The following is a 57,671-nucleotide window of genomic DNA, read 5'->3' on the forward strand; positions in this document are numbered from 1 at the left end:
AAATTCATAGTTTGGGTGATGCTTCATCATATATTCATAAATATATTTTGGGCTATCGCTATAATTTTTACCAGCAAAGGCTTCGAATACGATTCTGTTACTCTTCACTTTATCTTCGCTATCAGTTAATTGATAGAGTGCACGATTTTTATTTTTTCTACGTAAAACAATATTTTTAACTAAACGTGCTTGCTTTCTAAATTGGTTCACTTTAAAAGCAGATCTACGCTTGTTGAACATAAGCATTAATGCTTCGATCATAAATAACGGTTTTTCATTTTTAAATATTGTTGGTAGTAATTCGCGTGTAACTTTTGGAAGTAATTCACTATTATTTTCGTAACGTTCAGGTAGTTTTCTCAGTGATGGTTCAAAAGATTGTTTGAATAAGTTTTTCATTTTATTTTTAATGAATATCTTGTTTTCTTTTAGTGGTGCGCGTTTAACAGAATCTGAGAAACTATAGACATAATCGTTAAATATGATGCCAAAGTCTTGTTGAGATAATGCTGGTTTTAAAAATGGATCATAGATTTCCCCTTTAATATAGAAAGGGAATCGGCTGATACGCACGAAGTCGTTAGCATATTTAATGAATTCTAATATAAATGACCAATCAACAAAGATATTTAAGTCTTCGTTAAATTGTAGATTATGCCCACGTGCGATTGCCGTTTTGAAAATAATATTACAAACCGTTTGTTTACGTAAAAATTGGTTTGATTTTGTTTGTGTATTTAAATATTCTGTACGTACTAAATTTTGATCCACGTACTGAGGAATATCTAAAGTAAAAGAATGAATAGGTGCAATTAAAGCATCAAAACTATTCAATTTTTTCATGTAAAACGATAAAGCATAAGAAGCTAGATAATCATCTGAATCAATAAAAATAAAGTAAGGTGATTCAACTTCTTTAAGACCCATATTTCTGGCATGTGCATGACCAGTATTATGTGGTAAATCTATGACCTTAATGGGAATATCCCAATCTTTAGTAGTTTCTGTCGCGATTTCTTTAGAATTGTCAGTTGAACCATCATTAACTAAAATGAGTTCAAAATCTTGGAATCTTTGTTTTTTAAGACTACTCAAACATCTTTCGATATAATCTTCTGAGTTGTAATAAGTCACTATGACTGAAATGGACTTCATTATGTTCCCTCTTTTTTTAAATTTTCTCTATATTTTTATACAAGGTAAAATATTAACAAATTTCAATCTCAAATATCAACTATTAATACATGGATAGAAAGACTGATTTTGTAAAATTATGCTCTGAAATCATGGTATAGGTAGTATTGAGCCATTGAATCTAAAAGATAAATTATACCGTGATTTAAAACTGTAATTAAAAACAAACGTGTTTAGATACTTATGCAAAAATAATTATAAATTGCTTCAGTTCTTTTGTGTCTATTATTTTTTTGTGAAAATGCCACTAATATATTTTACTATAAATTTACAATTAATATAGTGTGTAATTAAAATTTAAAACATATTAAACGCTTACATTGAGTTAATTTTTCATTTTTTATGCAAAAAAACAGCTATTTTAGGGAAATGAAGTATGAATTAAAGCTAGATTATATGCGTATTATATTATGCATAATGAAGGAGTGGGATAGATTATGGCTATTAGAAAAGCAAATTCTAAAGAGTTAGAAGAAATAAATCGAATGGTGCCAGATGTGTTTAAATCATCTGTAACTGTAGATTTTGACTTGAGTGAGACGTCTATGCGTGCGATGTCTAAGCAATTACTACAAGAAGGTGCATCGTATTTTATTTATAGTGAAGATGAGGTCATACAAGGGTTTGTACTTGTTGATAAAAAGGTGGACGCTCTTGAACAGAAGGAATATGGTTTTATTTATGAATTGTATGTATTAGAAGCTTATAGAAATCAAGGTATAGCTGAAGCGTTAGTTCACTTTGTTAATGATTACTATAAAAGGCATAATGTGAGTGAAGTAAGACTCAACGTATATGCGGGAAACTGTGCGAAACATTTATATGAAAAATTAGGCTTTCGTGAAAGGACTATTACCATGTCTATTGATATTTAAATTTGATTAGTGAAATTTTATGTTGGTTTAAATCATAACTAATTATTTAGAAGTATAGCATCTCATTTAGAAAAAATTTATGCATGTAAACAATGATTGGAATAAGGTTTTAGAAGGTTTTGTTATGTTGCAAAAAAATTTTATAAACAAATGATTTGTAAAAGTGTTCAAATTGAGTATAATTTGATTTTGTTAAAAATAATTAAGGAGTAGAAAATAATGATAAATAATAATTTTGAAGATATTTTAAACAATAGAAAATCTGTGAAAGTGTTTGACGACCAATTTAAAATCCCTAGAGAAGAAATGAACGAAATGATTCAAAAAGCAACGAAAGCCCCATCATCTGTTAACATGCAGCCTTGGCGTTTTTTAGTAGTGGAAAGTGATGAAGGTAAAGAGAAATTACGTCCGCTAATTCGTTTTAACACACGTCAAAACGATACATCATCAGCAATGGTAGTTATTTTTGGTGATATGAAAAGCCAAACTTACGGTGAAGAAATTTATGGTAATGCTGTAAAACACGGTTTTATGCCAGAAGAAGTTAAAAATGAAATGTTAGATAAAGTTGTAGGACTATATGATAGCGCATCTAAAGCTCAAATGAATGATATCGTTAAAATTGATAGCAGTTTAGCTGCAATGCAATTTATGTTAGTTGCTAAAGCACATGGCTATGACACAAACCCAATTGGTGGATTTGAAAGTGATCAAATAGCTGATGCATTTGATATTGACGCAGAACGTTATGTACCTGTATTAATCGTTGCTATTGGGAAAGCAAAAAATCCAGCGCATGATTCATATAGATTACCTACTGAAACTGTTACAAAATATGTTTAGTCATTCATTTGACAATAAAATGAGTAGCTAAATCATTTATTTGAATATAATTGAATATAAAATCATCAAAAAAAGAATAGTAAACATCAAAGCGTATTTACAACTTGATGAAGTGACTAGTATTTAAAGGTACTTATTCTAAGACTTTTATCTATTTGTCATTTCTGTAATATTCTATAGATTGAGGCTGGGGCAAATTAATTGTCTCAGCCTTAATTATTATATAGAACTTTTACTTGAGCGATTGCTCAGGTGAAATATTTATTCATACAATACTAATTGTCTTTGCCAATAGTGTAGGATAACGAAAATTTTTAAATAAAATAGATTCCTGTTCCATTAATAATTTCCACTTTGTTAACGTTAAAATAGTTTCTCAATATAATTGAATCGCAGAACGATAAAAACTATACTGAAATTAATATAATTAAATTTAAAAGATAATTCTTGATGAGAGGGCGTCTTTGATGAGGTATCGTATACTTTTAACTTTATTAATTTCACTTTTTTTAACGTTATGTATATTTTGTTTATCAGATCAAAAGAATTTAACTCATAAAGCATCTTTTTATGCTGTAGGTGATAATTTAATACATCCCGTTGTATATCATGACGCATTACAAAGCAATGGTAGTTATAATTTTGAGCCTATGTATAAATCATTAAAGAAAGAAATCCAAGCAGCAGATATTGCTTATATAAATCAGGAGTCACCGATTGGTGGGGATGAAAAGGGACTTTCAGGTTTTAAACAGTTCAATACCCCTAATGATATTGCTAAAGATGTTATCAATACTGGGTTTAATGTAGTGAATGGCGCCAACAATCATGCTTTGGATCAAGGTACTGATGGATTATTAAATGAAATTAATGTGTGGGAGCATTTCAAATGTGTTTTTTATACAGGTACATTTAAATCACAAAAAGATAGAGATACCATTCCGACATTTAACAAAAATGGTATAAAAATTGCGATGTTAAGTTATACATACGGCACGAACGATATTAAACCAGAAAATAAATATCAAATTAACTACTTTAATGAGGAACAAATCAAGAAAGATGTCGCAAAAGCTAAAGAACAAAGTGATATGGTTATGGTATCGGCACATTGGGGTAATGAAGGCAAACATGAGCCTAATGCCAAACAGAAAAGATACGCCAAGGTATTTGCTAATGCTGGGGTCGATGTAGTAATAGGAACACATCCTCACGTGATTCAGCCAGTCCAATGGGTGAACGGCAACGATAATCATCGAACATTGGTTGCTTATTCCCTGGGAAATTTCCTCAATGGCCAATCTACTGGCAATGAAAGCAATGCGCTAGGGGGCAACCTTCAGTTTAATATTGAAAAACAACCTAAAGGCATAACAATCAAAGATGTAAAATGGAAGTCATTAGTAACACATTATGAAATTGCGAATCCACTTGATAATAATACAAGACAAAATTTTAAAATGTATCCACTGTCTGATTATAGTAATAATAAAGCTAAGCAACACGCTTTGAATACAACTGAAGAAAATGAAATGACCAAAGATAAAATGGAATCTATTACTAGAAAAGTCATAGATAATCAATATTTAGATGACACTAGTTATTAAAATTTTATATTATATAACCCCCCTGAACTGTTGAATTAAAGTTCAAGGGGGGGCCTATTATTTTGTAACTTTTTTAGCTAAATCAGTAATATATTTGAAGAAATTATCATGGTCAACATGGTCGATTACTGAAATGGGTCTACCGCATTGATTGTCGACATAAGTTTTACCTTGACTAGGACCCTCTGTATATACAGATACATTTAAATCATGCTTACGAATCAGCTCAGGCATGCCAATATAAGCTGTAGTTAAGACATCCCAAAGAAAATAAGTTGAATTCGTTTGGAAATGAGTTAATGGTGGGACAGCTGCATAACTTACACCTAAAAAATCTACCCCAGGATAATGGCGTTCATTGGCCCACGCTTGTCTAACATCCCAAGTCATAGGTACTTGATTGGTGCTTTCTAAAGCAACCATATCTATTTTAATCTCTGTATCAAAAACTGTTTTTACGGCTTCAGGATCCCAAAAGGCATTCCATTCTGCACTGCCATCATGTTCAGGTTCTTCCACATTACCTTTCTCTAAAAATGTTCCGCCCATCCATACTAAGCGTTCAATATTTTGAACAATTGTAGCATCTACAGTGATTGCTTTAGCTAAATCAGTAAGTGGTCCAGTAAAGAGTAAAGTAACTTTTTCAGTACTATTATGAATTTTATCAATTATATCTAGATAAGCTTCATGTTTTAGAATATTAGAACGTCCATTTGTAGGTTCGTTTAAGATGGGTAACGCATCCATAAAGAAAGCGTGCATACGCCAATCTTTGGGAAATGGGTTTTTACCGCGTTCTTTTGAAGCGGCTATGTGAATTGGTTGTTCAGAGAAACGATTGACAATTTTTTGAGAGGCACTTACTGCAGGCTCGATATAACTATCTGCGCCAATGGCACTAACACCAACAAGTTTTATATCATCCATATGCAATAGAAGAAATAAGGAAATTAAATCGTCTACGCCACCATCATGATTAAAATAAATTTGTTTCATTTTTAAATACGCCTCCATAAGTTGTGATGCTTTTATTATAACAAAATTAAATCGTATTAGTTATGAGCTTGAAAGTAGTTGCTTAGCATTAATATAAGTTTTTGTTAACTACAAATGTTAATTTAAGTTGGATATTTTAGTTGAATATAATCGTCATAAAAATGAGCAGTACATATCAATTGAAAAATATTTTTGGAAATTAAATCGATTATCATGCGAATTTTAAGTGTTTACAAAATAATACATAGGTTATGTTATATTAAATGGAAACAAATTAAGGGGTGTTTTTATTTGTGAAGTTTGAAAAAGAAAAAGTTAACAGAGTAGATTCAGATCAAGCAAAAAAAGGTGTGGTAGCTACGAGTATCGGTAATGCCATTGAATGGTTTGACTTTGGCTTATATGCTCAATTAGCAGTCATTATAAGCGCAAATTTCTTTGGAAATTTACCGCAAGAAATGCAAATAGTCTCTACGTTTGCTGTATTTGCTTTTGCATTTATTGTTAGACCTATTGGTGGTATATTCTTCAGTCATTTAGGGGATAAATATGGACGGAAGATTGTACTGTCGACAACGATACTACTTATGGCGGCATCCACACTGATGCTCGGCTTATTACCAACACAAGAACAAATTGGTATATGGGCTCCGATTCTATTACTAGTAGTTCGTATGATTCAATCATTCTCGACAGGGGGAGAATATGCAGGAGCAATGACTTATATTGCTGAAACAGCGCCTGATAAGACTCGTGGTAAATTGGGAAGCGGTTTAGAAATTGGAACACTTTCTGGTAGTATAATGGCGGCGATTTTAGCAGGCTTGATGTATTCATTACTAAGTGATCAACAAATGGTGGATTGGGGTTGGAGAATTCCGTTTATTATTGCTGCACCTTTAGGTATCGTGGGTATTATTTTACGTTCAAGCTTAGACGAAAGTCCTGCCTACGAATCTACATTAGAAGAAAAAGAAGAATTAGAATATTCTTATTTAGATATATTTAAATATTACTGGAGAGATGTTGTCGTTTGCTTCACTGGTGTTGCATTTTTGAATGTCGCAAACTACATGGTACTTTCTTATATGCCTTCTTTCCTTAACTCAACCATAAATTTAGGTGGAACGATGGGTTCTATATTAAGTATTGTAACAATGTTAATCATGATACCTGCAGTGTTCTTCTTTGGTTGGTATAGTGATAAGGTTGGTAACAAACGTACAATAATATTTGGGTTAGCAGGATTTAGTTTATTTTCCATACTTGCTTTTTGGTTAATGAGTATACCAATGATTCCATTCGTGTTATTAGGCTTGTTTATTATTGCACTATTCATGTCTACATTTGAAGGTGTAATGCCCTCAGTCTTACCGAGTATGTTTCATACAAAAGTAAGACTGCGTATGCTATCACTTGTATATAATATTGGTGCCGCAGTTTTTGGTGGTTTAACGCCATTTATCTTGTCTACTTTAGTAGAAACTACAGGGCAACGAATTGCGCCATCTTATTATCTAATGTTTATTAATGTGATTGGACTCATTATTTTTATAACAATGTTTAAATCTACATCGAATAAATCACTTAGAGGTTCATATCCTAATGTTGAAACTCAAGAAGATTATGAAGATGTTGTAAAAAATCCTAAAGACGCATTATGGTGGGAATCAGAAGAGATTCCTAAAAAGTAATATAAATATTCGGAAACAATAGAACTTACTTAACAATAATAGCAGTTCCTTTTGTAGAAATGTATACACTATAAGTAGAGAATTGTATGTAATTATATAGGTATTTTTTGATTTTTATATTTGTGTGACATTATAGAAAAGCAGTATTTACAAGGTATTTTAAGAATAAACTGTAAATACTGCTTTATTTTGTATTTATACACATTAAAAGTAAATGTTATATTAAATTTGTTTTTCAACGTACTATAAAATGCTTTAACCACTGATGTTATAGGCTTCAAGCAGCATTTACTACTTTTTAGAATTTATTTGTATTTATACTTTAAATGAATAAATGAGTAACATAACAAAACAGCCCTTCAAGTTGTTTGTATCGGGAGGTCAAAGCGTATTAATTGTACAAAACTATCATACATTTTCCACTTCTATTTTGTATAAAAATACTAAAATATACATAGTTTGGCAATTGGAATGTTGATTTGACTTGAATTTTAATCAGAGTATAATAACGAAATATACAAGAGCGTGTATAAATTTTACATTTTCTTGATATGAATATAAAAGATGTTTAAAGTAGGAGTAATTATGGAACAAAAGGATGAAAGTAATAAGATTAATTTACCACAGTTGGTATTGCTAGGGTTGGGATCACTTATTGGTTCTGGTTGGTTATTCGGTGCTTGGGAAGCGTCATCTATAGCAGGCCCAGCTGCAATTATCTCATGGGTTATTGGTTTTGTAGTCATTGGATCAATTGCCTATAACTACATAGAGATAGGTACAATGTTTCCGCAATCGGGTGGAATGAGTAACTATGCGCAATATACACATGGTTCATTGTTAGGTTTTATTGCTTCTTGGGCTAACTGGGTATCATTAGTAACTATTATCCCAATCGAAGCAGTATCAGCAGTACAATATATGAGTTCTTGGCCATGGTCATGGGCAAAATTCACAACAGGATTAATGAAAGATGGTTCTATAAGTAACGCTGGATTAATGGCAGTGTTTGTAATTATTATTATATTTTCATTATTGAACTATTGGTCAGTTAAACTGTTAACTTCATTTACAAGTTTAATTTCAGTATTTAAATTAGGTGTACCGTTATTGACAATTATAATGTTGATGATTTCCGGTTTTGATACAGGCAATTATGGTCATACGGCAGGTCAATTTATGCCTTATGGTTCAGCACCTATATTTGCAGCGACAACCGCTTCAGGTATTATATTTTCTTTTAATGCATTCCAAACTATTATTAATATGGGATCAGAAATACAAAAGCCCGAAAAAAATATCGCTCGAGGCATAGCTATCTCACTAACATTAAGTGCGGCGTTATACATAGTGCTTCAAAGTACATTTATTACATCAATGCCTAGTGACATGATTCATGAAAATGGTTGGAGTGGTATTAACTTTAACTCTCCATTTGCTGATATGGCTATTCTTTTAGGTTTGAATTGGTTAGCTATTTTGTTATATATGGAAGCTGTTGTTTCACCATTTGGTACAGGTGTATCATTTGTTGCGGTAACTGGTCGTGTACTACGTGCAATGGAAAAAAATGGTCACATCCCTAAATTTTTAGGTAAGATGAATGAAAAATATAACATTCCACGTGTGGCTATTATTTTTAATGCCATTATTAGTATGTTAATGGTGTCATTATTCCGTGATTGGGCGACATTGGCAAGTGTTATATCAACAGCTACACTAGTTGCCTATTTAACTGGACCGACTACAGTTATTTCATTACGAAAAATGGCTCCGAACATGCATAGGCCGTTTCGTGCTAACTTGTTGAAATTTATGGCGCCTTTCTCATTTGTTATGGCATCGCTAGCGATTTATTGGGCGATGTGGCCGACGACTGCACAAGTAATCTTTATTATAATTTTAGGTTTACCAATTTACTTCTTTTATGAATATAAAATGAATTGGAAAAATACTAAGAAACAAATTGGCGGTAGTTTGTGGATTATTTTATATCTTATTGTACTTGCTACCTTATCATTTATAGGAAGTAAAGAATTTAACGGTATGGACTGGATTCACTATCCATATGATTTTGTAGTAATTATCATCATTGCACTAATGTTTTATAAATTTGGTACGTCTAGTTATTTTGAAAGTATTTACTTTAAACGTGCTAAGAAGATAAATAAAGATATGCGTGAAGATTTAATAGAGAAACAAGAGATAGAGTAAGAAGCAGACTTTTTTAATAGAGCAATATACAAAGAGAGTGCTTTAACGATGCGCTCATAGCACGTCGTAATGAACTAACATCTAACTTTAAATTTGTCTCGAACTATAGAGAATCAAGTCAACTTTGTGGGGCAAGCATACGGAATTAAATTATTTTGTAATTTCGTGTGCTCGCCTTTTTTATTTAATTTTGTGTTTTACGGTTATCTGGATTGTTTTACATAATGAACTACCCCTATTTTATTGGAGTACAATTTAACGGTATGCTATATGTTATGCAGGATAAATGCATATAAAAGAATATATAACTCCACGCTAATTATTTTGAAAATTTAGATAAATTACGGTTTAATTGCTATGAATCGAGGTTTTAAATGGTTTTTAAGTGTAAAAATTCAAAAAAACTTTGACTAATAGTAAAAATAAGCGTATTATATATGAATATTAATTCAGTTTTAAGAATAAATATAAAAGGAATGAGGATTTTTGATGAACGATTTATTTGCACTAACAGATCAGTATAGTTCGAACAATTATAGCCCGTTGAAATTAGCACTGGCTAAAGGCCGTGGCGCTAAAGTTTGGGATGTAGAAGACAATAATTATATAGATTGTGTTTCGGGTTTCTCAGTCGTCAATCAAGGGCATTGTCATCCTAAAATTATAAAAGCATTTCAAGAACAAAGTGAAAAAATAACAATGGTTTCTCGTGCTCTATATAGTGATAACCTAGGAAAGTGGGAAGAAAAGATATGCTCACTTGCTAATAAAGAAAAAGTACTTCCAATGAACACAGGTACTGAAGCTATTGAAACAGCGATTAAAATCGCTCGTAAATGGGGCACAGATGTCAAAGGCATTGCTGATGGTGAAGGTGAAATTATAGCGATGAATGGCAACTTTCATGGCCGTACGCTAGGTGCCTTGTCGCTATCTTCCCAAGAAAGTTATAAACAAGGGTTTGGGCCATTGTTAGATAACGTTCACTACACTGACTTTGGTGATATAAGTCATTTAAAAGATTTAATTAATAACAATACAACAGCTATTATATTAGAACCTATTCAAGGTGAGGGCGGCGTCAATATTCCACCCGATGATTTTATAAAAGAAGTGCGTAAGTTATGTGATGAACATAATGTGTTATTTATTGCAGATGAAATACAGGTAGGCCTTGGACGTACAGGTAAAATGTTTGCTATGGAATGGGAAGGCGTAGAACCTGATATTTATCTACTTGGTAAGTCACTTGGTGGAGGTCTTTATCCAATATCAGCAGTATTAGCTAACCACGACGTGATGGATGTACTAACTCCAGGTACCCATGGATCTACATTTGGAGGTAATCCGCTTGCATGTGCAGTTTCAATGGCTGCATTAGATGTACTAATTGAAGAACAGCTAATAGAGAATTCTGAAAAACTTGGACAGAAATTATTAAATGAATTACAACTTATAGATAGTAATATCATCTCTGATGTGAGAGGTAGGGGATTATTTATCGGATTAGAACTAACAGAAGCAGCGCAACCATTTTGCTTAGAGATGATTGATAAAGGTGTGTTATGTAAAGAAACACAAGGCAATATTATTCGTATTGCGCCACCACTAGTTATTAATGAGCAAGAGATAGATCAAGTAATCAGTGTGATTACTGAAGTATTAGAAAAAGACAAATAATAGCGTTTTAAAAGACCGAATATTCAGAAAGGACTGAACGCCATGATAGATGTTGGCATTGTTGGAGGTAGTGGTTATGGAGCGATTGAATTAATTAGATTATTAACACATCATCCATATGTAAATGTTAAGTATGTGTTCTCGCATTCAAAAATTGACGAACCAATCAAAGAAACATTTCCTCACTTGAGTCACTTAACACATCAATATGAAGCGCTAAATAGTGAGCATATTGACTGTGATGTTGTGTTTTTTGCAACGCCTTCTAATATAAGTAAAGATTTAGCACCATCATTAATTGAAAAAGACATTAAGGTTATTGATTTGTCAGGTGATTTCAGATTAGCTGATAGAACGACATATAAACAATTCTATGGTGAAACAGCAGCACCACAAGAACAATTAAAAAAAGCCAATTATAGTATCGCGGAGTGGTCAAATATTGAACCGAACAATACGCAATTAGTTGCCAACCCCGGTTGTTTTCCTACTGCAACATTGTTAGCTTTACATCCACTGGTTGATCAACAAATCATTAACAATGATTCTATTATTATTGATGCTAAAACGGGTGTTTCAGGTGCAGGACGATCACTAGCGCAACATGTCCATTATTCAGAGATGAATGAAAACTTTAGCGCTTATGCCATCGGTAAGCATAAGCATAAACCTGAAATAGAACAGTATATTTCAAAGCTAGCAAATGAAAATGTAAAAGTAGTATTTACCCCACATCTTGTTCCAATGACGAGAGGTATATTATCTACAATTTATGTAAAACTTAATCAACATATGACTAGCGAAGATTTACATGCAACTTTCACAGATTATTATGAAGATAAATCATTTGTCCGTATTAGAGATATTGGCATTTATCCGAAAACGAAAGAAGTCTACGGCAGTAATTTTTGTGATATTGGTATTTATGTCGACGAAGAAAGTCAAAGTGCAATTATTGTATCGGTAATTGACAACTTAGTTAAAGGGGCAAGCGGCCAAGCGATACAAAACTTGAACTTAATGCATGGATGGAAAGAAAATACAGGATTAACTCAAACACCAGTATATCCATAAGCTAATTTGAAAGGGGAGAGAAGATGATAGATATTGAAACGATTGATACGTTAAACCAATTAAATATAGATTTACAAGGTGATGTAAGTTCGCCATTAGGTTATATTGCAGGCGGGTTTCATGCAGGATTAAGAAGAAAGAAAAAAGACTTCGGTTGGATTTATTCGACTACAGAAGCGACAGCTACAGGTGTATATACACTGAATCGTTTTAAGGCTGCTCCTTTAAAAATAACTGAAGAAAGTATTAACGCTAATAAAAAATTACAAGCAATTGTGGTAAATTCAGCAAATGCGAACTCATGTACAGGCGAAAAAGGTATGCAAGATGCTCTAGATACGCAATCTTGGGTAGCTGAACGCTTGAATATTGATCAACAAAACGTTGGTGTTGCATCCACAGGCGTTGTTGGTGCGTTCTTACCTATGGATAAAATCCATTATGGTACACAGCATGTTTTGAAAGAAGAATATAATAATAGTCAATTTTTCAATCAAGCCATTTTGACAACAGATACTGCAACTAAAAATTTATCAGTACAAGTTGAGATTGATGGTAAGACAGTAACTATTGGTGGTAGTGCTAAAGGTTCTGGGATGATACACCCAAATATGGCTACAATGCTTGGGTTTATAACAACTGATGCTAATATTGATGCGGATACTTTGGACTATTGTCTGAAGCAATCAACAGATCAGTCGTTTAATATGATTACAGTTGATGGTGATACAAGTACAAATGACATGGTACTATGTATGGCTAATGGTCAAGCGAACAATAATAAAATTGACGACTTACATCCAGAATGGCATAAATTTGTATATGCCTTTAATTTTGTAAGTCAATACCTTGCAAAATCAATTGCCAAAGATGGTGAAGGTGCTACGAAATTAGTTACTGCAAAAGTGACAGGTGCACCTAATGTTAAAGAAGCAAAAAAAATTGCTAAAAGTATCGTATCGTCCAATTTGGTGAAAACTGCTATACATGGTGAAGATTCAAACTTTGGCAGAATTGTAACTGCAATAGGTTACGCGTCACAATTTGTAGAACCAAATGAGACAAATGTTTCTTTTTGTCAGTTACCAGTGCTAGAACAAGGGATTCATGTAGAGTTTGATGAGCAGTTATTAAAAGAACGTCTAACAGAAGATAACATTGTAATAGAAGCTTCAGTTGGAGACGGTGATGGTGAAGCGGCAGCATATGGCTGTGATTTATCATATGAATATGTACGCATTAACGCATCGTATAGAACATAAGGAGTGTGTCAGATGAGTTATATTGTTATAAAAATAGGCGGTAGCACATTAACTAATTTACATGATTCGACGATTGAAGATATCTCTAAATTAAAGCAACAAGGCTATCAACCAATTATTATTCATGGTGGCGGACCATTTATAAATAAAGCATTAGAGCAACGAGGTGTGGCGCCTTTATTTGAAGATGGTTTAAGAGTTACTACAGAAGAAGTATTAACAGTGACTAGTCAAACGTTAATAGGTACTGTAAATCCAGACTTAGTAAGCAAAATTAATCAATCTAATATACAAAGTATTGGTATGAATGGTATAGATGCTAAACTTTTTGATGTAGCGCCACTAGACGAGAAATATGGATACGTAGGCGAACCTATAGATATAAATACATCTGTATTTGATAAAGTAACGGACCAATTTATTCCAGTCATTGCTTCAATTGGTATGAATCAAGCAACGTCACAATTATATAATATTAACGCGGATACATTAGCTTATAAAATAGCACAAGCACTTAATGCGCCACTATATCTTTTAAGTGATATTCCAGGCGTATTAATCGATAAAGAAGTACAGTCTACGTTGAATGCAGAACGTATTCAGTGTTTTATCGATGAAGAATTGATATATGGAGGGATGATTCCCAAAGTACAAGATGCAATTCAAGCTATTGAACTAGGCTGTCAGAAAGTTGTGATTGCGGCAGGAAGCGAATCACATATTATTCAAAAATTACAAGACGGTGAAAATGTAGGAACAACTATACAACAATAGACGTATTTTTGAATAATAACTGTATGTAGATTATTAATATATGCAATAGTATAAAGAATATGAAAAAGGGCTTAAGTCTTATAACACATAAGAGTTAAGCCCTTTTTCATATTTAATGATTCATTCTACTTATGGTTGTTTGTATAAGTAGTTAATAAGTCTGTATAGAAATCAATAAATTTGAAGTACATTGATTTTTCAACTCGTTCGTCAATTTGATGTGGTTTTTCACCAGGACCAAATACTAAGAATGGGAAGTTTTCGTCTTTACCACGTAATAAATTAGAAGCATCTGTAACGCCACCTATTGGAGCGGCAATGAACTCTTTATCAAACGCTGATTTAGCAATTGTTTGAGCCGTATCGATTAGGCTATTTTCACCTGTAGTGAGAACAGGGTCTAAATCGAGATATAAATCACTTTCTAATTTAGCACCGTTAGCATTATGTTTTTCGATTGTATCGTCAAACAATGCTTTAACTTGATCATTATTATACTCCGGAATTGTACGAATATTGAAATCTGCATCTGCATCTTCTGGTACAGAATTGACTTGAACGCCGCCTTTAATTAAAGTATTTGTTATTACAAGGCCTTGTAGGGCATTTTCAATTTCTTCTGCAGCATATGTTGCAGGTAGGGATTGTTTCATTCTATCTATAAAGTGAGTGAAATCTAAAGCGTTGCCTTTTACTTCTTTAGAAATTTTATTGTAAGAAGCATCAATATCTTGAATAAATTCGATTAAGGGTTTAATTGCGTTAAAGCCGAGGATTGGCATTGAGCTATGTGCGGATATACCGTGAGATTTTATGCGATAGTCCATTGAACCTTTGTGTGCATAAACCATCATATCTTGGCATGGTTCAGCTATTACAAGTGCCTCAACATCGTCCATATAACCTTTTTCGTATAAACTTTGTGAGCCAAGTTGTTCCATTTCTTCGCCAGTTGTAGCTAAGAATTTAATGCGTCCTTGTTTCAATGATTGTGTGTTGTTGATTTCAATTAATGCAATCGCTAAAGCGGCAAGACCAGATTTCATATCTGCAGCGCCACGGCCATATAAGAAACCATTGTCTTCAGTTAATGTAAATGGCTCGTAAGTCCATTGACTGTGATCACCTTCAGAAACAACATCCATGTGACCAGAAATACCGATAACAGGTTGTCCTTCGCCAATTTCAGCAATTAAGTTAGCTCTACGGTCATCAATTTTATCAATCGTAGAATCGATACCGTGTTGTGCAAATAGTTTTTGAAAATATTCACACACTTCAATTTCATTATCATTTACTGTGTTCATTGCCACAATATCAGATAAAATTTGTACTTTTTCTTCGTTGGAAAATGTACTCATAACATACCACTCCTTTTTAAAAACTATCACAATTATACATCTGGCAATTTAATTTGATAAGCAAAAGGACTTTTATTTAAAAACTTATAATAATTTTATTTATTTTGTGTAAAGTTATTACGCTATATTTGATTGTGGGAAACCTTGTTTTGTCGGATTATTGAAAATATGATAGTAAAAAATAAGATACTAAGGGAGAAAGATTATGACTTTTTAATTGTCTGCAATTCAACAAACACACCAACAATATACTGGAGTAAATTTTCCAAAACTATTTCAAGCTTTTAAAGCAATGGGGATAACAATTAATACCGTTGATATTCAAAATGGAACTACAGTATATACGCATCAAAGTGGAGAACAAATTATAGATAAGGGTGTGAAGAGTACTGTACCTATATCACATCATACAGATAAAGAGCAATTACAAGAATCATTAAAACAACATCAAATAGGGGAAACAGATTTTTCAAGCTTTTGTGATGAAATGGCTCAAGCAGGAATTTACAAGTGGCATATAAGTATTGATGCTGGAACATGTGCTTACGTAAATTTAAAAAATGAAATTGTTATCGTCGAACGGATTCCGCAATAATGATTTGAATGAGAGAGAAGTAAAGCGTTGATATTTAAGACCTATGTTATGACAGTATTAATCATTGATGATACGGTAGGCCCATAGAATAATTATTATTTAAAGGTAGCAGATTATATGCTGCTTAGTAGAGTGATGTTATATCACGCGATGGGAAGGGGTTCATTAATATGGCAAGTGTAGCAATTATTGCAGGTGGCAATAAAATACAATCACGTTTAACAGGTGTTGTGGATTACGCTGAACAATATTTGAATGATGTAGGTATTGAAACTGACGTCATTCATGTACATCAGTTAGATGCAGAAGCATTAATTACGGCAGATTTTTCAAATAGCTCAATTAATGAAACGCACAGAAAAATTGAAAACGCGGATGGCATTATCATCGTATCTCCAGTATTTAAAGCGGCATATTCAGGTATAGTTAAGACTTATCTCGATTTATTACCACGTGGTGCATTTACCGGAAAAACAGTATTACCGTTAGCATTGGGTGGGACATTCGCACATGTGCTTGCTATTCAATATAGCTTAGACCCAGTGATTAAGGAACTAGGCGCAGATACGATTCATAAAGGTAGATTTATTTTAGATAAGCATATTACTGCAAATGAAGATGGGACATATGACTATGATCAAGAAGCGAAAGATGGTCTGAATAAGACGTTAAAAAAGTTTGTCAGTGATAAATCTCAAGTGACGGAATAATTTGAAGTCGAACCATATGACACGTGCGTATAGCATAAATGTATGGCATATTAATATATTTAGCGATTTGAATTAGGAGAAGGTAGAAAAGTCTTCAATAATTTGAAAAGCGATACGCACACGTGTGAAATCAAAATTGCTGATTCCACATTTAAAATGCGTATCGCTTTAATTATGTCATAATTATGAAGGCATTAAATGCCACTGTTGGAAGTGGTCATAAGTTAAATCAAATTGTTGTGTTTTAATTTCTATTGGAAAGGCGGAGGATGTCTTTTCAGAAAAGAACCATCGTCTATGTTCAGGCGTTAATAAAATAAAACTTTCATCATGTTTATCTCCTAGAAAATTCAAGGCGTCAGGTATAAACTGTCTTTGTTCATGTGTTTCCAACTGATATTGCGTTAAAGCTTGATAGATAGACTCTGTATCATTGCATACAAAACCAATCTCGCTAATTCTTGAAAATTCAGGCTCATCTGTCATATTAGAGACCCTAGCAATTAATTCGACAATATTTCCAGAAGGATCATTAAAGTAAACAGAATGTGCAACAAAATCTTCAAAGTAAGTTGTATGTTGTTTGTCTTCCATCAATAGAAATAAAATATTTTGATAATGGTTTTTCATATCATAAAAATGATTATAAGGAATATCAATAGCAAAGTGATAATAAGGTTGGTTAATGTCATGTGAATGTCTAAAATACAATTCTGTTTCACCAATTTCAACCATAAATGACTCTTGGTCAATGATTTCAACCGTACACTCTAATGTTTCCTCATAGAACTGTCTTGTTTCTTCCAATTCTGACGTTAATAATGTTATACTTTCAAATTTCATATGCATATCCCATCCCCACGTAGTACCCATATATAATAAATGATTTAACTGTACTTTATCAAAATAATAACGATGATGATAATATTAAGAATTTATAAAACCTAAATTTTTTGAAATGTTATTTGCTGTAGTTTGTAGTTGAGTAATATAAAATTCTTTTTTTGGCAATTGACTCGTTGAAAAAGACAAACTAATCGCACCTTGTACTTCATTACGATAATTAACGAAATAAGTGCCAACACAATAAATACCTTCTTCATTTTCTTGTTTATCCTCTGCATAACCTTGTTTGCGAATCATTTCAATTTCCTCCATAAAATCATCAAAGTTAGTGATAGTATGCTTTGTATAAGGGATGATTTCAGAATTATTCCAAACAGCTTGAATCGTATAGTCATCATACTTTGATAATATTGCTTTTCCTACGGCAGTACAATACATAGGTGCTCGTAGACCTATTTTAGAAGCCATTGTATAAATCGCATCATTTGGAATGAATTTTTCAATATAGAGAATTTCATTTTTATCTTCAATAACTAAATGACATGTTTCATTAACTGTGAAAGAAAGTTGACTAATAAAACTTTTAGCGATATTTAAATAATCAATATTTTTGATACTGGAGTAGCCTAATTGAAATAATTTATAAGTTAATTCATATTGATGTGTTAATGGGTTTTGTTTCACATAATAATTATCTATTAAAGATTTAACTAAACGATGTACAGTCGTTTTAGATAACTGTGTTTTTGCTACAAGTTCATTTAATGATATCGGGCTATGATGTGATATCAATTCTAATAAATTTAAAGCACGATCGATTGATTGAACATTGGACATAACTACACTCCTTAAATTGACAACGTTTTCATTTTAGCTTTATACTAATGAAGTATTCTATTATATGATATACCATTACACAATGTGGAACAAGGGTAAAAAATACAAAATCTATAGGTAGCTACACATCAAAAGGAGTGTATTGAAATGTTTGGAGAGTTCTGGCCACTAATCAGCGTTGTATTAGGTGTTGTTGTACTGTTATTTTTAATTATTAAATGCAAGATTAATGCCTTTATATCTTTGATAGTTACATCAATTTTTACTGGTGTGATTTTAGGTATGCCACTAGAAAAGATAGTAGAAACGGTAGAAAAAGGTATGGGAAGTACTTTAGGAAGTGTAGCAATAATATTTGGGTTAGGAGCTATTTTAGGTAAATTGCTTGCTGATGGTGGTGGCGCAAATAGAATTGCAGATACATTTATAGATAAATTTGGTGAGAAATATATAAAATGGGCAATGATTTTAGCGTCATTCATTATTGGTATTGCACTGTTCTTTGAAGTTGGATTAGTACTATTAATACCTTTAGCGTTTACAATTGCAAAGCGCTTAGGTGTATCACATATGAAGATTGGTATACCAATGGCTATTGCACTATCAGTAACGCATGGATTTTTACCTCCGCATCCTGGTCCCGTAGTCATTGCAAAAGAGTTAAATGCCAATTTAGGACAAGTATTATTTTATGGACTTATTGTAGCTGTGCCAACAGTGGTCATTGTTGGCGGACTATTAGTCAAAATCTTACCTAAATTGTCTCCCAGTGCATATAGTAAAGAAATTGATATGGCCAATATTGTTTCTGAAGTATCGATTGAAGAAAAAGATCAACCAGGGTTTAGACTTAGTGTGTTTACTGCCTTGTTACCAGTTATATTGATGTTATTTGCGACAATTGTACAAATGATCACTGGTCATCAAGATGCTGCAACCAACCAATTAGAAAGTATTATTTACTTTATTGGTAATGCACCAATAGCAATGTTGATTGCATTACTATTTGCCATGTATTCAATGGGTATTCGTAGAAAGAGGACAATGAATCAAATTATGGATAGTGCCACATCTGCCATTATTCCAATTGGGATGATGTTACTTATTTTAGGTGCAGGTGGGTCATTTAAGGAAATCTTGATTGATGGAGGCGTAGGAAAAACAATTGAACACATGTTTGTCGGCTCTAGTATGTCTCCAATCTTATTAGCTTGGATTGTTTCTTCTTTGTTGAGAATAGCACAAGGATCAGCAACAGTCGCAGCTATATCTACTACAGGCATAGTACTACCCTTATTACAAGCCACAGATGTGAATCTTGCATTAGTGACTTTAGCCATTGGCGCAGGAAGTATTATATTCTCACACGTGAATGATACTGGCTTTTGGATTTTTAAAGAGTATTTTGGATTGACCGTAAAAGAAACTTTTTTAACGTGGTCTGTTTTAGAGACAGCAATATCGGTTTGTGGTCTAGTATTTGTATTGATTTTAAATATGATTATTTAATTTGAAAGGAGAATGAATACGATGAAAGCTGTGTTTATTAATGGGAAAGAAGATATTGAATTAAAAGAAATTGAAGAAATAAGTACACAAAATAATCCTGAAAAAGTACTTATAGAAGTTAAGTACGTGGGTATATGTGGATCGGATTTACACTATTTGGCAGAAGGTGCTAGTGGTCCAGCAGTGATTAGAGAACCCTTAATACCTGGACATGAATTGAGTGGTGTTCTACTTGAATCTATGGATTATAAAGGAACGACACTTTCAAAAGGGACAAAAGTTACAGTTCACCCTGCAACATATGGTGATGAATTAGCACATGCACCACATAATCCTGAGATATGGCCGAATGGTTCATATTTAGGGTCGGCTAGATATTTACCACATAAACAAGGTGGTATGGTAGAAAAAATGTTAGTAGATAAATCGCAAATATTACCACTACCGGATAGAGTTTCTTTAAAGATGGGAGCGCTAGCTGAACCTCTTAGTGTGGGGATGCATGCAATTAATTTAGCAGGTGGTGTTACAGGTAAAAAAGTACTTGTGTCAGGAGCTGGTCCAATTGGGTTACTAGCTGCAGGAGCAGCTTATACCTTGGGCGCAGAAAGCGTGACGATAAGTGATATGTTAGAGGAACCGTTAGCGCGTGCACATGATTTAGGCGATATAGAAATATTAAATATTACAGATAATAATATTCCTGAAGATAGATACGATATAGTATTAGAGTGTTCTGGAGCTACTCCGGCAGTAACGACTGCATTTAAGGCTGTAAATATAGGTGGTACAATAATCCAAGTTGGTAATTTACAGGATAAATCTTCACCAATTAACTTAAGCCCGATTAATATCAAACAGGCTACATATCGTGGATGTTATCGTTTTAATAGAGAAATTGAAGATGCTTTAACAGTGCTAGCGAAAAACGAAAAGATTATTAATGTAATTACTCAAACATATGATATCGAAAACTTTAGAGAAGCTTTTGAAATAGCTGCAAATTCTAGATTATCATCTAAGATAATGATTAAACTATAAATGTATATTTATTATTTAGGATTGAGAGTATAGACTCAAATTTTAGTTTGGTCAGATAATTAAATAATTTAAGATAACAAAAAGTCCCACTTCTCATTTAATTGAGCTAGTGGGACTTTAATATATACTGCTATTGCTTAATGGCAGCAAGTGTTAGCTAAAAGAATAACCACGTAAATAGAAAAGTGCTGATACCTACAAGTAGGCAATATAGTAACGCAGGTCCAAGTGTTTTTCTGATAACACTACCTTCTTTTCCGGGCATATCCACAACAGCACAGACGGCTACAACATTGTGTACACATATCATATTTCCAGCTGCTGCTCCGATAATTTGAGCTGCTAATACAGTAAATGGTTCGGCACCAATTGTTTGAGCAATATTTAATTGGATAGGTGAGAATGTCAACGTAGAAACAGTTGCACTTCCTGTTATAAATGAACCTAATGCACCTAAAAATGGAGCGACAAATAACCAAATTGGTCCTAAGTAGTGTGACATATCTTTAGCGATATATTCTGGCATGCTGATTAAATCATGTGTATTAATGCCAGAGTTAATAAATACGTGTACCATTGCAAGCGTAGCAATGAGCGTGATTCCAGTTGTCTTAATAGTATTTAACGAATCAAGACTGGCATGTCCTATATCCTTTAATGGTTTACGTTGTATAAAAACAGCAAAAATCGCTGAAAGTATAAGGATTGTTCCTGGTGAATATAAAATCGCCCATTCAGATGCGATAGACTCAAAATTTAAAATGTTATTCCAAGAAATATCCAATACGTGTGTTGTAAAATGTTTGATGCTTGGGACAGTTCTAGTAAGTAATAATAAGACAACAACCATTAAATATGGGGCCCAAGCGGTTAACAATGGCATTGATTGTTCTTTTGTACTAACTTCATAATCAGGACTTAAACCATCTGTCCACGCTTCTTTAGGTAATAACCAGCCCTTTTTAGCGGTAATAACAGCAACGATTAATCCAGTTAAAGAACCTAAAATAGCAACAAATTCTGCGCCAAATAAAAAGGCATATACAAAGGCAGAGCCTGCATAAACAATACCAATTAGCGCAAGCCAAGGTAATATTTCGACGATAGATTTAAGTTTATTATTTTTGCCAAAGAATATCACCATTGCAGTAATTAAAATAATAGGTATGAAAATGCCACTCAATAAATCTAAAGTTGTAATACGTTCTGCCGTCGATTGAAAGAAAGAGCTATCTGCGTCATGTAATGTACTAAGCCCTACAAGGACAGGTGTACCAACAGCACCGAATGAAACGGCTACGCTATCAGCAACTAGTGCAGTTACAACTGCGACAATCGGGCGGAATCCTAACGCAGCCATTAGTGGGGCAGTTACCATTGCAGGCGTCCCAAAACCAGAGGCACCTTCAATTAAAGAACCAAATAAAAAAGCGACTAAGATAACTTGGACACGCATATCACCTGATATCTTTTTGAATCCTTCATTAATACGAGTTACTGCACCAGTTTGACGCAATGTATTGAGTAATAAGAGAGCGCCAAATAAAATATAAAGAATAGTAAATGTTTTGTGTGTACCTTGTAATAACGATGCAATGATAACATCACCATTCATTCCCCAAACAAAAATCCCTAATAACGTTATAATAATTGCACTTATCGTCATTCCTTTTAATGCAGACATACGTAATAATACTAAGAAAATAAACGGAACAATAACTGCACTAAAAGCAACAAGAAGCATCATAAAAATCACATCTCCCATAAAATAAATATCATCAAGTCATATGATGACTAAATATCCTTAATTGTAATCGCATTCATAGAAAATTTCAATCATTGTTAAATAAAAAATTCCATTAAAAATCTATTATATTTTTGAGAAAATACACTTTTTAGACAAGGAAGAATGTATCGGCATGCTGCTTTGAAAATTTATATTTTAGCATTTTATTACTAATAACCTAAAATAACGAAAATAAACGAAAATAAATTTGCATAAAATAAAAAAATGAAATAAAATAACCACAACATCTGGAAGCGCTTTCTGAATCGTAGTTAGCGCATTATGGATCAAGTAACTTTAGCATTAGAGAAAAATTATTTTTGAAATTAAGAATAATTAGAAACGATATTTTATAAACAGGGGTGTTATATATGAATGATAAATTAGCTAAAATGGGAATTCCACCAACGCTAATATGGGGGTACTTTGGTGTACTTATATTTATGATGGGAGACGGTCTAGAACTAGCGTGGATTAGTCCATATTTACATGAACAAGGTTTATCCATACAACAAACGGCATTATTAACAACATGTTATGGTATAACTATCGCCATAGGATCATGGTTTTCGGGTGTTTTAGTAGAAGTGATTGGGCCACGAAAAGTAATGTTATTAGGTACACTGCTATATATTATCGGACATATTATTTTTGTAGGTCTAGCAATTCCAAATATGAACTATGAAATGATGATTCCGTCATATGCAATTAGAGGTTTTGGTTATCCTTTATTTGCTTATTCATTTTTAGTTTGGGTTGCATATCGTTCTCCACAAAAACGATTAGGCGCAGCTGTCGGATGGTTTTGGTTTGTATTTACAGGAGGATTGAGTGTCCTTGGATCATTTTATTCTTCAATTACAATTCAATTATTTGGGCATTTCTTTACTTTATGGACGGCTATTATTTGGGTGCTTATCGGAACGTTTTTAGCAGTATTTGTAAATCGTGATCAATTTGAACTTGAGCATAAAGAAGATGGTTTTAAAGCACATCTGAAAGAAATGGGTGCCGGTATTACAATATTAAAGAGAGAACCTCGAGTAGCATTAGCCTGTATTGTGAGAATTATAAACCAGGCCGCACAATATGCATTTCCATTGTTTCTTCCGATATATTTATCAACCAAAGGTATAGCTACAACAACGTGGCTAAATATATGGGGGACTATTTTTATAGCCAATATTATTTTTAATATAATATTTGGGGCTTTGAGTGACAAAATAGGATGGAAGAACACTATTTCATATATCGGTGGTATTGGTTGTGCTGTATTCACTTTAGGATTATATTTTATTCCTGAAGTGTTTACTGGGAACGTATTTATCGTTGGAACTGTAGGTTTTTTATGGGGGATGTGTTTAGCAGGTTTCGTACCAATATCGGCACTTGTACCCTCTCTTGTTCATGATGGTGACAAAGGTCCAGCAATGGCGATATTGAATTTAGGTGCAGGATTATGTGTTTTTGCTGGGCCAGGATTAGTTGCGTTGTTCTACGATAGTATTGGTGTAAAAGGTATGATGTACTTAATATTTGGTTTATATGTAGCTAGTGCTATTATGACGCGTTTCTTAAAAACTCCAGAAGAGAGATAAGTGAAAGTAAGGAAGCTGTTTAAAACACTATTATCAATTGAATGAATATGAAAATTCTATGCAAAAGGTAAGTATATAATTTGAAAATAAGTACACGGCATAAAGCCTATTAAGCTATGGTGGGATAGCTTAATAGGCTTTTAATAAATCGACGTTTAATGACTGGTTACTATATTCATTTTTAAAATTTAATGTGATTATGAGGTTTTTGGGGTGGAACAACAATGTACTTGTTTATTTTTCCTGAAAACCGCCAGAAACAAAATGAGCAGCGATTTGTTTTATAAGAGCTAAGATTTCTTTAAACATCACAATTCACCTCCATCAATTAACTTATTACAATATAAAGATACTATAAAGAAAATAATAAATGTTTTGTAACGCATAAATAAAAATTTTAACTTCATAAGTGTTTATTGTCAGATATTTTAATTGCTTAAATGACATAAAATTACGCTTATGTGTAGAAATACTCAGAAATAGCGTTTTTAAGGTCGTTAAATTATAAGATAATTCAATAATATACACTTTAAGGTATATTTATACTTGATTTTATTTAAAATTACAGTTATTATGTATATAAATCTTATAAAAATATTGGAGTGATGGAATTGGGGCGTACACAACAGCACTAAACAAATTACAAACATTTAAGGGTAAACATTTTTTAAAAACATGCGATTTTTCCGCTGATGAGTTGCACACTTTAATTGATTTTACTGGTGAATTAAAAGAAAAGAAAAAGCGTAATATCCCGCATCCTTATTTAAAAGGTAAAAATTTAGCATTTTTATTTGAAAAGCCGTCTACAAGAACTCGTTCAGCTTTCAGTGTTGCTGCTTATGATTTAGGTGCATATCCTGAATATTTTGGGCAAGGAGATATTCATTTAGGCGTTAAAGAATCTGCAGAAGATACTGCAAAAGTATTGGGTAGAATGTATGATGGTATTGAATTTAGAGGACATCACCAAAAAGACGTAGAAGCACTTGCTACAAGTGCTGGCGTACCAGTGTGGAATGGCTTAACTAACGAGTGGCACCCAACGCAAATGATTGCAGATTTCTTCACATTAAAAGAGAACTGGGGCACTTTAAAAGGTAAGACGTTAACTTATGTAGGCGATGCTAGAAATAATGTAGCACATGATTTGCTAATTACTGGGGCAATTTTAGGTGTTAACGTTCATATTGCTGCACCAAAATCTTTACAACCCAATAAAGATATTCAATTATTGGCTCAAAAATATGCTGCTGATTCGCAAAGTGATATTTTGATTACTGATGATATTCAACAAGCGATATATCAAACTGATGCAATTTATACAGATGTTTGGTTCTCTATGGGTGAAGATGAAGGGTTATTAGAATCTCGCATCAATCAATTGTTGCCATACCAGGTAAATGAAACTATGCTAATGAATACGATGAATCCAGATGTTATCGTGCTACATTGTCTACCAGCATTTCATGATGTGAACACAGAAGTAGGTCAAAAAATATATGAAACATATGGTCTGACTGAAATGGAAATTGCAGACGATGTATTCAGAGGAAAACATGCTGTTATTTTTGATCAATCAGAAAATAGATTACATTCAATTAAAGCAATAATGGCCGTTACATTAGGTGACATCTTTTAAATAATTATCTTCAAAAGATTAGGTCAAAAATATTTTTCTAATTAATGTTTTTACCTATCACTAGTATATTAACATTTACTGCAGAAATTATGACAAGATGACTTTCGATACTGTTAGTCACTACCAATATATTATTCGAGGCTGAGACATTTATAGATGTCTCAGCCTCTTTTTTGTAGATTTATATGTTAATCAAAAGAAAAATGAATCCTTTTTTGAAAATAATTTTCATTATTAATATAAATATTGATTATAATTTTCTGTAATTGTATATTTAATGTAATTAGGAGGTTAGCTATTATGAGTAAATTGTTTGAAAGAGCACAACAATTTGGGAAATCATTTATGTTACCCATAGCAATTTTGCCGGCAGCAGGCTTATTACTAGGAATCGGTGGTGCATTAAGTAATCCGAATACAGTTAAAGCTTATCCAGTATTAGATATTAATTTATTACAGAATATTTTTATTTTAATGTCATCTGCTGGAAATATCATTTTTCAAAACTTACCAGTTATCTTTGCTGTAGGCGTAGCTATAGGATTGGCGAAGAGTGATAAAGGTACTGCCGGATTAGCGGCAATGCTTGGATTTTTAATCATGAATGCGTCTATGAACGGATTGTTAACTATAACTGGAACATTAGCAAAAGACAACTTAGCAGAAGTAGGACAAAGCATGGTACTAGGTATTCAAACTGTAGAAACAGGGGTGTTTGGTGGGATTGTCACTGGTATAATGACAGCGCTTTTACACAATAAGTTTTATAAGATATCGCTGCCTGACTACCTTGGTTTCTTTGGTGGTTCACGTTTTGTACCGATTATTACAGCAATTGCATCCATTGTATTGGGTGTCATTATGTTTTTTGTTTGGCCAACAGTACAAGGATGGATCTTTGGTGTCGGTGGATTAGTAGATAAAACAGGGGTAATTGGTACGTTTTTCTTTGGCTTTATCTTGAGATTGTTAGGTCCTTTTGGATTGCATCATATTTTCTACTTACCATTTTGGCAAACAGCTTTGGGAGGATCGTTAGAAGTTAAAGGACATATGGTTCAAGGAACGCAAAATATTTTCTTTGCACAATTAGGGGACCCTGACGTTACAAAGTACTTTTCAGGTGTTTCACGATATATGTCGGGTAGGTTTATTACCATGATGTTTGGGCTTTGTGGCGCAGCATTAGCGATTTACCATACGGCTAAACCAGAACGTAAAAAAGTTGTAGGAGGATTGATGCTCTCTGCGGCTTTAACATCGTTTTTAACAGGTATTACAGAACCATTAGAGTTTAGTTTTTTATTTGTTGCTCCCATATTATATGTGATTCATGCGTTTTAGACGGCCTAGCATTTATGATGGCAGATATTTTTAATATAACTGTAGGCCAAACCTTTAGTGGAGGATTTATAGACTTTTTATTATTTGGTGTGCTTCAAGGAAATTCTAAAACAAATTTCTTGTGGGTAATCCCAGTTGGTATCATCTGGTTTATGATGTACTATGTTATTTTTAGATTCTTGATAACGAAGTTCAATTTCAAAACGCCTGGTCGTGAAGATGAAACGGCAACTGAAACTGTAGAAGTAACGGATCGTGCTAAGACAATAATTCAAGCACTTGGCGGTAAAGAAAATATAGACGTAGTTGATTGCTGTGCTACTCGTTTGAGAGTGACGTTAAACAGCGATAAAGAAGTAGATAAAGCTATGTTGACAGCCACGCAAGCTAGAGGAGTTATTCAAAAAGGGAATGGCGTTCAAATTATATATGGTCCTCATGTTACTACGATAAAAAATGAGGTTGAGGTGCTTTTAGAAAATGAAAAATTATAATATAACGTTTGAAAAGATATGAGGCGATATTAACGATTGAAGAAAGATAGGGTGAAAAGATGAATGTTATAAATTTGAAAAATCAAACTATAGCCAGTCAATATTTAGCAACTGAGTTGTTAAAACAACTTAAGACTAAACCTGATACAGTTTTAGGTTTGGCTACAGGTAGTACAATGATAAACGTGTATAAATATCTATCAGAATTATTGAATATTAATCAAATTGATTTATCACGTGTGGTTACATTTAATTTAGACGAGTATATTGCTTTAGCACCAGACCATAAACAGAGCTATCATGTGTATATGAACGAACATTTATTTAAACATAATGATTCGTGGCAAGAAGGTAATATACATTTACCAATGGGAAATGCAAAAGATGTTGTACAAGAAGCTAGGGCTTACGAACAACTTTTATGTGATATAGGCCCAGTAGATATTCAAATATTAGGGATTGGTGAAAATGGACATATTGGGTTTAATGAGCCATATACATCTTTTGAAAGTGTAACGAACGTAGTCGATTTGACACCCTCAACAATTAATGCGAATAGCAAATACTTTGAAACAATTGAAAATGTACCTAAACAAGCAATATCGATGGGACTTTCATCTATTATGCGAGCGAAGCGAATTATTTTGTTAGCATTAGGTGAACATAAGAAGGAGGCAATCAAACAGCTCTTAGAAGGTGATATATCCGAATCGTTACCTGCCAGTATATTGAGACAACATGCTAATGTAGAAGTGATCGTGGATGATGAAATATTCCAATTGAATAAATATCACTAAATTATAATCATAATATTATGACGTAACTTGTGAACAATAATTATATTAGTGGTTGAAATGAGGTTAATGGCGCAGTGCAGAAGTCTAAAGAAATTATTTTAGATTTCGGTACTGCGCTTTTATATTTATAAAAATATTGTTTCAAGAAATAACAATTATACAATTTTAAAAGGGGTGTATTGTGATGGTAAATGTGAATAAAGAACGCATGAAAACATAAAGAACTACTATTTTCACTAATGAAAATTAGTAGTTCTTATACGTGAGCAAAGCTTAGGTAAGCCAATTAACGATCTATTCCCATATTTCAGGGTCAACGATGTGTGAAAGTATTTGAACAATAATTCGTATTATAATACTAAACCAATCATAGATGCTGAAATGATTGAAGCTAAGGTAGAACCAATCAATAAACGCATAGCAAATGAAGCTACTTTATTCCCCTGTTCGGTACTAAATCCTTTTATTGATCCAACAATAATGCCAACTGTACCAAAGTTAGCGAAACTAACAAGATATACTGAGATAATACCTTGGGTACGATGTGAAAGCGTATCGGCTAATTTTTGGAAATCTAGCATAGCAACGAATTCGTTAGTAATCAATTTTGTAGCCATAATTGAACCTGCTTGAACTGCTTCATGCCAAGGAATTCCGATAATAAAAGCGATTGGTGCAAAGATGAAACCAATTAATTGTCTGAAGTCTAACCCGACTAAGTTGAATAATACAGTGATAGCTTCCATCAGTGAAATGAATGCTAGTAGCATAATAGCGACACTAACAGCAATTTTAAACCCATCTGTAGCACTATCACCAATCATTTGGAAGAAAGGTACTTTTTTAGGTTTTGTAGTATTGTTCTCATGCACACTATGATTAGCCGTTAAATTTGATATTTCAACATCTTTATCATCGGATTTATACGGATTAATTACACTAGCAATAATTAATGCACTGAAAATATTAAGCATCACTGCGGTAACAACAAATTTAGGCTCGAGCATTTGCATGTAGGATCCTAACATCGCCATACTCACTGCACTCATACCAGAAGTAGTTATTGTATATAATTTAGCTTTAGATAGTTTCGGTATCATTTCTTTAATAGTTAAGTAAACTTCTGGCTGACCTAACATAGATGTAGAAATAGCAAAATAACTTTCTAAACGTCCCATACCAGTCAGTTTATTGATGACGATACCAATATATTTAATAATAAATGGAAGTATTTTAAAATAATTCAATACACCTATTAATACCGAGATAAATACTAAAGGAAGTAATACAGTAATAAAAAATGTAGAAGCTCCCTTATTTTGCAAACCACCGAATACAAAACCAATACCAGCTTTACTAATATCTAATAAAGACTCAAAAAATGAGCCGAGTGTTGTTAGTGTCGTTAAACCAATAGTTGTATTCATCATAAATATTACGATAATTACTTGAATGACTAACATGGTTAAAGGCTTTTTAAAATCAATGGATTTTCTATCATAACTAAAAATAAAAGAAAGTATTAATGCAAATAGAATACCGGTAATGCAAAATAGAATGGACATTTAAATCACCTACAATTGAGTGAAAGCAACAGCGATTTTAGCTCCTAGAACTGCATTGTTTTCAACAAGTTTTATATTTGTTTCTAAACTTTTACCTTCAGACTTTTCGACAATTTTTCCAAGTAAAAATGGTGTGGAATCCTTTCCGCTAATCCCTTTTTCCTCTGCTTCCTTTACAGCATCTGTGATAATGCGATCAATATAGGATTTAGATAGCGCATGTGCTTTTGGTACAGGGTTAGCAATGACGATACCGCCATTTAAAGATAAATCATTTTTAGCTTTGCAAATTTGAGCGATAGCCTCAGGAGAGTCGGCTGAACTGTTTAATTTAATACCACTTTCGGGTGTGAAAAAGGCAGGAAGTTCTTCGGTTTGATAACCAATAACAGGTACACCCTTTGTCTCAAGGTATTCAAGTGTTTTTGGTAAGTCTAAGATGGATTTTGCTCCTGCACAGATAACAGTTACATTAGTTTGTCCTAATTCTTCTAAATCGGCTGAAATATCCATAGTTTGTTCAACACCTCTATGTACGCCACCAATTCCTCCAGTAACAAAGAATTGAATACCTGCCAATTCAGCACAAATCATTGTAGAGGCAACTGTTGTTGCACCGATACGTTTAGTAGCAATAATCTCTGCTAAATCTCGACGTGATACTTTGGCAACATCGTCATGTTTAGCTAGTAATGTTAGTTCTTCAGTTTCTAAACCTATTTTAATTTTCCCGTTAATTAAGGCAACGGTTGCAGGGATTGCGCCATTATTTCTAATTATTTGTTCAACATTTTTAGCCATCTCAACATTTTGTGGATAGGGCATGCCATGTGAAATAATAGTCGATTCTAAAGCCACTATAGGTTTATTACTATCTTTGGCTTGTTGTACTTCTTGTGAAAATTCAATGTATTGTTTCATCTTTATATTCCTCCAAATCTCTAAATATTTGTTTTTTATCTAAATTTTGACGAACAGTATAATTCGTTTCTATCGTTTTCCTCGCATTTATCATGCCAGCATTTAGTATGTCAACTATACCTAGACCATTCAGCCAACTGAAGACCACTGCACTAGAAAATGAATCACCTGCTCCTGTCACATCTACAACCTCTTTTGAACTAAGAACGGGTTTAATGATTTCTGTTTTTTTATCTTTATAGATAAGTTCTTGAACTCCGTTTGTGATGATCACTTTAGAGACGCCAGCATCTATCCATTTTTGTGCAGCTTTTTTCATATCATTTATGTTTTGGATTTCCATATTGAAATAAGTTTCTGTTTCATCTCGATTAATAATAAGCCAGTCTATTGCATGTAATGAATCAGGCATATGCTTCATCTTGGGTGATGATACAGGTATAATTACTAGTTTGATGTTGTGCTTCTCAGAATATGCGCACAGAAAATCAATTGCAGGTTTACTTAAATTTAAATCTGCGACAATACATTTGGCTTTAACTAGTAAATGTGTTCGCTTAATTAAAAATTCGGGCGTGATATAGTCGTATACTTCCATATCAGCTAAGCCGTATTGCATATTACCATCATTGTCTATGAGTGCAGTGTAAGAACCTGTGTTTGCATTTTCTATTTGTTGCACGTGATCTAGGTTCATGAAAGGGCTTGATAATTTATGTATCATGTCCCACTCACTGTCATTACCACTGGTAGATAAAAATGCTACGGTTTCACCCATTCGACCAAGATTTTCTGCAATATTTCTAGCTACACCACCTACAGAACGTGTAGAAGTTACAGGATTGGAAGTTTCTAGTTGCAATGTATGATGGACATAAAACTTTCTGTCTAAGTTAGCAGCACCGATACATACAATAGGATAATTTTCGTTTAAAACATAAGCTTTACCTAAGACGTATTCTTTGCGTATTAATCCTGAAATAATATTAGCTACTGCGGGTCTTGATAAACCAATTGATAATGCTAATTCTTGTTGAGAAATAAATGGATTGTCTTGTATGCGTTTCAAAACCTCTCTTTCATTACTATTCATTGATGAGACCTCCTTTTGATAAAATCTAAACAATTGTTTGAAAATAAACTTTTGTTTGAATTCAAGCGAATCTTAGCATGTAATTTTACATTTGTATACGCTTACAAATTAATGTTGCGAAAATTGTGACAATTATAATAGGGATCTGTCACACATTTGAAATAAGTTTAAACATTGATATATGAAGGTTTTAATGGTGATTGTATTTTTATAAAATAATCCTATTATTTTAATTTTTGAAAATTATTTTTAAACGCAATCGATGTCTACTTTTGGGGAGTATAATTGAAACTGAACTGACTTTATCGATATCAAATATTAAACACTAAATGAAGAGAGTTCTATAAAATTGTAAAAAATTAAAATTATCTGAAATTAAAAAAAATATTATCTTATCGATGAAAATCTATTGACTAAATAGTGGGATAGGACTAAACTGATTTTAATCCGATAAGAATAATATGAATAGAGGGCGAGAAATGAAAAAATTATTAATGGTATTGGTTACTTTAATTGTGGCAGTGGGACTAGCAGCATGTGGTAATGACTCTTCAAGCAAAAAAGATAGCGATAGTAAAAGCAAAACAGCTAGTGAGGATAAAACATTTGTCGTAGGAACAGAAGGAACTTATGCACCTTTTTCGTTTCACGATAAGAATGATAAATTAACTGGCTATGATATAGATGTAGTGAAAGCAGTAGCTAAAGAAATGGATTATAAAGTTAAATTTAAAGAAACTCAATGGGATTCAATGTTTGCAGGATTAGATTCAGGCAGATTTAATGTTGTAGCTAACCAAGTTGGTATTAACGATGAACGTAAAGAAAAATATAAATTCTCTGAACCTTACACTTATTCACAAGGTGTATTAGTAGTAAATAAAGATAATACAGATATCAAATCATTTGATGATGTTAAAGGTAAGAAATTAGCACAAACATTTACTTCAAACTATGGTAAATTAGCAAAATCTAAAGGTGCAGAACTTACAAAAGTTGATGGCTTCAACCAAGCGATGGATTTATTACAATCAAATCGAGTAGAGGGTACGTTTAACGATAATATCTCTTACTTAGATTATAAAAAACAAAAACCTAACGCTAAGGTAAAAGCGATTGAAGGTAATGCTGAAAAGAGTCAATCTGCTTTAACTTTCAGTAAGAAAGAAGACGACAAAACAATTAAAGAAGTTAATAAAGCAATGAAAAAATTAAAAGATAATGGTGAATTAGCAAAAATAAGCGAAAAATGGTTTGGTGAAGATGTTTCTAAACCTTAATTCAGAACAACAACATGCATTAGATGCAGCCGGACAAGCATTTATGCCAATGCTTGAAGGATTGGTGAAATTTTCAATTCCTATCACATTAGTAACTTTTGTATTAGGATTGGTTATAGCACTTGTAGCTGCATTAATGCGTATATCAACAAGCCGTATTCTCAGAGGGATTGCACGTTTTTATATTTCAATCATTAGAGGAACACCGATGATTGTACAATTATTCATTATCTTTTATGGTATCCCTGAACTCGGCAGACTATTAACTAACAACTCAGAAAATCAATGGACGTTAGCACCAGTAATAGCTGCAATTATTGGTCTATCTTTAAATGTAGGCGCATATGCTTCTGAAATTATTCGTGGAGGCATCATGTCTATTCCAAAAGGCCAGACAGAAGCAGCGTATTCAATTGGTATGAATTACCGTCAAACGATTCAACGTATCATACTACCACAAGCAATAAGAGTTTCTGTGCCTGCGCTAGGTAATACGTTCCTAAGTTTAATTAAAGATACGTCGTTACTCGGTTTTATACTTGTTGCTGAAATGTTTAGAAAAGCACAAGAAGTTGCGTCGACGACTTATGAATATTTAACAATTTATCTACTCGTTGCACTTATGTACTGGGTTGTATGTTTTATTATTTCAATCGTCCAGAACTTTTACGAATCTTATCTTGAAAGAGGGTATCGTTCATGATTGAATTGCAAAATATAAAGAAAACATTTAATGATAAAAAAGTGATTAAAGGTATTGATTTAAAAGTTGATCAAGGAGAAGTAGTTACCTTTATTGGACGTTCAGGTTCTGGTAAAACGACTCTGTTACGAATGATCAACGCACTAGAATTACCGACAGAAGGCGCTGTTTACGTCAATAGTGAAACTTATGACAATAAAGATAAAAAATCACAAATTAAAGTACGTAGGCAGTCGGGGATGGTTTTTCAAAGTTATAATCTCTTTCCGCATAAAACGGCATTAGAAAATGTCATGGAAGGACTAATTACTGTTAAGAAAATGAAAAAGGCTGAGGCGCAACAACAAGCGCTAGTGCTTTTAGAGAAAGTAGACTTAACAGCTGTAAAAGACCAAAGGCCTAATGCGTTATCTGGTGGACAACAACAACGTGTAGCGATTGCGAGAGCTTTGGCGATGAACCCAAAAGTTATGCTCTTTGATGAACCTACCTCTGCATTAGATCCAGAGCTAGTAAACGATGTATTACGTGTAATTAAAGACCTAGCAAATGAAGGAATGACTATGATTATAGTTACGCATGAGATGCGTTTTGCGAAGGAAGTTTCAAATAAAATTGTGTTTATTCATGATGGTGTTATTGGGGAGTCAGGTGCACCTGAACAAATTTTTAATCACCCACAAACAACAGAGTTGCAACGCTTTTTGAATATGCTTAGAGAAGCGTAAAATAAATAATGTTTGAATGAGACGGAAGCTAAATAGCTGAAGTCTCATTTTTTATTTTTTAAAAGTAATTATTATAAAATGTATCGACCATACAAATGTCACTATATAATTTATTAACAGAAGATAATTTTTTTGATGTGCAACTTTTCGTATTAGTAGGCGAAGAAGATTACACATCTACAAGCGTAAGAAAGCGATTACAATATAAATGTAAGGAGGTTGCTAATATGTTAAGCAAGAGGCAGTATCATATTTTGACGTTCATTATTGAACGAGAGACTTTTGTGCAAATTCATAATTTAGCAACACATTTCAATGTTTCAGAGAGAACCATTCAATATGATCTTGAATACATTGAAGATATGGCGAGTAAATTAGCTTTAACGATTCAAAGAAACAAATATGATGGTATTAAAATCACGACATCATCAGAACAACTAAAGGCTGTAGAACCTCAATATTTGTCAACGTCTATACATTATTCCAAAGACGAACGGTTGTTGTATATTACTTTAAAGCTCTTTGAATCTACAACCCCAACTGCTTCACAAGTACTGGCAACCATGGTTTCAGTGACTCGACGTACGATAGTGGAAGATTTAAAACGTGTACAGCAATGGCTCGAGGAACACGATTTACAGTTGAAATATGAGAAGAATAAAGGGTTCTTAATTAAGGGCGATGAAAATGCCTATCGTAAGGCATATGCAGAAATGGTTCATGAATATTTTCAAACACATACGCACCAAATGGGCCATCATTTATTCTCAAATCATGAATTAGAACAAATTCGCTTAAGTGTAGCTTCGGTGTTGATTGATGCAAATTATCAACTCGTACAGAGTGCAATTGATGGATTGATTTACCACATTTTAATTGCGATTCATCGGGCGAATGAGGATTTTATTTTTGAGATTCCGGATAAAGAATATAAAAAGTTACAGAAGACAGAACAATTTCAAATAGCCTTAAAAATTAAAGCGCAATTAGAACAGATTTTTAAGCTTCATTTTCCAAAAAGTGAAGCTGCTTTTATTACTTTACATCTGCTAGGCGCAAAGACTTCAGAAGTAAATCAGTATCATCGTGAAATAGACGATTTGGATATTTTAACGGAACAACTGATTGAGCGAATGAGTGGAGACTTGGGATTAGATTTAATGTCAGATAGTAAATTGTTATACGGTTTGGTTGTTCATTTAAGACCAGCAATTCATAGGCTGAAATTTGATATGACACATGACAATCCTTTGAAAGAAGAAATTATCTTGCAATACAAGCAACTGATGGAAGGTATAAAAAAGCATATATGGGGCATTGAAGAAACTTATAATATTGAGTTTGATAATAATGAACTAACTTATATAACCTTGCATTTTGCCTCAGCAATTGAGCGTATTTCGACTGTGACAACAAATAAAATTAAAGTTGTATTGTTATGTGGTTCTGGGGTAGGCACTTCACAACTATTAAAAAGTAGAATCGGTCACATTTATCCAGAACTCGAGGTAGTTGATGCTTATTCTATATATGAAATAGATGACAGTATGCTAAAGCATGAAGGGGTTGATTACATTATATCTACAGTCCCTTTCAATCAAGTAACAGTACCTGTGATTAGAGTTTCACCATTTTTAGATAAGAATGATCGTATCCAATTAAATGAAATTATTAATCACTCTAGAGAACAATACATTGATGATTTACGTGGTATTGGTCCTACTCTAGAACAGGTGTTACCACAATCCAGAATATTAACGCAGCAACCAGTACTTGCACGTGATGATGCGATTAAACAAGCTGTATCCACGCTAGAAAAAGATGGCGTAGTGGACAAAGCATATGCGACTGATATCATCCAACAATTGGATACGTTTGGTCCTTATATGGTCATTAGTCCTCATATCGCATTGATTCATGCAAAGCATGATCATGTACAACAACCAGTGGGCTTTAGTTTGATCCAATATGAAAATGGTGTTCATTTTTCACATGATCAATATGACCCGGTGTATATAGTCATTACTTTAGCTACAGCACAACCTCAAATCCATCTAAATGCGTTGCGGCAACTAAGTACACTAATTATGGATGAAGCAGCAAGAGAGGCTGTGTTTTCAGGAGATATAACAGCTATTATGGAACATATTAAGCATGTAAGCCAACTGTAAGGAGAGGATATAGATGAGTTTGGAAATACTGTCTGCAGATAAGATACAAATATTAGATAAAGTAGAAACATGGGAACAAGCAATAACAATAGCTGCAAATCCCTTACTTACACAAGATTATTTTGCACCAAGTTATGTTACAGCAATGATTGACAGTGTGAAAGAATTAGGACCTTATATCGTAATTGCACCAGAAATTGCAATTGCTCATGCAAGGCCTAATGATGATGTGAAACACATTGGTTTAAGTTTATTAAAATTAAATGAACATATTAATTTTTCTGAAGAAGGACACTTTGCATCACTTATATTTGTACTTAGTGCTATAGATAATGATGGCCATTTGGCAATTTTAAGAAATTTAGCAACTAAATTAGGTGATCAAGATATAGTAAATCAATTATTAGCAGCTCAAGAAGTCAATGAAATAGTAAATATATTTAAAGGAGAATGATGAAAATGAAAATTTTAGTAGTTTGTGGTCACGGTCTAGGAAGTAGTTTTATGGTGGAAATGAATGCGCAAGAAGCGTTGAAAAATATAAATGCGTCATCCGATATTAAAGTGGAACACAGTGATGTGATGAGTGCTAGCCCTGATATGGCTGATTTATTTATTTGTGGTAGAGACTTAGAGGAAAATACTAAAAATCTAGGCGACGTCATTGTATTAGATAACATTTTAGATAAAGAAGAATTACAACAAAAATTAAAGGATAAATTAAGTGAATTGAATATCTTATAAATAAAATTTAAGGGGGCAGTAAAATGAAACCAATACTTGATTTTATTGTTGATGTATTGAGTCAACCTGCGATATTAGTTGCATTAATTGCTTTTATAGGGTTGATTATGCAGAAGAAATCGGCGACAGATATTACATCTGGAACAATTAAAACAATTCTCGGATTTTTAGTGTTAAGCGCAGGTGCAAATGTGGTAACACAATCACTCGAACCATTTGGGAAAATATTTCAACATGCATTTGGTGTACAAGGTGTAGTACCAAATAATGAAGCGATTATATCAATTGCATTAGAACAATATGGTACAACTGCAGCACTAATAATGGTATTCGGTATGATTGTAAATATTATTATTGCGCGTATTACTAACTTAAAATATATCTTTTTAACTGGTCATCATACCTTTTATATGGCAGCATTTTTAGCAATATTATTATCTGTAGGCAATATTACCGGTACATTAACGGTAATTGTCGGAGCGATTATCTTAGGATTGATAATGGCGATATTACCGGCATTGGCACATCCTACGATGAAACAAATTACTGGTAATAACCAAGTTGCTCTAGGTCATTTTGGGACAATAAGTTATTGGGCAGCAGGAGAAGTTGGGAAACTATTTAAAGGTAAATCAAAGTCTACAGAAGAAATTAATTTTCCGAAAGGTTTAAGCTTTTTAAGAGAAAGTACGATTAGTATTTCTTTAACAATGACATTATTGTATTTTGTTGCAGCATTATTTGCGGGACCAACTTATGTACATAGTGAGATTAGCAATGGGCAAAACTTTATTGTATTTTCACTAATACAAGGTGTGACTTTTGCAGCAGGTGTATTTATTATATTAACGGGCGTACGTTTAATTTTAGCTGAAATAGTACCAGCATTTAAAGGTATTTCAGAGAAATTGGTACCGAATACAAAGCCAGCTTTAGACTGTCCGATTGTCTTCCCGTATGCACAAAACGCTGTGTTAATAGGATTCTTTGTTAGCTTTATAGTGGGAGTAATTGGCATGTTTATCTTGTTCTTATTTGGTGGCGTCGTGATACTTCCAGGTGTTGTTGCACACTTCTTCTTAGGTGCAACTGCAGGTGTCTTTGGTAATGCAAGAGGCGGTATTAAAGGTGCAGTTGCAGGGTCTGCTTTAAATGGATTATTGATTACGTTCTTGCCATTACTGTTTTTACCTTTCTTAGGGGACTTAGGTGGCGCAGCGACGACATTCTCCGATACAGACTTCTTAGTTGTAGGTATTGTATTTGGAAATATCGCGAAATTCCTTGGTCTAATTGGCATCATAATTCTAATTTTAGTAGTTGCAGTTTTGGCTATCATTTTACAAAAACGTACAAATGAAAAAGAAGCAAAAGAATAGTAGTAGAAATTATAATAAAATAGTATATATTTTAAGGTGAGTGGGACAAAAAGCTAATTTGTTTGGAAAGGTTTTACCTTCCGAGTTAGCTATGCAATATAATGATAACAGTTGAGACAATTAATGAACTGTACCCATCCTAGTAGGCTACTAATTAGCACAACCTAATAGCCCGTTTCATAGTATAGATGTGAAACGGGCTATTTTTTAATGTTATTTGATTAGTAATATAAAACTATGATGCTAGTTCCAATGCTTCTTCAATGGTCCATAACTACCAAATATTGGGTCTGTATTAGGTATGGAGACATTTTCAATATTATATAAATTTTGAGGACGCTCGCTTGCTTTACCAACACAAATATCATATGACTGACTATGGGGATAGGCGCCCATGACTGTAAAGTCACTACTTTGACTTAACAGTTTGTGACCAGTACCAGCTGGTAATATTAAAGCATCACCCTCTGTAATCTTAATAGGAGTACCACTTCTACCTCCTAGCATTAATTGAGCGGTTCCATTGATTACCAATAAGACTTCATGTGAATTACTGTGATAATGATGATAAGGGAAAATACCGCCTTCCCAAGTGTTACCCCATTGATTTGTGGATAATACATGACTTAAATCATCAGTCTCTGAAAATACGTTTTGATAAACTAAAACAACTAAATAAGGGTTGTTAGGTATTTGCCCATCATCATCAAAATTTAATGTGTTAATTGTAATTTCTTGTGGTTGTTTCAAGTTTAAACACCTCTTTGTTTTTAACAGTATTAATTATAGTTGTATCATAGAAGTGTAAAATTTATTCTTTGTAATATACAAACTGACTTGTAGTTGCAAGTAAATCACCATCATGACTCCATATTTCTCCTGTTTGATCGAAGAAACCATTAAAAAATTTAAGCGCACGTGTATGTCCAAGTAGCGGCTGGCTTCCATTGTTCTTTAAAGTCTTAGAATTAGCATGAAAGTATATAGTGAGTGATACTGTCCCGATAGGAACGAACGCTTTACGGCGTACATAGATACGTGGAAAGAATGCATCGCATATAGACGCAAGAGATAAAAAATCTAAATCTCTATTAGGTTTGTCTTTGATCCATTGTAACGTTACAGAATCTGGTTGCTCGGTAGGATTCATTGCTAGTGGCGCACCTTTAATCATTCTGATGTCATAGTTTTGTGCCCATGGAGGCGCACTTTCTAATGCTGTAAGTGTTACTTTGTCTGCAGGTGGAACATCAGGAAAGGACAGTTCAGTTGATGACCATGTATCTCGGCGTTTAGCAGTAACTGCTGTTCCAGTAATAACGGTTTTATCATTCTGTTTTAGCTCTATATACCAGTGTTGCGTTGAACGATTCGTTCTCGATGGATAGGCAATTATACTGAAAATTGCTTCTTGTATAGGAGCAGCATAGTTTATTGTTAGAGAGATAGGCTCTCCTAAAATTTCATCATGTTCTAAAACTGCGCGTAATAATGTGGATGCTATAACACCACCGAATGGCCCAATCATATTCCCATAGGCGCTAGAAGTATGTCCTGAATATACACCTGGTTTCTGGTGTGTAAGTTGAGTTGCTAAATCAAATGGATGCTGTGGTTGATTAGATTGCATAACGAACGCCTCCGTTTTTTAATAAGTTATTCAAATAGTTTAAATAAAATACTTATAGTATGTTGATATTAAAAAAATCAAAAATTTAGGAGGTGCACAGTAAGTAAAGTTAAAAACTCGCTTCTGTCACCCTCCTATATGTGTAGAGGTTTACTGTAGCATTTCTTTATATACGCTATGATTTTGATAAACACTAGTAAGCAGTGGTGCTTCTAAATTGTAATGTGCTGCTAATTGTAATAAATAACCTTGTAAATGGTCGGTTTCAATATTGAGTCCCTTTTCCATATCACGTTGCATGGAAGTTTTGAAATGATAAGATAATTGATTTAGGGATTGCATGTATTTAGAAACAATTTGATCAGATATGGGTGCATTGTGTTTACGCATAATAGTAGCAGCCTCATTGTATAAGGACTTAATAAATTCTGTACCACCTTCACTATCACGAATAGGTCCGATAGGTGCATGCATAAGTGTTGTTACGCCCGATAATACGGTGATCATTAAGTATTTATGCCACATACCTTGTTCGACATTTCTGTTGAGGATAAATTCAGCTTTTGTTCCTGAAAATGCTTGTTCAATATATTTAGCACGATTACTTTCAGTACCGTCTAACTCCCCAAAAAAGAGTTTATCAAATTGACTGGTTTGGATAATCTCTCCAGTACTGTCAAGCGTTGTTTCTATAATGCAATAACCACCCATGATTTTATTTTTTCCAAAAGCGTTTTGTAATTTTGGAACGTGTGCAACGCCATTAAGTAGTGGAATAATTGAAGTGTTATGATCTATAAATGGTTTTAAATCTTCAATAGCATGCTCTAAGTGATAAGACTTTGAGGATAATAGTACGATATCAAAAGGTTCGACACGATCATCTTTTGTGATGAGTTGTGGATTAAAATGATAATCGCCTTTTTCGCTATGAATGGCTAAACCATTTCTCTCTAAATATGATTTACGTTTGGGCCGAACTAAAAATGTAACATGCTTGCCAGCCTCAGCTAAGCGACCACCAAAATAACCACCAATTCCGCCAGCACCTAGTACTAATATGCGCATCTACAACAGCTCCTTAAAATATGTATAGTATATTTAATCTCTATATACCACTTTTCATTTCTTTCTACGCATTGAAAATTAAAATTCTTAGCTTTAATGTCTATCTATACTATCTATTTATATTATTGTAAAATGTTTAAAGTAAATAAAAATTGTACAATGTAAAAGTATGTTGTATATGAATTTTTAGGAGGATACAATGACATTTAAAAATGAAAAGAAATATCGATGGAAGGATATTAACGGGAAAGATTTTTTTCTACCAATCATTTATTTAGCTAGTAATTTTATATTATCAATTATAATTTTAGTTATATTATGGGCAATTAATATAAGTTTAGGTGATAGGTACTTTAATGATGGAATTGATTCGTCGAGTTCCATTGCTTTGTTAATGGAAATTGCTGTATTTATATTTATCATGCTTATTTGGATATTGTTTCATAAAAATAGTTATAAAGTTGAATGGAAAAGTGGATTCAATAATATTAAAAAATACTGGAAACTTATTGTTGTTACATTTATTGTTATGTTTATATTTAAATTAATTTTTCCTGTATTAGTTGATGCGTTTGCACCTGAACAATGGAAGTTTGAAGAAACACAAAATGACTTATTGGTTCAACAAATGTTTAGTACACCATTCTCAACGGTGCTTGCGTTCTTTTCTATTGTAATTATTGCACCGGTTACTGAAGAATTTCTCTTCCGACACTTGGTAATTGGGGAATTAGGAAAGAAACTGAATTTTATAGTGATGTCAGTAATATCTGTATGTGTTTTTGCATCTCTACACGTAACAGAAGCGCAATCGCCATTAGAAATTGTTATGTATCTCGTTATCGCTATGGGGATTGTATTTATTTATTTAAAAACACAACGCAGTTTAGCTACTGCTATAGCATTGCATGCATTAAATAATTTTATTGCATATGTAGCAATGGTTCTTCTGTAAATATAAATAGCTTTAAGAGATTGTTTTGTTTCACATGGAACAGAATTGATTTAATAGACGTATTATTTAGAATTTTCTAAAATTTCGTTGACTAAACATGAGCATAATGCTAGGATAAAAACAATGCAACTACATATTGATTTACTCTTATCAAGAGAGGTGGAGGGACGTGCCCTATGAAACCCAGCAACCATCGTTATACGAAATGGTGCTAATTCACAAAAAGTTATCTAACTTTTAGAGATGAGAGAAGGTTTATACTTTCTCTTATAAAATTAAGAGAAAGTATTTTTTTATTTAGTTTGAAATTTAAAAATTCATGAGGAGTGAAATAAATTATGAGGAGATTAATTGTTTTAGGCTCATTATTAATACTAACCATCGTGCTAGCGGCATGTGGCAATTCAAATGGTAAAGATACGGACAAAAAAATAACAATTGCAGCTTCACCAGCTCCACACGGTGAAGTATTGAAACATGCGAAAGAAGAAATGAAAAAACAAGGATATGATTTAGAAGTTAAAACAGTAAATGATTATAAAGTACCTAATAAACTATTAGATAAAGGTGATGTAGATGCCAATTTCTTCCAGCATACGCCATACTTAAAAGCAGAAAAGAAAGATCACAATTATGATATAGAAGAAGTTGGTAAAGTATTTACTACACCTATGGGTGTTTATAGTAAAAAATATAAAGATATTAAAGATATTCCAAAAGGTTCAACAATATACGTTTCTAACAATCCAGCTGAAGAGGGTAGATTCTTATCATTCTTTGTAGATAAAGGATTAATAAAGATTAAAAAAGGTGTTAGTATAGAAGACGCAAAATTTGAAGACATTGTAGAAAATAAAAAAGATTTGAAGTTTAATAATAAACAAGGGGCAGAATTCTTACCTAAGACATATGAAAGTAAGGAAGGTGCTGCAGTTATTATGAATTCAAACTATGCGCTAGATAATGGGTTAACGCCACATAAAGATGCTATCATTAGTGAAACTGAGTCATCACCGTTTGCGAATATCGTTGCTGTGAAAAAAGGACATAAAGATGACGAAAAGTATCAAGCACTTATAAAAGTACTACAATCTAAAGACATGAAGGAATTCATTAAGAAAGAATATGGTAAAGATGTAATTCCGTATGAAAAATAAATGATTATGAACACATATCAGTAATGAAAAAGGGGTGTAGTGTATGTCTAAACTAGGCATTGTTGGCTTAGGAAGAGTAGGTAGTCAAGTTTTAACAGATGTACAATATTTGAATTTATTTTCAGAGATTGTTTTGGTTGATAATAAAGATGAAATTGCAAGTGGAGAAGCTCTTGATCATAATCATTCACAAGGATTATTTAATACTGCACATATCAAGATTAAAGCTGGAGATTATCAAGATTTAGCAGATGCTGATTTTATTGTGGTTGCTGCGAGTGTACCAACAGATAAAAATGATGGCGATCGTACATTATTAGCACAAGGCAATCATGACATTATAAAAAATATTATGAGTCAAGTTTCTAAAGTAACGCAAGATGCAATCATTATTTTGATTTCTAACCCCGTGGATTCGATGGTATATTTTGCTAATCAAGTAGATTATCCATCAAATAAAATAATTGGAACAGGAACAGCTTTAGAAAGTTCAAGGTTCAGGACAATTATCGCTCATCATTACCACATCGATCCAAAAAATGTTGAGGCATTTGTTATTGGAGAACATGGAGAACATGCAATACCTGTATGGAGTAAAGTTCGTATTCATGGTATGCCCCTAACAGAATATGAAGCGTTAAGCAATAGTCCAGAAATTGATAAAGCGCATATAACATCTATTATTAATGAGGTATCTATGGATGTCTTTTATCAAAAAGGTTGGACTAATGCTGCTATCTCAAGAGTTACAACCTCATTGATACAAACGATTGCGCTGGGTCAACGTACTATTATTCCACTGACTTCAATCAGTAAAGAATATGACTTAACGGATGGTGCATTTAGTTTACCTACGTTAGTTGATTGCTCTGGTATAGTTCAGAGATTTGAAATAACGCTAGATGAACATGAATTACAACAGCTTAAGGAAGCTTACGAGTATATTAAAGAGACTATCCGCACATCTGAAAAATAAAATAAAAAATAATTTAAACACCAATTCATTAGATGATGTCTTTTGAATTGGTGTTTTTTTGTTGTGTCTTTATTCCAAAAGTTGATTAAATAACTAAAATATAATGTGATTAAAAACTTTAGATATATTATAAATATTATTTATATAATCTGATATGTAATGTTAACATTTTGTAAATATTAATAAACGGTGATAAATATTGTTGAACAAAATTAAAAAAGTACTATAATGTAAAAATAAAAATAGTATAAAAGGTTTTAAAGGATTTATTGATTTAACTTCATCATTGGACATCAAGACGTATTATTAAAATGATTTGGAGCCCAATAGTGATGGATTAATTTTATTCATTTGCTAGGAGGAAGAGGCATGGAAGAAATAAGAGAAGTATTACCAATACAGAAATATCGTTATCAAAATTTTCAAAGTGGTTCAGTTTCTAAAAAATCAATAGCATTGACTGTTAAGTGTTCAAAAAATATTGAAACTAAAAAACTTATGCTAGCATTAAACGAATTAGTACAACAACAACCAATGTTACGTGCTACATGCAAAATAAATGAACAAGAAGAAAAGTTAATCGAGAAGAAATTTTTTCCGTATATTGAAGTGATAAAAATAGAGGGAACAGTTGCGCATGTTGATATTAATCCTTACTTAGATAGCGAATTAAAAGTCGATGGTACATCGTTATCACCTCAATTTAATTTTAAAATATTGGAATGCACAGATAATAATTTATTGTTATTGAAATTCACATGTTTAATAATTGATGAGGCACATATTAATAAACTGTTAGCTCAACTATCTACAATATATTCAAACATTTCCTGCGAAATAAATTTAAAGTCAGATACATATAATTTACAACAATTGTTGAAGACTACGAGTCACCAAAATATTAATGCAATACGTAAGAGCGTACATTGGCAAGTTAGTGAAGTTGAAAATGAGCATTTTATGTATATGCCATTAAAAAGTTATATTAAAGGTATTCAAACTGTTTCAAAACGCTGTAGAGTAGAGCAAATGTCACGTGCAAGAATGTTAGTGAGCATTTATTTAGCGAATTATTTTATGAGCAATAACGATAACATTACACTAGGTGTATTGCATAGTAGCGCAACTACTAATGAACAAACTAACTACATTTATCCTGATATGAAAATGTATCCATTGAATTTGCATGTAGATAAACATACGCCCTTATATCAATTATGTCATGAATGTGAAACAATGCTTGAGGCAATGTCGAACAATACAACAGCAATATTTGAAAAGCATGACTTGGCACAAAATATGCATTTTGAAACTTCTATTTATTGTAGTGACATCATAGAAAGTATAGATATAGATGGAGAAAGTTGTAAGGTAGAAAGTGTTTATGGAAATGATAGTGAACAAGATATAGCATTTTATCTTAATCAAAATCGCTTAGAATTGTCTTATAATGCGAATAGTTATGATGAATTAACCATCCAAACATATTTTGATTTGGTGCAATCATTATATATGCAAATAACAGAGGATGATTCACAAACACTTCAACACATGAATTTATTATTAGATCAAGAAGCGAAACTATGTATCGATAAGATGAATGAAACAAAGAAAGTAGAGGAGTCATGTGTCATTTCTGAATTGTTTGAAAAAATGGTTCGCCTACATGCGAATGATGTTGCATTAGTCTTTAAAAATGAATCTTTGACGTATGATGTATTGAATCAACGTGTAAACCAAGTGGCTCATTATTTAAGAAGTTTAGATATACAGCCAAATGAACACGTATGCATATTAGCTGAGAGAAGTATAGAAATGGTTATAGCGATATTAGGAACGATTAAAGCTGGTGCAGCTTATGTAGCAATTGACCCTCAAGCCCCTCAATCACGTGTGAAATATATTGTGGATGATGCTAAATCCAGAATTATTTTATTACACAACGTTGCTTATAACCAACCAGGTCTAACTAAAAATATAAGCGAAATCGTTTGTTCTAACACATCTAATCCAACGATTATTAACCACTTAGATGATACGGTTAATGTTATTTATACTTCAGGCACAACTGGTAAACCTAAAGGCATATTGATTCGTAATCGTAGTATTGAACGTTTAGTTATTAATTCCAAATATGTTCCGTTAAATAGCGACACAGTCATATTACTTTCAGGGACAATTGCTTTTGATGCGACGACATTTGAAATTTTTGGTGCGTTACTTAATGGAGGCACATTGGTTATAACACAACAATCAACTTTGTTGGATCCAAATGAATTGGAAAAAGCAATTATAAATCATGGTGTGAACACGATGTGGCTCACTTCATCTTTGTTCAACCAAGTAGTGAGTGAAAAGATAGAAGCATTGGAGTCACTCAAATACTTATTGATAGGTGGGGAAGCTTTATCAACAAAATGGGTGAATTTATTTAATAGTCGTGAAAAGCACCCTCAAATTATTAATGGCTACGGTCCTACAGAAAGTACGACGTTCACAACAACATTTGTCATTCGTGATTTATATGAGTCACATATACCTATTGGACAACCTATTAATCAAACTCAAGTCTATGTCATGCAAGGTGAGCAACAATGTGGTTTTGGCGTTCCAGGAGAATTATATATTGCAGGAGATGGCTTAGCAAAAGGTTATCTCAATCAACCAGAACAAACACAGAATAAGTTTATAGATAACCCTTTTGGTGAAGGAAAGCTATATAAAAGTGGTGATCTTGTGCGTTTAAGACCTGACGTAACTTAGATTATATTGGTCGAAAAGACAAACAAGTTAAAATACGAGGATTCAGAATTGAATTAACAGAAATTGAAAAATTGTTGGAAAAAATTGATGGTATTAATAAAGCAGTTGTTGTTGTAAAAACACGCTACAAAGACAAACAGATAGTTGCTTATTATGAAGGTGTCAATGTAATGTCACACTCGATATTACACCAACATTTAGCGGAAGAACTACCACAATATATGATTCCTAATTTCTTTAAAAAATTGAAAAAATACCAACTACGATAAATGGAAAAATAAACGAAGCGGCTTTACCTGAAATTGATGTTGATATAGCGGCTAATTATAAAGCACCAAAAAATGAAAATGAAGCATATTTATGTGATCTCTTTGAAGAAGTATTACATGTAGAAAAAGTAGGTGTCAGCGATAACTTCTTCGAATTAGGTGGTCATTCTTTACGTGCAACTTTGGTAGTTAATCGCATAGTAGAACGATTTAACAAAAAACTTACCATTAGCGAATTTATGCAAGCACCTACAGTAGAAAAGCTTAGTAATTTAATAGAAAATAAAAACCCAACAGAAGTAGAACATTTGCCTAAAACTAGCAAGCAAACTTACTACACTGTGAGCCCAGTACAACGTAGTATGTATTTGTTGTGGAAATTAAACCCACTCGACACTGTCTACAACATTCCCTTTTTATGGCGGTTAAGTTCAAGATTAAATGTTTCGCAATTAGAACAAGCTGTTGAGAAGTTGATAGAAAGACATGAAATATTACGAACAAAGTTTATTATCAAAAATAATATGTTGTATCAACAAATCGATGAAACACCTTGTATAGATTTTAGCACTGAAAAAACATCACTTACAGATGAACAAAGTATCATACGTCATTTTACAATGCCATTTGATTTAGAAAAGGGTAATTTGATTAGAGTGAGATATATCATGGCAACTGATCAAGATTACTTATTTATTGATGCACACCATAGTATTAACGATGGTATGAGTAATACAATTTTATTAAAAGAACTAAATCATCTGTATCAAAATAAACCATTGCCTAAACTTGAACAGCAATATAAAAATTATAGTGAATGGATGACACAGAGAGATTTATCAGCACAACAAAAATATTGGCATGAAAGATTTGAAGATGGTATACCTATAATGAATTTTCCAACAGACTATGCTCGTCCCAGTACAAAGCAAACTGCCGGGGACATGATAAAATTTAAATTTGATGCGGCATTAAGTAATGCAATTAAAAAATATGTACAACAACATAGTGTGACAGACTTTATGTTTTTCATGAGTAGTGTGATGTTATTGCTGAGTAAATATACTCAGACGGAGGATATTATTGTAGGAAGTGTTATTAGTGCCCGAACGCATAGAGATACTGAAAACATGCTAGGTATGTTTGCTAATACATTGGTATACAGAGGGTTTCCGAATAAAAATAAACAGTGGTCATCATTTTTAAATGAGATAAAACAAACATGTTTAGAGGCTTATGAGCATCAAGATTATCCATTTGAACGTTTGGTTGATGAGTTAGTAAAAAATCGAGATGCATCTCGAAATCCATTTTTTTATGTAATGTTCGTATTGCAAAACAATGAGACGAACCATGCTCATTTTGGACATAGTAAATTGACGCATATTATGCCTAAATCGGATACAGCCAAATTCGATCTTTCATTCATTATTGAAGAGGTGAATGAAGAATATATTTTGAATTTGGAATACAGTACGAGCTTGTTTACATGTGAAACAGTGGAAATTATGGCAGAACAACTCAATAATATTATGAAAGCGTTGGTGACGACAGAAGATAAGAAGATAGCTCATATTTCTACAGCTAGTGAACATATGGAGCAATGGATTGCGCATCATGTAAATAATAAACAAGAAAGCTATCCTCAAGTGAATAACATTGCTGAGATGTTTGAACAACAAGTATCAATAAAACCAAATCATGTAGCATTAATATTCAAAGGTGAAACACTGACTTACGTACAATTAAACCAAAGGGTTAACGCAATCATTCATCGGTTAATAAAGAGCGGTGTACAAGGTGGACACACAGTCGGATTGGCCATGAATCGAGGTTTCACTATGATTGCAAGTATGTTAGCAGTGGCTAAATTAGGTGGCACATACGTGCCAATTGATCCTAATTATCCAAAAGCTAGAATAAACTATATCTTAAATGATGCCAATGTAACAGTTGTGCTAACTGAGAGCAACGTAATCTCGACGCATAAACCGATAATTGATTTAACTGAAATTCAGGCGACGAGCCTACAATATAATAGTGTAGCTGTTTCTTCACAACAACCACTATATGTTATTTATACTTCAGGAACGACTGGTCACCCTAAGGGAGTTGTTATTGACCATGGTAACGTGCATAATTTGGTCTTTTCTTGGAGTGAAGTGTTGAATTTAACTGAGAATGAAGTCTTTTTACAATACGCTAATTATGTCTTTGACGCATCAGTATGGGAAATATACACTGCCTTGTTAATGGGGCATACACTTGTGATTGCTTCAGAAAGTGAACGTTTGGATGTTCATGAACTAGAGGACCTTATCAACAGACAACATATCGGTGTAGCGTCTATTCCAGTTCAAGTGTGCAATATGATGTCAAACTACCATCTTAAACGTCTGGTTACAGGGGGATCTGTTAGTACAAAGGTATTTGTTGAAAAAGTTAAGCAACATAGTGATATATATATCAATGCATACGGACCATCAGAATCTACAGTAATTACTACGTATTGGTCAACATCGGATCATAATGATTATGGTATCGACACGGTTCCTATAGGCAAGCCTCTGACAAATATCCAAACATATATTATGTCAGATAATCAATTATGTGACATAAATATACCAGGAGAGTTATGTATTACAGGGGCACAATTGAGTAAAGGCTATTTAAATCAATCGGGCATGAATAAACAGAGGTTTGCTCCCAATCCTTTTGGTGAAGGATATTTGTATCACACAGGTGATTTGGCTCGATATTTACCTGATGGCAATATAGAATTTTTAGGTCGTATGGATAATCAGGTTAAGTTACATGGTTACCGTATTGAGTTAACGGAAATTGAAAATTTGATTAATAGCCACTCAAGTGTGAAGGACAGTGTCGTAGTAGTTGGTTCTAATGAAGAAAGAAAATTTTTAATCGGTTACTATGTCAGTGATGTAGATCAGGAAAAAGAAATTATAGATTTGCTAAGTGAGCAATTGCCGCAGTATATGATTCCGAATCACTTCGTACGCTTAGAGAGTATTCCGTTAAATAAAAATGGGAAAATAGAGTATAAGCAATTACCACAAATTGTAGAAAAAACTCACAAGTATATTGCACCACGTAACGAAGAAGAGCGTTTGTTTGCAAATGTTGTCAGTAAAGTGTTGAAGATAAAGAACGTAAGTATTGATGATGATTTCTTTGAACTTGGTGGGAGTCCTATAGATGCTATGGCAGTTGTAGCACATATGCAAAAATCTCACATCATTCTTTCCATGCAAGCTATTTACCAGCATAAAACAATTCGACAAATATTAAACGCAACTTCAGAAATTAATGTGCAAGTTCCAGAGCATTTAAATGACCTAAATAGACTATTAAAAGTTAACGACAAACCTGTTTATCAACCGGTGGTTAAAAATAAATTAGGTAATGTATTTTTAACAGGTGCGACTGGTTTTTTAGGTGCATATTTACTAGATATGCTGCAATACCATACAGACCAGATTATTTGCTGTGTGCGTGCAAATAATGAAGTTACAGCTGTTGAAAAATTAAAAGATAATTTAGCTTGTTATTTTGATGATGAAAAGATAGCAAAAATTTTGAGTAAGGTTGTTATTCATGTAGGAAATTTTGAAGATCAATTAAGATTATCACAACATAACATTCAAACGATAATTCATGCAGGAGCACGCACAGACCATTTTGGAGATGAGGAAGCATTTTATCGCACAAATGTTGGAAGTACAAAACGTTTATTAGAAATTGCACAGCAAGCAAATATGAAATTTATTTATATATCCACAATTAGTGTTGGGTCAATGTTTCCAGAAACACATACAGATAATCATTTTTCTGAATGTGATCTTTATAAAGGACAGAGTATTGATTCTCCTTATACTTTGAGTAAATTTTATGGTGAAGTTGCAGTGCTTGAATGCATACGTTTAGGATTAGATGCGAAGATTATCCGAGTGGGCAATTTAACACCTAGCACACAAGGTATCATTAATATGAAGCACGTCACAACGAATCGTTTTTCAATTATCATGAAAGACTTATTAGCACTTGATGAAATTGGAGAAACCATAGCACAGATGAATGTAGAATGTTCCAATGTAGATACTGTTGCAGAGGCTATTGTCAACATAGCCATGCTTAATAGCGATAGAAATATGTTCCATGTTTATAATCCGTATATGTTAAGTATTCAAACATTATTAAACCAATGTAGAACATCAGGAAAACCTATAAGCGTAATAGATGATCAAGCATTTCAAGAATTGTTAAATAAACAGAATATGTTTGAAATTGTAGGATTGAATAGTACAAGAAAAGCACAACGACAAGCACAATTGACCTCAGTGCAAACGGAGGATATTCTACACAAAATAGGAGTAGAGTGGAAACCATTGAATCAATCATGGATTCAGAGTTGGCGTAGTTTTATAGAAAATTCATTTAATGAAGAGGGGATTAAATGATTGTAATCTTAACAGAGATAGAAGACTCAGTGCCTTATATAAAAGATAAATTGAAAGAGAGCCGTTGGGCAACCAAGCGTACGCTAATTCAATATCGTTTGGATAAAGATGTCCTAATACATCAAATAGGAGATATAGTCGTTCAATTTGGTTTGCAGGAGTTTTTTAATATTAATCCAGATGATTGGTATTACAGTGTTTCTGATTATGGCAAACCAACTTTGATACATGAAAGTACGCTAAACTTTAATATATCATATGCCTATCCATATGTTGTTTGCGTATTTGATAATCGGCCTGTTGGTATAGATATTGAACAAATGAATCGAGTAGAATATGACGATATAATTACTTGCTTGCACTATGAAGAACAAACATTTATTCGTCAAAGTGAAGAAGAAGAGCGAGCTTTTCTAGAAATATGGACTAGAAAAGAAAGTTATGTAAAATTATTAGGCATTGGACTGAATAAAGATATTGCTACTTATAATGTATTATCACCAAAAACATTTGAGCAGAAGCAATGCTATTTTCATAAATATGAAGCGGATAATTACATTATAAATGTCTGTTCTCAAAAAATTGTCAAGCCACGGATCATAATACTGAATTTGAAGACTGATATATTAAAATTATAATTACTGAGATTGTCCAAAAATCAATAGTATAAGCAAATGCTTAAATGTGATAAACACTTTCGAGATTTCAAAATTTTGTTTGTGTTTATGATTTAAGGCATTTGCTTTTTATTATGTCATTATTCCAAAAGTTGCTTAAATAATAGGTAATAGCTACAATGAATTTAAATATTAAATCATCTTTGAGCAAGAGTGGAAATATGGGAAAGCGCGGTGCAATGATGTTAGAAAGACATGCCAAACTCATAAGATTGTTACTCAATAACAGTAATCATTTTTTAAGCGCAGATGAAATAGCAAATTACTTAAACGTCTCTAATAGAACAGTGAGGAACGATATTAAATACATTAATGTTGAAGTATTATCGGCACTAATTGTCAGTATCAAAGGTCGAGGTTTCAAGGTGAACCAAGACCTATATAGTATAGAGTATATAGAGGAAATCGTTTCTTATTTTACAAATAAAGAAAGCGAATTACTTCTAAAATTGGGTTATCATCTCTTAATGCATCAACAACCCACAACTTTAGATTCATTAGCACATCACTTTAATTTATCTAAATCAGAAGTTAGTGATTATTTAATGCGTGTTCAGTCCTGGTGCAATTCGTTTGATATTACTATTAACCTAACTAAGAAAAAAGGTGTCACTGTAAACGGAAACGAAATGAATATTAGAAATGCGATTCTACACTTAAATCAATTATCTTCAAAAAATAAAACGGTTGATGATGTGATATTAGATGAAATACCTAAGGCACATAGCGAGATCATTAGTAAAATTATTGAACGTAACTTAAATGCACATCATATACAAACTTCTAAAATAAGAATAAAGCAATTACTCATACACTTAATTATTATAATTAAACGTAAAAACGATGACGGCTATTCATGGGTAGTCGATAAATCCTCTTACAAAATCGCACAACAATGTATTACAGATATCAATTCGGAATTAGGTTATCAACTTTCAGATGAAACTGCGCAACTTCTATCATTTTTTATTAGCTATTATTTTAATAAATACGATTTAGGGTTTGAACAAATCTTTGTTAAAAGTTATATCGATCGCATGATTCATCAGATGGAGAAAAATGTAGGAGTAGATTTTTCAGAAGATCTAGAACTACGCGACAATCTATATGCGCATTTCAGCAGAACTTACTTACGAATAGTAAAGAATGTTTATATTAATAATCCTTTAACTGAAGATATTAAAAAGTATTATCCGTTTGTGTTTAATGTATTGTATGAGACAGTAAGTCATCTTGCAAAAGATGCAAAAATAAATTTAGTTGAAGATGAAATTGCATTTTTGGCGTTACATTTTCAATCTTCCATAGATCGTCGTAAAAAAGACTCGTTTAATATTGTTATCACTTGTTATTATGGATTAGGAATTTCTAGTTTATTAGAAGCGAAAATTAAAAATATAGATGATAGTATTCATATAGTAGATACATTAAAAATGGAAGATATTAATGATTATAACTTTAGCGATATTGATGTTCTGGTTTCTACGCATCCTATAGAGGATACACAACTGCCTAATGATTTAACTTGTATAGAAGTATCTCCTCTATTTTCAGAGGAGGATGAAAATAAAATTGCTACAGCTTTAAACAGTAAGCAAAATCCGGTATTACATCAAACTGAATTAGCTTCAATTCAGTTTAGTGTATGCTCAGATAAACAGGAACAAGTGGTTGCGAGTTATGTTTTTGAACAGGCTCAAAAGATTTTGGAAAACAATCATGCAGTCACCAAAGATTACATGAAAAGTGCGTTGGAAAGAGAAAAATTTTCTTCTACGTATATTGATAACGGGATGAGTATGCCACATGGTGATCCGGAAAAAGTATTAAAATCACACGTAATTATTTTCAAAAATATGCAAGGTTATATCTGGAAACAAAATAAAGCTAAGCTTGTTTTTTTCTTAGCAATTACAGAACAAGACATTCCCATAATGAAGAAAATTATTCATACTATTGCTAAATTGGATGAGAATGCCGTAGATCAATTGTTAGTACTTGAAGATCAAAGTTTAAAAAAGAAAATCATACACTTAATTAATGAATAATTGCCACTAGTAACGGCAATTATTCTTTTTTATACTCTTGTGAATACGCTTACAATTTATTTGAGGAGGATGAACGTTATGAAAATTTTAGCGATTACGTCGTGCCCAAATGGGATTGCGCACACGTATATGGCCCAAGAAAAATTGGAACAAGCTGCCAAAGATATGGGCGTACATATCAAGGTTGAAACACAAGGTGGTGTAGGTGCAGAAAATGTCTTAACAACAAAAGAAATTAAAGAAGCGGACGGCATTATTATTGCAGCAGATCGCCAAGTAGATTTATCAAGATTTGATGGGAAGTTATTAATTAATGAAAGCGTTAGAGAAGGTATTCATAAACCGGAAATATTGATTCAACGTATTATTGATAAAGATGCTCATATCCATCATGTAACTGATGGAGCTAGTCAGTCTGGCCAAGAAGATAAACCCAAAACAGGTATTCAGATGATTTATCAGCATTTAATGAACGGTGTATCGTTTATGGTTCCTTTTATCGTTGTAGGTGGATTGTTAATGGCGATTGCTCTGACGCTTGGTGGAGAAGCAACTTCAAAAGGTTTGGTGATTCCAGAAGATTCATTTTGGAAATCAGTTGAAAATATAGGCAATTTAGCTTTCAGTTTTATGGTTCCTATATTGGCTGGTTACATTGCAATGAGTATTGCTGATAAACCTGGACTTGTACCAGGTATGATTGGTGGCGCTATAGCGGCTGACGGTAGCTTCTACGGTAGTGATGCTGGAGCTGGCTTTTTAGGTGGTATTGTTGCTGGCTTTATAGCAGGTTACATTGCGAAATGGATTAAAAATGTAAAAATACCAAAAGTAATGGCGCCCATTATGCCGATTATAATAATTCCTATTATCTCATCACTCATTGTGGGATTGATATTTATATTCTTAATTGGTGCACCAATAGCGAGTATCTTTGAAGCATTGACAACTTGGTTGAAAGGTATGCAAGGTACTAACATTGTAATCTTAGCATTAATTATAGGAGCGATGATTGCATTTGATATGGGAGGCCCTGTAAATAAAGTTGCTTTCTTATTTGGTTCAGCGCTAATTGCTGAAGGTAACTATGCTGTAATGGGAATGGTTGCAGTAGCGGTTTGTACACCACCTATTGGTTTAGGTTTAGCTACGTTTATTAATAAACGCAAATTTAATAAAGGTGAAGTAGAAATGGGGAAAGCTTCATTTACTATGGGATTATTTGGTATTACAGAAGGTGCTATTCCTTTCGCTGCACAAGATCCATTAAGAATTATTCCATCCAATATGGTAGGGGCAATGGTAGCAGCAGCTATTGCAGCAATAGGTGGTGTAGGCGATAGAGTGGCTCATGGCGGTCCGATTGTAGCTGTTTTAGGTGGTATAGATCAGATTTTATGGTTCTTTATTGCTGTGATAGTTGGAAGTCTTGTCACGATGAGTTCGGTGCTGTTTTTAAGAAAAAAAACACCAGCATTAGCTATTGATACTAATGGTATTGCAACAGGAATGGTAACGGAACAACAAGATAACGAATCAGAAGCCAGTGCTACAACACATACTACAACGAATATAAATAAAGAAAAAACAACTGAGCAGATAAATAACACAGTTGATGTATTTGATAAAAATGTTATTAAAATAGTTGATAAGAAAAATACAAGAGACGAAGCGATAGACGATCTCATAGATCAACTAGATAAGAATGATTACATTACGGATAAAAAAGAATTGAAAGACGCTGTGCTAAAACGTGAAGCAGAAGCAACGACAGCAATTGGGATGCATGTTGCAATACCTCACGCAAAATCATCAGCAGTGAAACAACCTGTTGTCGCTGTAATGAATAATAAACATGGTATCGACTGGGAGAGTTTAGATGGCACATTGCCTAATATTGTATTTCTAATTGCAGTACCTAACGATAGCAGCGATACACATTTAAAACTGTTACAAAGACTATCACGAACATTAATGGACGACAATATTCGCAAGCAGTTAATTGAAGCAACACAAACTCAACAAATGTACGACTTACTTAAAGAAATATAAGTGGGAGGTAGGAATAAATGCCATTATTATTAAAACCTGTTTTTCAAGAAAGAATATGGGGAGGCAATGCACTTAAAGCATTTAACTATGATATACCTAATGATCATACTGGAGAATGTTGGGCGATATCAGCACATCCGAACGGTCCAAACATTATTGAGAATGGACGTCATAAAGGTAAAACATTAGATGAAGTTTGGGCAGAAGACAAAGTATTATTTGGAAATCCTACAGA

45 protein-coding genes, 1 pseudogene and 1 riboswitch (2 of these 47 only partly in view) are annotated in these 57,671 nt (G+C 33.0%); of the genes and pseudogenes, 34 read left to right on the forward strand and 12 right to left on the reverse strand.

Going from position 1 to position 57,671, the window contains the following annotated elements; all coding sequences use genetic code 11:
- Positions 1–1,155, reverse strand: the 5' portion of a protein-coding gene (locus ACM591_RS02375) for a bifunctional glycosyltransferase/CDP-glycerol:glycerophosphate glycerophosphotransferase (protein WP_029378085.1). The gene continues 1,008 nt to the left of window position 1, outside the view; only the first 1,155 of its 2,163 coding nucleotides appear in the window; it begins with the start codon at positions 1,153–1,155; the stop codon falls past the left edge of the window.
- A 476-nt stretch (positions 1,156–1,631) separates the two neighbouring features.
- Between ACM591_RS02375 and ACM591_RS02380 the strand changes: the two genes are divergently transcribed.
- The 3 genes from ACM591_RS02380 (at position 1,632) to ACM591_RS02390 (ending at position 4,522) form a co-directional block, all read left to right on the forward strand.
- Positions 1,632–2,069, forward strand: coding sequence for a GNAT family N-acetyltransferase (locus tag ACM591_RS02380; protein WP_029378086.1), 438 nt, complete (start codon positions 1,632–1,634; stop codon positions 2,067–2,069).
- Between the two features lie 219 nt (positions 2,070–2,288).
- Positions 2,289–2,915: a nitroreductase family protein gene (locus ACM591_RS02385; protein WP_029378087.1), complete on the forward strand. Its 627-nt coding sequence runs from the start codon at positions 2,289–2,291 to the stop codon at positions 2,913–2,915.
- A 467-nt stretch (positions 2,916–3,382) separates the two neighbouring features.
- Positions 3,383–4,522, forward strand: coding sequence for a CapA family protein (locus tag ACM591_RS02390; RefSeq protein ID WP_142351273.1), 1,140 nt, complete (start codon positions 3,383–3,385; stop codon positions 4,520–4,522).
- A 57-nt stretch (positions 4,523–4,579) separates the two neighbouring features.
- Here the strand turns inward: ACM591_RS02390 and ACM591_RS02395 are convergent, their stop codons facing one another.
- Complete coding sequence (locus ACM591_RS02395; RefSeq protein ID WP_029378089.1) at positions 4,580–5,521, reverse strand: nucleoside hydrolase; 942 nt, start codon at positions 5,519–5,521, stop codon at positions 4,580–4,582.
- Between the two features lie 293 nt (positions 5,522–5,814).
- On the opposite strand from ACM591_RS02395, the gene ACM591_RS02400 reads away from it, so the two are divergent.
- From ACM591_RS02400 to argB, 6 genes are all read left to right on the forward strand, one after another.
- Positions 5,815–7,215: an MFS transporter gene (locus tag ACM591_RS02400; RefSeq protein WP_029378090.1), complete on the forward strand. Its 1,401-nt coding sequence runs from the start codon at positions 5,815–5,817 to the stop codon at positions 7,213–7,215.
- A gap of 585 nt (positions 7,216–7,800) precedes the next feature.
- Positions 7,801–9,429: an APC family permease gene (locus tag ACM591_RS02405; RefSeq protein WP_029378091.1), complete on the forward strand. Its 1,629-nt coding sequence runs from the start codon at positions 7,801–7,803 to the stop codon at positions 9,427–9,429.
- A 489-nt stretch (positions 9,430–9,918) separates the two neighbouring features.
- Positions 9,919–11,109, forward strand: a complete 1,191-nt coding sequence (gene rocD / locus ACM591_RS02410; protein ID WP_326026016.1) for an ornithine--oxo-acid transaminase — start codon at positions 9,919–9,921, stop codon at positions 11,107–11,109.
- Between the two features lie 42 nt (positions 11,110–11,151).
- Positions 11,152–12,183 (forward strand): N-acetyl-gamma-glutamyl-phosphate reductase, encoded by a 1,032-nt coding sequence (gene argC / locus ACM591_RS02415; RefSeq protein WP_029378093.1) that lies wholly within the window; start codon positions 11,152–11,154, stop codon positions 12,181–12,183.
- Between the two features lie 23 nt (positions 12,184–12,206).
- Positions 12,207–13,445 carry a bifunctional glutamate N-acetyltransferase/amino-acid acetyltransferase ArgJ gene (gene argJ, locus ACM591_RS02420; protein ID WP_029378094.1) on the forward strand — a complete coding sequence of 413 codons (1,239 nt, stop codon included), beginning with the start codon at positions 12,207–12,209 and terminating at the stop codon, positions 13,443–13,445.
- A 12-nt stretch (positions 13,446–13,457) separates the two neighbouring features.
- Positions 13,458–14,219: an acetylglutamate kinase gene (argB, locus tag ACM591_RS02425; protein WP_038679210.1), complete on the forward strand. Its 762-nt coding sequence runs from the start codon at positions 13,458–13,460 to the stop codon at positions 14,217–14,219.
- A 125-nt stretch (positions 14,220–14,344) separates the two neighbouring features.
- Here argB and ACM591_RS02430 read toward each other — a convergent pair whose 3' ends face one another.
- Positions 14,345–15,580 carry an ArgE/DapE family deacylase gene (locus tag ACM591_RS02430; protein WP_029378096.1) on the reverse strand — a complete coding sequence of 412 codons (1,236 nt, stop codon included), beginning with the start codon at positions 15,578–15,580 and terminating at the stop codon, positions 14,345–14,347.
- 217 nt (positions 15,581–15,797) lie between these two features.
- Between ACM591_RS02430 and ACM591_RS02435 the strand changes: the two genes are divergently transcribed.
- Together ACM591_RS02435 and ssuE are read left to right on the forward strand one after the other, a co-directional pair.
- On the forward strand, positions 15,798–16,175 hold the full coding sequence (locus tag ACM591_RS02435; protein WP_225489442.1) for a DUF1398 family protein: 378 nt from the start codon (positions 15,798–15,800) through the stop codon (positions 16,173–16,175).
- A gap of 170 nt (positions 16,176–16,345) precedes the next feature.
- Positions 16,346–16,885: an NADPH-dependent FMN reductase gene (gene ssuE, locus ACM591_RS02440; RefSeq protein WP_326008300.1), complete on the forward strand. Its 540-nt coding sequence runs from the start codon at positions 16,346–16,348 to the stop codon at positions 16,883–16,885.
- A gap of 183 nt (positions 16,886–17,068) precedes the next feature.
- Here the strand turns inward: ssuE and ACM591_RS02445 are convergent, their stop codons facing one another.
- Both ACM591_RS02445 and ACM591_RS02450 read right to left on the reverse strand, forming a co-directional pair.
- On the reverse strand, positions 17,069–17,728 hold the full coding sequence (locus tag ACM591_RS02445; protein WP_029378098.1) for a hypothetical protein: 660 nt from the start codon (positions 17,726–17,728) through the stop codon (positions 17,069–17,071).
- A gap of 84 nt (positions 17,729–17,812) precedes the next feature.
- Positions 17,813–18,568 carry an IclR family transcriptional regulator gene (locus ACM591_RS02450; RefSeq protein WP_029378099.1) on the reverse strand — a complete coding sequence of 252 codons (756 nt, stop codon included), beginning with the start codon at positions 18,566–18,568 and terminating at the stop codon, positions 17,813–17,815.
- Positions 18,569–18,715: 147 nt separating this feature from the next.
- Between ACM591_RS02450 and ACM591_RS02455 the strand changes: the two genes are divergently transcribed.
- Both ACM591_RS02455 and ACM591_RS02460 read left to right on the forward strand, forming a co-directional pair.
- Entirely contained in the window at positions 18,716–20,077 is a 1,362-nt protein-coding gene (locus ACM591_RS02455) for a gluconate:H+ symporter (RefSeq protein WP_029378100.1), read from the forward strand.
- Between the two features lie 21 nt (positions 20,078–20,098).
- A complete protein-coding gene (locus ACM591_RS02460) occupies positions 20,099–21,118 on the forward strand; it encodes an alcohol dehydrogenase catalytic domain-containing protein (protein ID WP_326026689.1) in 1,020 nt (339 codons plus the stop codon).
- Positions 21,119–21,275: 157 nt separating this feature from the next.
- Here the strand turns inward: ACM591_RS02460 and ACM591_RS02465 are convergent, their stop codons facing one another.
- Positions 21,276–22,865 (reverse strand): L-lactate permease, encoded by a 1,590-nt coding sequence (locus tag ACM591_RS02465; protein WP_326026110.1) that lies wholly within the window; start codon positions 22,863–22,865, stop codon positions 21,276–21,278.
- Positions 22,866–23,275: 410 nt separating this feature from the next.
- Between ACM591_RS02465 and ACM591_RS02470 the strand changes: the two genes are divergently transcribed.
- The 4 genes and pseudogenes from ACM591_RS02470 (at position 23,276) to nagB (ending at position 28,779) form a co-directional block, all read left to right on the forward strand.
- Positions 23,276–24,502: an MFS transporter gene (locus tag ACM591_RS02470; RefSeq protein WP_326026015.1), complete on the forward strand. Its 1,227-nt coding sequence runs from the start codon at positions 23,276–23,278 to the stop codon at positions 24,500–24,502.
- Positions 24,503–25,112: 610 nt separating this feature from the next.
- Positions 25,113–26,144 (forward strand): ornithine carbamoyltransferase, encoded by a 1,032-nt coding sequence (gene argF, locus ACM591_RS02475; protein WP_038679207.1) that lies wholly within the window; start codon positions 25,113–25,115, stop codon positions 26,142–26,144.
- 300 nt (positions 26,145–26,444) lie between these two features.
- A pseudogene (ptsG, locus tag ACM591_RS02480) lies at positions 26,445–27,982 on the forward strand (glucose-specific PTS transporter subunit IIBC).
- Between the two features lie 59 nt (positions 27,983–28,041).
- A complete protein-coding gene (gene nagB / locus ACM591_RS02485; protein ID WP_326009145.1) occupies positions 28,042–28,779 on the forward strand; it encodes a glucosamine-6-phosphate deaminase in 738 nt (245 codons plus the stop codon).
- A 350-nt stretch (positions 28,780–29,129) separates the two neighbouring features.
- Here the strand turns inward: nagB and ACM591_RS02490 are convergent, their stop codons facing one another.
- Genes ACM591_RS02490 through ACM591_RS02500 form a run of 3 tightly spaced genes read right to left on the reverse strand, consistent with a single transcriptional unit; the run spans position 29,130 to position 32,358 of the window.
- Positions 29,130–30,344, reverse strand: coding sequence for a NupC/NupG family nucleoside CNT transporter (locus ACM591_RS02490; RefSeq protein ID WP_038679205.1), 1,215 nt, complete (start codon positions 30,342–30,344; stop codon positions 29,130–29,132).
- Between the two features lie 9 nt (positions 30,345–30,353).
- Positions 30,354–31,265: a pseudouridine-5'-phosphate glycosidase gene (locus ACM591_RS02495; RefSeq protein ID WP_037557157.1), complete on the reverse strand. Its 912-nt coding sequence runs from the start codon at positions 31,263–31,265 to the stop codon at positions 30,354–30,356.
- A complete protein-coding gene (locus ACM591_RS02500; RefSeq protein WP_029378109.1) occupies positions 31,249–32,358 on the reverse strand; it encodes a carbohydrate kinase in 1,110 nt (369 codons plus the stop codon). Before ACM591_RS02500 ends, ACM591_RS02495 begins: the two co-directional genes overlap by 17 nt.
- Positions 32,359–32,837: 479 nt before the next feature.
- On the opposite strand from ACM591_RS02500, the gene ACM591_RS02505 reads away from it, so the two are divergent.
- The 7 genes from ACM591_RS02505 to ACM591_RS02535 all read left to right on the forward strand — a co-directional run bounded on the left by ACM591_RS02505 (position 32,838) and on the right by ACM591_RS02535 (position 39,363).
- Positions 32,838–33,638 carry an amino acid ABC transporter substrate-binding protein gene (locus tag ACM591_RS02505; RefSeq protein WP_029378110.1) on the forward strand — a complete coding sequence of 267 codons (801 nt, stop codon included), beginning with the start codon at positions 32,838–32,840 and terminating at the stop codon, positions 33,636–33,638.
- On the forward strand, positions 33,622–34,341 hold the full coding sequence (locus ACM591_RS02510) for an amino acid ABC transporter permease (protein WP_029378111.1): 720 nt from the start codon (positions 33,622–33,624) through the stop codon (positions 34,339–34,341). The genes ACM591_RS02505 and ACM591_RS02510 overlap by 17 nt, the downstream gene beginning before the upstream one ends.
- On the forward strand, positions 34,338–35,069 hold the full coding sequence (locus ACM591_RS02515) for an amino acid ABC transporter ATP-binding protein (protein WP_029378112.1): 732 nt from the start codon (positions 34,338–34,340) through the stop codon (positions 35,067–35,069). Before ACM591_RS02510 ends, ACM591_RS02515 begins: the two co-directional genes overlap by 4 nt.
- A 227-nt stretch (positions 35,070–35,296) precedes the next feature.
- Complete coding sequence (locus tag ACM591_RS02520) at positions 35,297–37,240, forward strand: BglG family transcription antiterminator (RefSeq protein WP_029378113.1); 1,944 nt, start codon at positions 35,297–35,299, stop codon at positions 37,238–37,240.
- 13 nt (positions 37,241–37,253) lie between these two features.
- Complete coding sequence (locus ACM591_RS02525) at positions 37,254–37,694, forward strand: PTS sugar transporter subunit IIA (protein ID WP_029378114.1); 441 nt, start codon at positions 37,254–37,256, stop codon at positions 37,692–37,694.
- A gap of 5 nt (positions 37,695–37,699) precedes the next feature.
- Complete coding sequence (locus tag ACM591_RS02530) at positions 37,700–37,984, forward strand: PTS sugar transporter subunit IIB (RefSeq protein WP_042361913.1); 285 nt, start codon at positions 37,700–37,702, stop codon at positions 37,982–37,984.
- 23 nt (positions 37,985–38,007) lie between these two features.
- Positions 38,008–39,363, forward strand: coding sequence for a PTS ascorbate transporter subunit IIC (locus ACM591_RS02535; RefSeq protein ID WP_042361914.1), 1,356 nt, complete (start codon positions 38,008–38,010; stop codon positions 39,361–39,363).
- Positions 39,364–39,606: 243 nt separating this feature from the next.
- On the opposite strand, the gene ACM591_RS02540 is transcribed toward ACM591_RS02535, so the two are convergent.
- The 3 genes from ACM591_RS02540 to panE form a co-directional block, all read right to left on the reverse strand.
- On the reverse strand, positions 39,607–40,113 hold the full coding sequence (locus tag ACM591_RS02540) for a cupin domain-containing protein (protein ID WP_326009149.1): 507 nt from the start codon (positions 40,111–40,113) through the stop codon (positions 39,607–39,609).
- 61 nt (positions 40,114–40,174) lie between these two features.
- Positions 40,175–40,993, reverse strand: coding sequence for a thioesterase family protein (locus ACM591_RS02545; protein WP_029378118.1), 819 nt, complete (start codon positions 40,991–40,993; stop codon positions 40,175–40,177).
- A 150-nt stretch (positions 40,994–41,143) separates the two neighbouring features.
- A complete protein-coding gene (gene panE / locus ACM591_RS02550) occupies positions 41,144–42,061 on the reverse strand; it encodes a 2-dehydropantoate 2-reductase (RefSeq protein WP_029378119.1) in 918 nt (305 codons plus the stop codon).
- 199 nt (positions 42,062–42,260) lie between these two features.
- Here panE and ACM591_RS02555 point away from each other — a divergent pair, with 199 nt between their 5' ends.
- From ACM591_RS02555 to manA, 10 genes are all read left to right on the forward strand, one after another.
- The gene (locus ACM591_RS02555) at positions 42,261–43,016 is read left to right on the forward strand and encodes a CPBP family intramembrane glutamic endopeptidase (protein ID WP_029378120.1); all 756 of its coding nucleotides are present in this window, start codon (positions 42,261–42,263) and stop codon (positions 43,014–43,016) included.
- Positions 43,017–43,160: 144 nt separating this feature from the next.
- Positions 43,161–43,266, forward strand: a riboswitch (SAM riboswitch).
- Positions 43,267–43,354: 88 nt separating this feature from the next.
- Complete coding sequence (locus ACM591_RS02560) at positions 43,355–44,173, forward strand: MetQ/NlpA family ABC transporter substrate-binding protein (protein ID WP_029378121.1); 819 nt, start codon at positions 43,355–43,357, stop codon at positions 44,171–44,173.
- Positions 44,174–44,216: 43 nt separating this feature from the next.
- The gene (locus tag ACM591_RS02565) at positions 44,217–45,149 is read left to right on the forward strand and encodes a lactate/malate family dehydrogenase (RefSeq protein ID WP_038679204.1); all 933 of its coding nucleotides are present in this window, start codon (positions 44,217–44,219) and stop codon (positions 45,147–45,149) included.
- A 369-nt stretch (positions 45,150–45,518) separates the two neighbouring features.
- The gene (locus ACM591_RS02570) at positions 45,519–47,912 is read left to right on the forward strand and encodes an AMP-binding protein (RefSeq protein ID WP_326026687.1); all 2,394 of its coding nucleotides are present in this window, start codon (positions 45,519–45,521) and stop codon (positions 47,910–47,912) included.
- A 71-nt stretch (positions 47,913–47,983) separates the two neighbouring features.
- Entirely contained in the window at positions 47,984–48,181 is a 198-nt protein-coding gene (locus ACM591_RS02575; protein WP_418354417.1) for a hypothetical protein, read from the forward strand.
- Between the two features lie 32 nt (positions 48,182–48,213).
- On the forward strand, positions 48,214–52,659 hold the full coding sequence (ausA, locus tag ACM591_RS02580; protein WP_412487062.1) for an aureusimine non-ribosomal peptide synthetase AusA: 4,446 nt from the start codon (positions 48,214–48,216) through the stop codon (positions 52,657–52,659).
- Positions 52,656–53,297: an aureusimine biosynthesis 4'-phosphopantetheinyl transferase AusB gene (ausB, locus tag ACM591_RS02585; protein WP_029378124.1), complete on the forward strand. Its 642-nt coding sequence runs from the start codon at positions 52,656–52,658 to the stop codon at positions 53,295–53,297. Before ausA ends, ausB begins: the two co-directional genes overlap by 4 nt.
- Positions 53,298–53,497: 200 nt before the next feature.
- A complete protein-coding gene (locus tag ACM591_RS02590; protein ID WP_253676028.1) occupies positions 53,498–55,384 on the forward strand; it encodes a BglG family transcription antiterminator in 1,887 nt (628 codons plus the stop codon).
- Positions 55,385–55,462: 78 nt separating this feature from the next.
- Positions 55,463–57,436 (forward strand): PTS fructose transporter subunit IIABC, encoded by a 1,974-nt coding sequence (locus ACM591_RS02595; RefSeq protein WP_069796952.1) that lies wholly within the window; start codon positions 55,463–55,465, stop codon positions 57,434–57,436.
- A gap of 17 nt (positions 57,437–57,453) precedes the next feature.
- Positions 57,454–57,671, forward strand: the 5' portion of a protein-coding gene (gene manA / locus ACM591_RS02600) for a mannose-6-phosphate isomerase, class I (protein ID WP_038679203.1). It continues 718 nt past the right edge of the window; the window shows 218 of its 936 coding nt (coding positions 1–218); the start codon lies at positions 57,454–57,456; its stop codon lies beyond the right edge, outside the window.

It is taken from the genome of Staphylococcus sp. Ze2 (genome assembly GCF_048568365.1).
Lineage (GTDB): Bacteria > Bacillota > Bacilli > Staphylococcales > Staphylococcaceae > Staphylococcus > Staphylococcus xylosus.

What these genes read in the sequence shown, in the direction of transcription:
- ACM591_RS02505 (WP_029378110.1), top strand. Translation starts at nt 32,838, where the DNA reads ATGAAAAAATTATTAATGGTATTGGTTACTTTAATTGTGGCAGTGGGA.
- ssuE (WP_326008300.1), top strand. Translation starts at nt 16,346, where the DNA reads ATGGCAAGTGTAGCAATTATTGCAGGTGGCAATAAAATACAATCACGT.
- ACM591_RS02590 (WP_253676028.1), top strand. Translation starts at nt 53,498, where the DNA reads ATGGGAAAGCGCGGTGCAATGATGTTAGAAAGACATGCCAAACTCATA.
- ACM591_RS02520 (WP_029378113.1), top strand. Translation starts at nt 35,297, where the DNA reads ATGTTAAGCAAGAGGCAGTATCATATTTTGACGTTCATTATTGAACGA.
- ACM591_RS02560 (WP_029378121.1), top strand. Translation starts at nt 43,355, where the DNA reads ATGAGGAGATTAATTGTTTTAGGCTCATTATTAATACTAACCATCGTG.
- argJ (WP_029378094.1), top strand. Translation starts at nt 12,207, where the DNA reads ATGATAGATATTGAAACGATTGATACGTTAAACCAATTAAATATAGAT.
- ACM591_RS02390 (WP_142351273.1), top strand. Translation starts at nt 3,383, where the DNA reads ATGAGGTATCGTATACTTTTAACTTTATTAATTTCACTTTTTTTAACG.
- ACM591_RS02395 (WP_029378089.1), bottom strand. Translation starts at nt 5,521, where the DNA reads ATGAAACAAATTTATTTTAATCATGATGGTGGCGTAGACGATTTAATT.
- ACM591_RS02555 (WP_029378120.1), top strand. Translation starts at nt 42,261, where the DNA reads ATGACATTTAAAAATGAAAAGAAATATCGATGGAAGGATATTAACGGG.
- ACM591_RS02385 (WP_029378087.1), top strand. Translation starts at nt 2,289, where the DNA reads ATGATAAATAATAATTTTGAAGATATTTTAAACAATAGAAAATCTGTG.
- ACM591_RS02455 (WP_029378100.1), top strand. Translation starts at nt 18,716, where the DNA reads ATGTTTGGAGAGTTCTGGCCACTAATCAGCGTTGTATTAGGTGTTGTT.
- ACM591_RS02430 (WP_029378096.1), bottom strand. Translation starts at nt 15,580, where the DNA reads ATGAGTACATTTTCCAACGAAGAAAAAGTACAAATTTTATCTGATATT.
- ACM591_RS02445 (WP_029378098.1), bottom strand. Translation starts at nt 17,728, where the DNA reads ATGAAATTTGAAAGTATAACATTATTAACGTCAGAATTGGAAGAAACA.
- ACM591_RS02500 (WP_029378109.1), bottom strand. Translation starts at nt 32,358, where the DNA reads ATGAATAGTAATGAAAGAGAGGTTTTGAAACGCATACAAGACAATCCA.
- ACM591_RS02460 (WP_326026689.1), top strand. Translation starts at nt 20,099, where the DNA reads ATGAAAGCTGTGTTTATTAATGGGAAAGAAGATATTGAATTAAAAGAA.
- ACM591_RS02490 (WP_038679205.1), bottom strand. Translation starts at nt 30,344, where the DNA reads ATGTCCATTCTATTTTGCATTACCGGTATTCTATTTGCATTAATACTT.
- rocD (WP_326026016.1), top strand. Translation starts at nt 9,919, where the DNA reads ATGAACGATTTATTTGCACTAACAGATCAGTATAGTTCGAACAATTAT.
- panE (WP_029378119.1), bottom strand. Translation starts at nt 42,061, where the DNA reads ATGCGCATATTAGTACTAGGTGCTGGCGGAATTGGTGGTTATTTTGGT.
- ACM591_RS02570 (WP_326026687.1), top strand. Translation starts at nt 45,519, where the DNA reads ATGGAAGAAATAAGAGAAGTATTACCAATACAGAAATATCGTTATCAA.
- ausB (WP_029378124.1), top strand. Translation starts at nt 52,656, where the DNA reads ATGATTGTAATCTTAACAGAGATAGAAGACTCAGTGCCTTATATAAAA.
- ACM591_RS02515 (WP_029378112.1), top strand. Translation starts at nt 34,338, where the DNA reads ATGATTGAATTGCAAAATATAAAGAAAACATTTAATGATAAAAAAGTG.
- ACM591_RS02405 (WP_029378091.1), top strand. Translation starts at nt 7,801, where the DNA reads ATGGAACAAAAGGATGAAAGTAATAAGATTAATTTACCACAGTTGGTA.
- ACM591_RS02470 (WP_326026015.1), top strand. Translation starts at nt 23,276, where the DNA reads ATGAATGATAAATTAGCTAAAATGGGAATTCCACCAACGCTAATATGG.
- argB (WP_038679210.1), top strand. Translation starts at nt 13,458, where the DNA reads ATGAGTTATATTGTTATAAAAATAGGCGGTAGCACATTAACTAATTTA.
- ACM591_RS02545 (WP_029378118.1), bottom strand. Translation starts at nt 40,993, where the DNA reads ATGCAATCTAATCAACCACAGCATCCATTTGATTTAGCAACTCAACTT.
- ACM591_RS02495 (WP_037557157.1), bottom strand. Translation starts at nt 31,265, where the DNA reads ATGAAACAATACATTGAATTTTCACAAGAAGTACAACAAGCCAAAGAT.
- ACM591_RS02535 (WP_042361914.1), top strand. Translation starts at nt 38,008, where the DNA reads ATGAAACCAATACTTGATTTTATTGTTGATGTATTGAGTCAACCTGCG.
- argC (WP_029378093.1), top strand. Translation starts at nt 11,152, where the DNA reads ATGATAGATGTTGGCATTGTTGGAGGTAGTGGTTATGGAGCGATTGAA.
- ACM591_RS02510 (WP_029378111.1), top strand. Translation starts at nt 33,622, where the DNA reads ATGTTTCTAAACCTTAATTCAGAACAACAACATGCATTAGATGCAGCC.
- ACM591_RS02450 (WP_029378099.1), bottom strand. Translation starts at nt 18,568, where the DNA reads ATGTCCAATGTTCAATCAATCGATCGTGCTTTAAATTTATTAGAATTG.
- nagB (WP_326009145.1), top strand. Translation starts at nt 28,042, where the DNA reads ATGAATGTTATAAATTTGAAAAATCAAACTATAGCCAGTCAATATTTA.
- ACM591_RS02530 (WP_042361913.1), top strand. Translation starts at nt 37,700, where the DNA reads ATGAAAATTTTAGTAGTTTGTGGTCACGGTCTAGGAAGTAGTTTTATG.
- ACM591_RS02380 (WP_029378086.1), top strand. Translation starts at nt 1,632, where the DNA reads ATGGCTATTAGAAAAGCAAATTCTAAAGAGTTAGAAGAAATAAATCGA.
- ACM591_RS02595 (WP_069796952.1), top strand. Translation starts at nt 55,463, where the DNA reads ATGAAAATTTTAGCGATTACGTCGTGCCCAAATGGGATTGCGCACACG.
- ACM591_RS02565 (WP_038679204.1), top strand. Translation starts at nt 44,217, where the DNA reads ATGTCTAAACTAGGCATTGTTGGCTTAGGAAGAGTAGGTAGTCAAGTT.
- ACM591_RS02525 (WP_029378114.1), top strand. Translation starts at nt 37,254, where the DNA reads ATGAGTTTGGAAATACTGTCTGCAGATAAGATACAAATATTAGATAAA.
- ACM591_RS02465 (WP_326026110.1), bottom strand. Translation starts at nt 22,865, where the DNA reads ATGATGCTTCTTGTTGCTTTTAGTGCAGTTATTGTTCCGTTTATTTTC.